Source organism: Streptomyces sp. NPDC017993 (genome assembly GCF_044328065.1).
Lineage (GTDB): Bacteria > Actinomycetota > Actinomycetes > Streptomycetales > Streptomycetaceae > Streptomyces.
Window position 1 is genome coordinate 1 of sequence record NZ_JBIRGO010000011.1, and the last position, 56,175, is coordinate 56,175.

General features: G+C 71.4%; 55 protein-coding genes and 1 pseudogene (1 of these 56 only partly in view). 25 read left to right on the top strand and 31 right to left on the bottom strand.

Features of this window, described 5'->3' with window-relative positions; all coding sequences use genetic code 11:
- The 3 genes from ACH4FH_RS20935 to ACH4FH_RS20945 all read right to left on the bottom strand — a co-directional run.
- Positions 1-482 (bottom strand): electron transfer flavoprotein subunit beta/FixA family protein (locus ACH4FH_RS20935; protein WP_398557379.1); only part of this gene is annotated, 482 nt, incomplete at its 3' end.
- Between the two features lie 212 nt (positions 483-694).
- Positions 695-1,201 carry a flavin reductase family protein gene (locus ACH4FH_RS20940; RefSeq protein ID WP_398557380.1) on the bottom strand — a complete coding sequence of 169 codons (507 nt, stop codon included), beginning with the start codon at positions 1,199-1,201 and terminating at the stop codon, positions 695-697.
- Positions 1,202-1,426: 225 nt separating this feature from the next.
- Positions 1,427-1,759: a thioredoxin family protein gene (locus ACH4FH_RS20945; RefSeq protein ID WP_398557381.1), complete on the bottom strand. Its 333-nt coding sequence runs from the start codon at positions 1,757-1,759 to the stop codon at positions 1,427-1,429.
- Positions 1,760-2,144: 385 nt separating this feature from the next.
- Here ACH4FH_RS20945 and ACH4FH_RS20950 point away from each other — a divergent pair, with 385 nt between their 5' ends.
- Entirely contained in the window at positions 2,145-2,861 is a 717-nt protein-coding gene (locus tag ACH4FH_RS20950) for a lysophospholipid acyltransferase family protein (protein WP_398557382.1), read from the top strand.
- A 144-nt stretch (positions 2,862-3,005) separates the two neighbouring features.
- Here the strand turns inward: ACH4FH_RS20950 and ACH4FH_RS20955 are convergent, their stop codons facing one another.
- The 7 genes from ACH4FH_RS20955 to ACH4FH_RS20985 all read right to left on the bottom strand — a co-directional run bounded on the left by ACH4FH_RS20955 (position 3,006) and on the right by ACH4FH_RS20985 (position 9,901).
- Positions 3,006-3,704: a B3/4 domain-containing protein gene (locus ACH4FH_RS20955; RefSeq protein WP_398557383.1), complete on the bottom strand. Its 699-nt coding sequence runs from the start codon at positions 3,702-3,704 to the stop codon at positions 3,006-3,008.
- 12 nt (positions 3,705-3,716) lie between these two features.
- The gene (locus ACH4FH_RS20960) at positions 3,717-4,292 is read right to left on the bottom strand and encodes a transglutaminase family protein (RefSeq protein ID WP_398557384.1); all 576 of its coding nucleotides are present in this window, start codon (positions 4,290-4,292) and stop codon (positions 3,717-3,719) included.
- A 92-nt stretch (positions 4,293-4,384) separates the two neighbouring features.
- Entirely contained in the window at positions 4,385-5,455 is a 1,071-nt protein-coding gene (locus ACH4FH_RS20965) for a threonine aldolase family protein (protein WP_398557385.1), read from the bottom strand.
- A complete protein-coding gene (locus ACH4FH_RS20970; protein WP_398557621.1) occupies positions 5,452-6,213 on the bottom strand; it encodes an SDR family NAD(P)-dependent oxidoreductase in 762 nt (253 codons plus the stop codon). The genes ACH4FH_RS20965 and ACH4FH_RS20970 overlap by 4 nt, the downstream gene beginning before the upstream one ends.
- Before the next feature lie 56 nt (positions 6,214-6,269).
- Positions 6,270-7,661: a DUF6421 family protein gene (locus tag ACH4FH_RS20975; protein WP_398557386.1), complete on the bottom strand. Its 1,392-nt coding sequence runs from the start codon at positions 7,659-7,661 to the stop codon at positions 6,270-6,272.
- A gap of 81 nt (positions 7,662-7,742) precedes the next feature.
- Positions 7,743-8,735: an alpha/beta hydrolase gene (locus ACH4FH_RS20980; protein WP_398557387.1), complete on the bottom strand. Its 993-nt coding sequence runs from the start codon at positions 8,733-8,735 to the stop codon at positions 7,743-7,745.
- On the bottom strand, positions 8,732-9,901 hold the full coding sequence (locus ACH4FH_RS20985) for an LLM class flavin-dependent oxidoreductase (RefSeq protein ID WP_398557388.1): 1,170 nt from the start codon (positions 9,899-9,901) through the stop codon (positions 8,732-8,734). Before ACH4FH_RS20985 ends, ACH4FH_RS20980 begins: the two co-directional genes overlap by 4 nt.
- A 51-nt stretch (positions 9,902-9,952) precedes the next feature.
- Between ACH4FH_RS20985 and ACH4FH_RS20990 the strand changes: the two genes are divergently transcribed.
- The gene (locus tag ACH4FH_RS20990) at positions 9,953-10,612 is read left to right on the top strand and encodes a PadR family transcriptional regulator (RefSeq protein WP_398557389.1); all 660 of its coding nucleotides are present in this window, start codon (positions 9,953-9,955) and stop codon (positions 10,610-10,612) included.
- A gap of 277 nt (positions 10,613-10,889) precedes the next feature.
- Positions 10,890-11,573, top strand: coding sequence for a glycerophosphodiester phosphodiesterase (locus ACH4FH_RS20995; RefSeq protein ID WP_398557390.1), 684 nt, complete (start codon positions 10,890-10,892; stop codon positions 11,571-11,573).
- Between the two features lie 44 nt (positions 11,574-11,617).
- Here ACH4FH_RS20995 and ACH4FH_RS21000 read toward each other — a convergent pair whose 3' ends face one another.
- Positions 11,618-12,151, bottom strand: a complete 534-nt coding sequence (locus ACH4FH_RS21000; protein WP_398557391.1) for a GNAT family N-acetyltransferase — start codon at positions 12,149-12,151, stop codon at positions 11,618-11,620.
- Between the two features lie 201 nt (positions 12,152-12,352).
- Here ACH4FH_RS21000 and ACH4FH_RS21005 point away from each other — a divergent pair, with 201 nt between their 5' ends.
- From ACH4FH_RS21005 to ACH4FH_RS21050, 10 genes are all read left to right on the top strand, one after another.
- Positions 12,353-12,739, top strand: coding sequence for a VOC family protein (locus ACH4FH_RS21005; RefSeq protein ID WP_398557392.1), 387 nt, complete (start codon positions 12,353-12,355; stop codon positions 12,737-12,739).
- A gap of 267 nt (positions 12,740-13,006) precedes the next feature.
- Positions 13,007-13,570, top strand: a complete 564-nt coding sequence (locus tag ACH4FH_RS21010) for a DUF5134 domain-containing protein (RefSeq protein WP_398557393.1) — start codon at positions 13,007-13,009, stop codon at positions 13,568-13,570.
- Between the two features lie 138 nt (positions 13,571-13,708).
- Positions 13,709-14,644, top strand: a complete 936-nt coding sequence (locus ACH4FH_RS21015; RefSeq protein ID WP_398557394.1) for a M56 family metallopeptidase — start codon at positions 13,709-13,711, stop codon at positions 14,642-14,644.
- A 107-nt stretch (positions 14,645-14,751) separates the two neighbouring features.
- Entirely contained in the window at positions 14,752-15,540 is a 789-nt protein-coding gene (locus ACH4FH_RS21020) for a phosphatase PAP2 family protein (protein ID WP_398557395.1), read from the top strand.
- A gap of 40 nt (positions 15,541-15,580) precedes the next feature.
- Positions 15,581-16,279 (top strand): HAD family hydrolase, encoded by a 699-nt coding sequence (locus tag ACH4FH_RS21025; protein ID WP_398557396.1) that lies wholly within the window; start codon positions 15,581-15,583, stop codon positions 16,277-16,279.
- Positions 16,280-16,545: 266 nt separating this feature from the next.
- A complete protein-coding gene (locus ACH4FH_RS21030) occupies positions 16,546-17,703 on the top strand; it encodes an acyl-CoA dehydrogenase family protein (protein WP_398557397.1) in 1,158 nt (385 codons plus the stop codon).
- Positions 17,703-19,547 (top strand): thiamine pyrophosphate-binding protein, encoded by a 1,845-nt coding sequence (locus ACH4FH_RS21035; protein ID WP_398557398.1) that lies wholly within the window; start codon positions 17,703-17,705, stop codon positions 19,545-19,547. The genes ACH4FH_RS21030 and ACH4FH_RS21035 overlap by 1 nt, the downstream gene beginning before the upstream one ends.
- Positions 19,544-20,731, top strand: a complete 1,188-nt coding sequence (locus tag ACH4FH_RS21040; RefSeq protein ID WP_398557399.1) for a Glu/Leu/Phe/Val dehydrogenase dimerization domain-containing protein — start codon at positions 19,544-19,546, stop codon at positions 20,729-20,731. Before ACH4FH_RS21035 ends, ACH4FH_RS21040 begins: the two co-directional genes overlap by 4 nt.
- On the top strand, positions 20,719-22,815 hold the full coding sequence (locus tag ACH4FH_RS21045) for an acetate--CoA ligase family protein (RefSeq protein WP_398557400.1): 2,097 nt from the start codon (positions 20,719-20,721) through the stop codon (positions 22,813-22,815). The genes ACH4FH_RS21040 and ACH4FH_RS21045 overlap by 13 nt, the downstream gene beginning before the upstream one ends.
- On the top strand, positions 22,812-23,618 hold the full coding sequence (locus ACH4FH_RS21050) for an SDR family oxidoreductase (RefSeq protein WP_398557401.1): 807 nt from the start codon (positions 22,812-22,814) through the stop codon (positions 23,616-23,618). Before ACH4FH_RS21045 ends, ACH4FH_RS21050 begins: the two co-directional genes overlap by 4 nt.
- A gap of 167 nt (positions 23,619-23,785) precedes the next feature.
- Here the strand turns inward: ACH4FH_RS21050 and ACH4FH_RS21055 are convergent, their stop codons facing one another.
- The gene (locus ACH4FH_RS21055) at positions 23,786-24,769 is read right to left on the bottom strand and encodes an APC family permease (RefSeq protein ID WP_398557402.1); all 984 of its coding nucleotides are present in this window, start codon (positions 24,767-24,769) and stop codon (positions 23,786-23,788) included.
- Between the two features lie 106 nt (positions 24,770-24,875).
- Positions 24,876-25,409 (bottom strand): annotated as a pseudogene (locus ACH4FH_RS21060) (amino acid permease); the annotation flags it as partial.
- A gap of 169 nt (positions 25,410-25,578) precedes the next feature.
- On the opposite strand from ACH4FH_RS21060, the gene ACH4FH_RS21065 reads away from it, so the two are divergent.
- Positions 25,579-26,211, top strand: a complete 633-nt coding sequence (locus ACH4FH_RS21065) for a TetR family transcriptional regulator C-terminal domain-containing protein (RefSeq protein WP_398557403.1) — start codon at positions 25,579-25,581, stop codon at positions 26,209-26,211.
- A 77-nt stretch (positions 26,212-26,288) separates the two neighbouring features.
- Here ACH4FH_RS21065 and ACH4FH_RS21070 read toward each other — a convergent pair whose 3' ends face one another.
- The 3 genes from ACH4FH_RS21070 to ACH4FH_RS21080 form a co-directional block, all read right to left on the bottom strand.
- Positions 26,289-26,795 carry a DUF6624 domain-containing protein gene (locus tag ACH4FH_RS21070; protein ID WP_398557404.1) on the bottom strand — a complete coding sequence of 169 codons (507 nt, stop codon included), beginning with the start codon at positions 26,793-26,795 and terminating at the stop codon, positions 26,289-26,291.
- Between the two features lie 78 nt (positions 26,796-26,873).
- Positions 26,874-27,104 (bottom strand): hypothetical protein, encoded by a 231-nt coding sequence (locus ACH4FH_RS21075; protein WP_398557405.1) that lies wholly within the window; start codon positions 27,102-27,104, stop codon positions 26,874-26,876.
- A 21-nt stretch (positions 27,105-27,125) separates the two neighbouring features.
- A complete protein-coding gene (locus tag ACH4FH_RS21080) occupies positions 27,126-27,551 on the bottom strand; it encodes a MarR family winged helix-turn-helix transcriptional regulator (RefSeq protein WP_398557622.1) in 426 nt (141 codons plus the stop codon).
- 216 nt (positions 27,552-27,767) lie between these two features.
- Here ACH4FH_RS21080 and ACH4FH_RS21085 point away from each other — a divergent pair, with 216 nt between their 5' ends.
- The 8 genes from ACH4FH_RS21085 (at position 27,768) to ACH4FH_RS21120 (ending at position 35,726) form a co-directional block, all read left to right on the top strand.
- Positions 27,768-28,730: an SDR family NAD(P)-dependent oxidoreductase gene (locus ACH4FH_RS21085; RefSeq protein ID WP_398557406.1), complete on the top strand. Its 963-nt coding sequence runs from the start codon at positions 27,768-27,770 to the stop codon at positions 28,728-28,730.
- A gap of 5 nt (positions 28,731-28,735) precedes the next feature.
- Positions 28,736-29,608, top strand: a complete 873-nt coding sequence (locus ACH4FH_RS21090) for an amidohydrolase family protein (protein ID WP_398557407.1) — start codon at positions 28,736-28,738, stop codon at positions 29,606-29,608.
- A 19-nt stretch (positions 29,609-29,627) separates the two neighbouring features.
- Positions 29,628-31,127 carry a long-chain fatty acid--CoA ligase gene (locus tag ACH4FH_RS21095; RefSeq protein WP_398557408.1) on the top strand — a complete coding sequence of 500 codons (1,500 nt, stop codon included), beginning with the start codon at positions 29,628-29,630 and terminating at the stop codon, positions 31,125-31,127.
- 59 nt (positions 31,128-31,186) lie between these two features.
- Positions 31,187-31,651, top strand: coding sequence for a MaoC family dehydratase (locus tag ACH4FH_RS21100; RefSeq protein ID WP_398557409.1), 465 nt, complete (start codon positions 31,187-31,189; stop codon positions 31,649-31,651).
- A gap of 9 nt (positions 31,652-31,660) precedes the next feature.
- Positions 31,661-33,001, top strand: coding sequence for an MFS transporter (locus ACH4FH_RS21105; RefSeq protein ID WP_398557410.1), 1,341 nt, complete (start codon positions 31,661-31,663; stop codon positions 32,999-33,001).
- A complete protein-coding gene (locus tag ACH4FH_RS21110; RefSeq protein ID WP_398557411.1) occupies positions 32,998-34,434 on the top strand; it encodes an alpha/beta hydrolase family protein in 1,437 nt (478 codons plus the stop codon). Before ACH4FH_RS21105 ends, ACH4FH_RS21110 begins: the two co-directional genes overlap by 4 nt.
- Before the next feature lie 70 nt (positions 34,435-34,504).
- Positions 34,505-35,101, top strand: a complete 597-nt coding sequence (locus tag ACH4FH_RS21115; protein ID WP_398557412.1) for an MBL fold metallo-hydrolase — start codon at positions 34,505-34,507, stop codon at positions 35,099-35,101.
- Between the two features lie 166 nt (positions 35,102-35,267).
- Complete coding sequence (locus ACH4FH_RS21120) at positions 35,268-35,726, top strand: nuclear transport factor 2 family protein (protein ID WP_398557413.1); 459 nt, start codon at positions 35,268-35,270, stop codon at positions 35,724-35,726.
- A 115-nt stretch (positions 35,727-35,841) separates the two neighbouring features.
- Here the strand turns inward: ACH4FH_RS21120 and ACH4FH_RS21125 are convergent, their stop codons facing one another.
- From ACH4FH_RS21125 to ACH4FH_RS21140, 4 genes are all read right to left on the bottom strand, one after another.
- Complete coding sequence (locus ACH4FH_RS21125; protein ID WP_398557414.1) at positions 35,842-37,155, bottom strand: MFS transporter; 1,314 nt, start codon at positions 37,153-37,155, stop codon at positions 35,842-35,844.
- A 480-nt stretch (positions 37,156-37,635) separates the two neighbouring features.
- Positions 37,636-38,148 (bottom strand): hypothetical protein, encoded by a 513-nt coding sequence (locus ACH4FH_RS21130; RefSeq protein ID WP_398557415.1) that lies wholly within the window; start codon positions 38,146-38,148, stop codon positions 37,636-37,638.
- A 266-nt stretch (positions 38,149-38,414) separates the two neighbouring features.
- Positions 38,415-39,134 (bottom strand): peptidoglycan DD-metalloendopeptidase family protein, encoded by a 720-nt coding sequence (locus tag ACH4FH_RS21135; protein ID WP_398557416.1) that lies wholly within the window; start codon positions 39,132-39,134, stop codon positions 38,415-38,417.
- A 32-nt stretch (positions 39,135-39,166) separates the two neighbouring features.
- Entirely contained in the window at positions 39,167-40,462 is a 1,296-nt protein-coding gene (locus ACH4FH_RS21140; RefSeq protein WP_398557417.1) for a peptidoglycan-binding protein, read from the bottom strand.
- A gap of 1,653 nt (positions 40,463-42,115) precedes the next feature.
- On the opposite strand from ACH4FH_RS21140, the gene ACH4FH_RS21145 reads away from it, so the two are divergent.
- Positions 42,116-43,018: a GNAT family N-acetyltransferase gene (locus ACH4FH_RS21145; protein WP_398557418.1), complete on the top strand. Its 903-nt coding sequence runs from the start codon at positions 42,116-42,118 to the stop codon at positions 43,016-43,018.
- A 336-nt stretch (positions 43,019-43,354) separates the two neighbouring features.
- Here the strand turns inward: ACH4FH_RS21145 and ACH4FH_RS21150 are convergent, their stop codons facing one another.
- The gene (locus tag ACH4FH_RS21150; protein ID WP_398557419.1) at positions 43,355-44,767 is read right to left on the bottom strand and encodes a peptidase C39 family protein; all 1,413 of its coding nucleotides are present in this window, start codon (positions 44,765-44,767) and stop codon (positions 43,355-43,357) included.
- A gap of 172 nt (positions 44,768-44,939) precedes the next feature.
- Here ACH4FH_RS21150 and ACH4FH_RS21155 point away from each other — a divergent pair, with 172 nt between their 5' ends.
- Positions 44,940-45,524, top strand: a complete 585-nt coding sequence (locus ACH4FH_RS21155) for a uridine kinase (RefSeq protein WP_398557420.1) — start codon at positions 44,940-44,942, stop codon at positions 45,522-45,524.
- A 478-nt stretch (positions 45,525-46,002) separates the two neighbouring features.
- Positions 46,003-47,907: an AAA family ATPase gene (locus ACH4FH_RS21160; RefSeq protein WP_398557421.1), complete on the top strand. Its 1,905-nt coding sequence runs from the start codon at positions 46,003-46,005 to the stop codon at positions 47,905-47,907.
- Positions 47,908-47,941: 34 nt separating this feature from the next.
- Here the strand turns inward: ACH4FH_RS21160 and ACH4FH_RS21165 are convergent, their stop codons facing one another.
- The 10 genes from ACH4FH_RS21165 to ribD form a co-directional block, all read right to left on the bottom strand.
- A complete protein-coding gene (locus ACH4FH_RS21165) occupies positions 47,942-49,072 on the bottom strand; it encodes a hemolysin family protein (RefSeq protein ID WP_398557422.1) in 1,131 nt (376 codons plus the stop codon).
- On the bottom strand, positions 49,069-50,460 hold the full coding sequence (locus ACH4FH_RS21170) for a hemolysin family protein (RefSeq protein WP_398557423.1): 1,392 nt from the start codon (positions 50,458-50,460) through the stop codon (positions 49,069-49,071). The genes ACH4FH_RS21165 and ACH4FH_RS21170 overlap by 4 nt, the downstream gene beginning before the upstream one ends.
- Positions 50,461-50,635: 175 nt before the next feature.
- Complete coding sequence (locus tag ACH4FH_RS21175) at positions 50,636-51,094, bottom strand: PH domain-containing protein (RefSeq protein ID WP_398557424.1); 459 nt, start codon at positions 51,092-51,094, stop codon at positions 50,636-50,638.
- 50 nt (positions 51,095-51,144) lie between these two features.
- Complete coding sequence (gene hisG / locus ACH4FH_RS21180; protein WP_393894167.1) at positions 51,145-51,993, bottom strand: ATP phosphoribosyltransferase; 849 nt, start codon at positions 51,991-51,993, stop codon at positions 51,145-51,147.
- Positions 51,994-52,043: 50 nt separating this feature from the next.
- Positions 52,044-52,316, bottom strand: a complete 273-nt coding sequence (locus ACH4FH_RS21185; RefSeq protein ID WP_086720687.1) for a phosphoribosyl-ATP diphosphatase — start codon at positions 52,314-52,316, stop codon at positions 52,044-52,046.
- A gap of 35 nt (positions 52,317-52,351) precedes the next feature.
- Complete coding sequence (gene ribH, locus ACH4FH_RS21190) at positions 52,352-52,837, bottom strand: 6,7-dimethyl-8-ribityllumazine synthase (protein ID WP_398557425.1); 486 nt, start codon at positions 52,835-52,837, stop codon at positions 52,352-52,354.
- A 109-nt stretch (positions 52,838-52,946) separates the two neighbouring features.
- Positions 52,947-54,293 (bottom strand): bifunctional 3,4-dihydroxy-2-butanone-4-phosphate synthase/GTP cyclohydrolase II, encoded by a 1,347-nt coding sequence (locus tag ACH4FH_RS21195; protein ID WP_398557426.1) that lies wholly within the window; start codon positions 54,291-54,293, stop codon positions 52,947-52,949.
- Between the two features lie 91 nt (positions 54,294-54,384).
- Positions 54,385-55,038 (bottom strand): nicotinamide riboside transporter PnuC, encoded by a 654-nt coding sequence (locus ACH4FH_RS21200; RefSeq protein WP_398557427.1) that lies wholly within the window; start codon positions 55,036-55,038, stop codon positions 54,385-54,387.
- Positions 55,035-55,661 carry a riboflavin synthase gene (locus ACH4FH_RS21205; RefSeq protein ID WP_398557428.1) on the bottom strand — a complete coding sequence of 209 codons (627 nt, stop codon included), beginning with the start codon at positions 55,659-55,661 and terminating at the stop codon, positions 55,035-55,037. The genes ACH4FH_RS21200 and ACH4FH_RS21205 overlap by 4 nt, the downstream gene beginning before the upstream one ends.
- A gap of 1 nt (position 55,662) precedes the next feature.
- Positions 55,663-56,175: the 3' end of a bifunctional diaminohydroxyphosphoribosylaminopyrimidine deaminase/5-amino-6-(5-phosphoribosylamino)uracil reductase RibD gene (gene ribD, locus ACH4FH_RS21210; protein WP_398557623.1), read on the bottom strand. 582 nt of this gene lie beyond the right edge of the window; 513 of the gene's 1,095 nt are visible here — the last part of the coding sequence; the start codon falls outside the window, past its right edge; the stop codon is at positions 55,663-55,665.

Here is a 56,175-nt window from a genome sequence, read left to right on the forward strand (position 1 = left end):
TCCCGGCGGCCGGTCACCGTGCCATCGGCGACGGCGACCTCGGAGAGCTGGGTGACCTGCGGCACGTTCAGCCGCTCGGCGAGCAGCGCGGGCAGTACACCCATCGTGCCGTCGGTGGAGGCCATACCGCACACGACCAGGTCGTAGCCGGTCTTCTCGATGGCCTTGGCCAGTACGAGGGAGGTGCCCAGGGCGTCGGTGCCGTGCAGGTCGTCGTCCTCGACGTGGACGGCCTTGTCGGCGCCCATCGACAGGGCCTTGCGCAGCGCGTCGTTGGCGTCCTCGGGACCGACGGTCAAGACCGTGATCTCCGCGTCGTCAGCGGCTTCCTTGATCTGCAAGGCCTGCTCGACGGCGTACTCGTCGAGCTCCGAGAGGAGGCCGTCCACGTCGTCACGGTCGACGGTCAGGTCCTCGGCGAAGTGCCGATCGCCGGTGGCGTCGGGCACGTACTTCACACAGACAACGATCCTCAAGCTCACGCCGGCTCTCCTACCTGCTTCGTCTCTTCAGAACTGCCTTGTGCTGGCAGCATAGGCGCCTGTTGGGGCGGCTCCCGGTCGGATGCGGTTCCCCACGCCGACCGCCATATTACTCGCCAGTACATACAGTCTCGTGCCCCGAATCAAGGCCGTCGAACTGTGACCTTGCCAACGACCCCGACCCGGCGACGACGAAGCGGAAAGGGAACCTCTCAGTCCCGCAGCGCGTTGAAGCGACCCTGGTGGTACAGCAGCGGCCTGCCGGGCCCCGCGGGGTCACCGAGGGTGGGCTGCGCGAGCACGATGCGGTGATCACCGGCCGGCACCCGCGCGACGACCTTGCACACCAGCCAGGCGAGTACACCGTCGAGGAGCGGCACTCCCTCGGGCCCGGTGTGCCAGGAGGTGGCAGGACCGAAACGGTCCGCTCCGCTGCGGGCGAAGGTGGCGGCCAGCTCCTGCTGGTGCTCGCCGAGTATGTGGACGCCGACGTACTCGGCCTCGGCGACCACGGGCCAGCTGGAGGAGCCGGTACCGATACCGAAGGAGAGCAGCGGCGGCTCCGCGGCGACGGAGGTGAGTGAGGTGGCGGTGAAACCGACCGGCCGGGAGCCGTGCGCGGTGATCACCGCGACGCCCGCGGCGTGCTGCCGGAAGACGGAGCGCAGAAGTTCGGGGGTGGCGGTGCGAGGCGTGCCGAGGTCGGGCGAGGCCGTCATGGAGTTGTCCTTCTGAGGTGGTGTACGAACCCGAGCGGAGCCGCCGACAGCCGTGCAGCTACCGGCAGCGCTGATGTCGTCGCTGCTCACACGCTCGGACAGCGCGCGCTGGCGGTCCGCAGAAGGTCCACGTGCGCGCGTCCGTACAGAAGGATTACTGGCCGCATCACGTCAGAGTGACGATGTGTGACCCACAGCGTCAAGTGGTGCCCATCATCTGGGAGATCAATCACGGACGGCAGCGCCCAGAGCGGCGATGACGTCGGCTTTTCGCGGCTGTCCTGACGCGCGGCGCACCACCGCGCCGTCCGCGTCGAGCACCAGAACGGTCGGGGTGGCCCGGATCTTCAGCGTCCGCACGAGGTCCAGGTGGGCCTCGGCGTCGATCTCGACGTGTGCCACTCCCGCGACCATGTCGGCGACCTCGGCGAGGGTGCGGCGGGTCGCCCGGCAGGGCTGACAGAAGGCGCTGGAGAACTGCACGAGGGTGGCGCGCTCGCCGAGTGGCGTGCCGATCTCCGCGGCGCCCAGCCGCTCGCCCGCATCCCGCCCTTGCACCGTCCGTCTCCCTCCAGCCGCCTGCCGCTTGCTGTTTGTCGCCTGCTGCTCGTCCTGACCGCCGCCGGACGCGTCCCGCGTCCCGCGCGAGACGCACCGTACGTCCGGTCATCGCCGGGTGCAGCACTCAGCGGACCGTAATGATTCCCGGTCGGGCTCCATCCTCTTCGCACCGGCACCGTCCTGGAGGCGGGTGTACCGTCAGCGGCGGCGGTCACGCGGACGACTTGAGCCTTCACGTGACGAGAATCTCCCGGCCGCAGCGGCTCACGCGGTAGCCGCCGGGGCCGTCATCGGGCACGATCTCCCGAAGGCCGCACACTTACGGCTGCGTAGGTTTCCGCCGGGAGAACCCTCCCCAGGCACAGAGAAGGGGTCCCCCGATATGGCAGAGCTCGTCTATCCCCCGGTGATCGGTGCGGCCCGCACCGTCTTCAAGTCGCTCGACCTGAAGTTCGACATCGCCGGGGCGGAGAACATCCCGCGCCGCGGCGGCGCGGTGCTGGTGAGCAATCACATCGGTTACCTGGACTTCGTCTTCTGCGGTCTGGCGGCGCGGCCGGCCAAGCGGCTGGTGCGTTTCATGGCGAAAGAATCGGTTTTTCGGCACAAGGTGTCGGGGCCGCTGATGCGGGCGATGAAGCACATCCCGGTCGACCGCGCGCAAGGCATGCACGCCTACAAGCACGCCCTGTCCGCACTGCGTTCGGGCGAGATCATCGGTGTCTTCCCCGAGGCGACGATCTCGGAGTCCTTCACGCTGAAGAACTTCAAGTCCGGTGCGGCGCGGCTGGCGCAGGAAGCCGGTGTGCCGCTGCTGCCGATGGCGCTGTGGGGCACCCAGCGGCTGTGGACCAAGGGGCACAAGCGCGACCTGGGCCGTAACCACTTCCCGATCACGATTCGGGTGGGCGAGCCGATGGAGGCCGATCCGGCCGAGCAGGCCGAGAAGGTCACCGACCGGCTGCGCGCCCGGGTGCAGGACCTGGTGGAGGCGGCGCAGCGCGCCTACCCCGTGCGCCCCCGGGGCCCCGAGGACACCTGGTGGGTCCCCGCTCATCTCGGCGGCACCGCACCGGCCGCTCCCGGCAGCATCGCGTAAGGGCACACAAGCCCGTCAGCTTCCCCGCGGCCCAGGAGCCGCCCCAACGGCGCTCCTGGGCCGAGGAGTTTCCCGCCGCCGAACCCGCGGGAGCGCCGTGTGCCGGCAGTGTCCGCGACACCTGGGTCGGGCCGTACGCCCGGGTCACCGGTGGCGGACGTCGCCGATCTCGATCCGCGCCTCGGGGCACGCCTTGTACAGCGCCTCGGCGAGTTCGGCGCCCGCGGTCGTCAGCTCCGCCGCCGTCATGGGAGCCATTCCCTCCAGCAGGAACAGCGCGCTCACGGACCGCTCGGTCAGGCGGGTGCGCACGCCCTGGCGCCAGTTCCAGCGGCGGCAGGTGACACCCTCGTCGTCGCACCAGACCACCTCGCCCGGCTCCGGGTGCTCGATGACCTCAGCGCCGCCCGCCACCGTCACGAACGGCTCCTCGCCGGTGGCGCGTACGAGCCTCATGCCGCCCTGGATGTGGTCCAGGTCCTCGCCGCCCACGGGGAGGAGGTGGGCGACACTGATGGCGTTGTAGAGGTCGACGAGGCGGTTGATTCGCGGCAGGCCGCCGTCCGCTAGGGCCCGCTTGGCGAGCGCCTCGGCGGAGTTGCGGGTGCGTGAGGGCTTACAGCCGAAGGCGGTGTACGCGGCGCGCCAGGCGGCGATGTGCGGGTCGTCCTGGGGAGCCCCGCCGTCCAGACGCTCCACCAGGCGGCGTCCGGCCTCGTCCAGCAGTGCCGAACTGGCCGCGTCGCTCGGCCCGTTGGTCAGACCGTGCGCTTCGACGGGGAGAAAGGCGAAGCCGGGGGCGAGGGCGTGGACGTCGTCGGAGATGTGCAGGGGGCGGGGCATCAGGGCCATTCCTCAGAATTCGGTGGGGAGCGTCTGCCGGAGATGAGGCCCGTCGGCGGCCTCCTGGAGGCATTGGAGCACGGCGGGGTGTGGTTCAGCAAACAGGACCGGGTAGTCCACTTCATTGAACTCCGGTCGCACCGGGAACGCCAGCTGCTCACGGTCCAGGCAGAACTGCGCGTCGACGCCGGGCTTGTTACCCCGGGGGTCCTGCCGCGCCCAGCGCTCCCCGGGGAGCTTGAGCGCGATCAGTCCGTGCAGGACATCGAACTTCTGGTAGCAGAGCGCCGCCGGGATGCCCTCCGCGCGCAGCAGGGCGACCAGCGCGTGCGCCTTCGCGTAGCAGATGCCGGTGCGCTGCGCGAGGACGTCCGAGGCGCGCCAGGTGACCCGCGGATCCGCCGCGTCCATGGAGTGCGGAATGCTGTCGCGGACGAAGGCGAAGGCCGCTTCGGCGTATGTGTATGCATCGGGGGCATCGGCACGCAGCGCGCCGGCCGTCTCCCGGACGAGCGGATGGTCGTGGTCGATGACATCGCCGCACGCCAAGTAGGCAGAAATATCAGGGGTGTCCTGGATCAGCTCCATGACCCGGGAGCGTAGCGATGCGCCCGACCGAATTCCAATGATTTACCGGTCGAGCGCATAGCTATGCAGATAGGAGGGTGCCGGTTGCCCGGCTACCTGGCGATCTCCTCGCGCAGGGCCTCAAGGAATCCGTCAACGTCCTCCTCGGCGGTGTCGTACGCGCACATCCAGCGCACGTCGCCGGCCCGCTCGTCCCAGAAGTAGAAGCGGTAGCGCTTTTGCAGTCGCTCGCTGACGTCGTGCGGGAGCCGCGCGAACACCGCGTTGGACTGCACCGGATACAGGATCTCGACGCCGTCGATCTCCCGGGCACCGGCGGCCAGCCGCTGCGCCATGGTGTTGGCGTGCCGGGCGTTGCGCAGCCACAGATCGCGGGCGAGCAGCGCCTCCAACTGCACCGAGACGAAGCGCATCTTGGACGCCAGCTGCATGGACAGCTTCCGCAGGTGCTTCATCGCGCGCACCGCGTCGGGGTTGACGACCACCACGGCCTCGCCGAAGAGCGCGCCGTTCTTCGTGCCCCCGTAGGAGAGGATGTCGACGCCGACGGCGTTGGTGAAGGCCCGCATCGGGACATCCAGCGACGCCGCGGCGTTGGCTATCCGCGCGCCGTCGAGATGCACCAGCATGCCGCGCTCATGGGCGTGTTCGCAGATCGCCCGGACCTCGTCGGGGGTGTAGACGGTGCCCAGCTCGGTGCTCTGGGTGATCGAGACGACCTGCGGCATGGCGCGGTGCTCGTCGTCCCAGCCGTGCGCCTCACGGTCGATCAGGTCCGGGGTGAGCTTGCCGTCCTCGGTCGGGACCGTGAGCAGCTTCAGCCCGCCGACCCGCTCGGGCGCCCCGCACTCGTCGACATGGATGTGCGCGCTGTCGGCTGCGATCACCGCGCCCCAGCGGTCGGTCACGGCCTGCAGCGCCACCACGTTGGCGCCGGTGCCGTTGAACACCGGGAACGCCTGGGCGCTCTGCCCGAAGTGGCTGCGGATGACGCGCTGGAGGTGCGCGGTGTAGTCGTCCTCGCCGTAGGCGACCTGGTGGCCGCCGTTGGCGAGGGCGATGGCCGCGAGGATCTCCGGGTGGGCACCCGCGTAGTTGTCGCTGGCGAAGCCGCGTACCTGGCTGTCGTGGTGCTGCCGGGCGTCGGTTTTGTCTCCGGTCACGGCTCGGGGGTCAGCCACAGACGCTTTCCATTCACTTCCTGGGCGGGCCGGCTCCAGACCCCGGAGATGGCCTCGGCCAACTCGGTGACGTCGGTGAAGCCCGCGAACTTGGCGTTCGGTCGCTCGGCGCGCATCTGATCGTTGACGAGCGCCTTCACGATCAGGATGGCAGCCGCGGCACGCGGACCGGCCTCGCCCCCCGACTTGCGGAACGCATCTCCCAGAGCGAGCGTCCACGCCTCGGCCGCGGCCTTGGAGGCGGCATAGGCGGCGTTGCCCGCGGTGGGCTTGCTCGCGCCGGCCGCGCTGGTCAGCAGGAAGCGGCCGTTGCCACTGCGTTCGAGGGCCTCGTGGAACGCGAGTGAGGTGTGCTGGACGGTACGGACCAGCAGCTTGTGCAGCAGGTCCCAGTCGGACAGGTCGGTCTCCCCGAAGGACGCAGAACCGCGCCAGCCGCCCACGAGATGCACCAGGCCGTCGATCCGGCCGAATTCCTTCTCGGTGCGGTTCGCCCATTCGCGGGTCTGATCCAGGTCGAGAAGGTCGACCGTGTCACCGATGACGGTGGCCCCGCCGTGCGCGTATCGAGCCGCGTCCACGGCGTCCGCGAGGCGCTCGGGGTTCGAGTCCGAGCCGACGACGATTGCGCCCGCCTCGGCCAGTCGCAGCAGCGTGGCCCGGCCGGCCGGGCCGGCCGCTCCGGCCACCGCGACGACGGCGCCCTCCAGCGGCCCCTGGCCGCCCGTCGAAGTTGTCATCTCCGTCGCCTCCTCAAGCTCCTGGGCGGCCGTCCGGCCGGTGTCCCGGTCGGTACTCACGCCGCCGCCATCGCGTCGCTGTCGGCCGTGATGCCCTTGGTCGAGGCGATCACCGCACGCAACTTCTTGCGCAGCGCCTCGTAGAACATACTCAGCGGGAATTCGTCCGGGAGGACGTCGTCCACGAGTTTGCGCGGCGGCTGGTTCAGGTCGAGGGCATCGGGGCCCTTGGCCCAGACCGAGCCCGGGTGCGGTGCGAGGTAGGTCGAGACGAGGTCGTACGCGGCGAACCAGTGGACCAGCTTGGGCCGGTCGATGCCGTCGCGGTAGAGCTGCTCGATCTCGCCGCACAACTGATTGGTGACCTTGGGCGCGCGCTCCCAGTCGATGTGCAGTGTGTTGTCCGTCCAGCGTACGACGTCGTGCTTGTGGAGGTAGGCGAAGAGCAGCTGGCCACCGAGGCCGTCGTAGTTGCGCACCCGGTCGCCGGTGACCGGGAAGCGGAACATCCGGTCGAAGATCACCGCGAACTGCACGTCACGCGCCTGGGGGTACCCCTCGTCCTCCAGCTTGACCGCCTCCCTGAAGGCGGTGAGGTCGCAGCGCAGCTCCTCCAGGCCGTACATCCAGAACGGCTGGCGCTGCTTGATCATGAAGGGGTCGAACGGCAGGTCGCCGTGGCTGTGGGTGCGGTCGTGGACCATGTCCCACAGGACGAATGCCTGCTGGCAGCGGTCCTGGTCGCCGAGCATCTCGCGGACGTCCTGCGGCAGTTCCACGCCGAGGGTCTCGACGGCGGCCTCGCTGACCCGGCGGAAGCGCGCGGCCTCGCGGTCGCAGAAGATGCCGCCCCAGGTGAACCGCTCGGGAGCCTCGCGCACGGCGATGGTCTCCGGGAAGAGCACCGCGGAGTTGGTGTCGTAGCCGGCGGTGAAGTCCTCGAAGGTGATGCCGCAGAACAGCGGGTTGTCGTAGCGCGTGCGCTCCAGCTCGGCGAGCCAGTCGGGCCAGACCATCCGGAGCACGACTGCCTCGAAGTTGCGGTCGGGGTTGCCGTTCTGCGTGTACATCGGGAACAGGACGAGGTGCTGGAGGCCGTCGGCGCGCTGCTGGGCGGGCTGGAAGGCGAGCAGCGAGTCGAGGAAGTCCGGCACCTGGAAGCCGTCGTCGGCCCAGCGGCGCAGGTCGGCGGCGAGCGCCTGGTGGTAGGCCGCGTCGTGCGGCAGCAGCGGGGCGAGCTGCTCGACGGCGGCTATCACGCGGTCCACCTCGCGGCGGACGTCGTCGGCACGCGGCGCGCCCTCGGCCGCCAGGTCGATGGAGCCGTCCTTGGCCTGCCAGGGACGGATGGTCTCGACCGCGTCCTTGAGCGCGGGCCACGCCGGGTGCTCGACGACGCGGGCCTCGGTGCCCCCCGGGACACCCACAGGCGAAAGAATTTCCGTCATGACTGCCCTCCGGCGGTAGATCGTGTTGTCAGCTCACGGTAACCAACAAAGGATCGCCCGCTCAAGTGGAGGCGGTGAAAATTATTCTGTGGACACCCCCTGGTCACGCACATTTTTCCTGTGACGAGAGGTTCGCGCGACGCTTTCTGCCAGTGATGCCAAGGCTTCCCGCGCTTCCTCCAGCGCATGTGGCAGCGCCATGAACCCGTGAAACATCCCGGGGTGGTGCCCCTCGGTCACCCGCACCCCCGCGCTCCGCAAGCGCGTGGCATATCCCACACCCTCGTCGCACAGCGGATCGCACCCCGCGGTGATCACATGCGCGGGCGGCAGGCCCGCCGGCTCCGCCCGCGCCACGCAGACGTACGGGTCGGCCCGGTCGGTGTCCGGGCCGAGATAGCAGTCCCAGAACCACCGCAGATGGGCCGCGGTCAGGTAGTAGCCGGTGGCGTTGGCCGCGTACGAGGGGGTGTCGGCGGCGGGGTCCAGCATCGGGTAGATCAGCAGTTGCAGGGCCAGCGGCGGACCGCCGCGGTCGCGGGCGCGCAAGGCGGTGCCGGCGGCCAGCCCGCCGCCGGCGCTGTCCCCCGCGACGATCAGGGCGGCGGGATCGTCCCCCAGCTCGGCAAGGTGCGCCGCGGCCCACCGCAGCGCCGCGTAGGCGTCCTCGGCTGCCGCCGGATACTGCGCCTCCGGCGCCAGCCGGTACCCCACGGAGACCACCACCGCGCCGGACTCCCGGCACAGCGCCCGGCAGGTGCCGTCGTGGGTGTCGAGGCCGCAGAGGACGTAGCCGCCGCCGTGGAAGAAGACCACGGTGGGCCGCGGCCCCTCCGCCCCCGCCGGGCGGTAGACGCGTACGGGCAGCGGGGGCGCGCCCGCGGGGCCCGGGATCGTGCGGTCCCGGGCCGATCCGACGCCGGGCGGGAGCCGGTCGCCGACGGGCGCCGCGGCGAGGATCCGGCGGGCCTCCCCGGCGTCGGTGACGGCGCCGCCCAGGTCCGGGAAGACGGCGCTCAGCGCGTCCGCGTACGGGCGGGCGTGCGGGGCGAGCCGGTCGGGGGCGGGCTTCACGTCCGGTCCCCGGTGGCTCGGGCCGCGGCGCGTCCACGGTCCACGGCGAAGTGCGGGATCACCTTTTCACCCCACTGGCGGATGGTCTCCAGGCACGCCTCCTGGGGGACCGTGCCCATCTGGATCAGGCACATGACCTCGTCGGCCCCCGCCGCCCGCAGGCGCTCCACATAGGCGATGGCATCGTCGGCGGTGCCGTAGGCGTGGTCGGCGTGGAAGGTGGCGGTGGACGTCGGGCGGACCGGGATGCGCTGCTCGTTCAGCCGGGCCACGACCTGCTCGGCGGCCCGGCGCAGCTCGGCCGCGGCCTGCGCGGAACCGGCACCTTCCACCACGGCCTCGTCCGGCAGCCCCGCGCCCCCGTACCAGTGGCCGATGGACTGGGCGAAGAAGCGCTGGCCTCGCAGGCCGACGGCGCGCGCCCGCTCGCGGTCGTCGAGCACGATGGTCGGACACAGTACGGAGAAGTGATCGTTGATCTCGGTGGAGACCAGCCGGTCACCGCGCCGCTCGGCGCGCGCCACGTCGTACGCCGTCCGCATCGCGGCGATGGCCTCCGGCCCCGCGAAACCCATGACGAGTGCGCCGATGCCCAGCTCGGCGGCCTGCCGCAGGGTCTCGGTGCGGCTGCACGCGAGGAACAGCGGCGGGTGCGGGGTCTGCCGTGGCCTGGGCAGGATCGGGTGCGGCGGGATGTCGATCAACTCGCCGTGGTACTCCAGCTCTTCGTGCTGCCACGCCTTGCCGATGATGCGCAGCGCTTCCTCCACCTCCTGGGCCGTGCGGTCCCGGTCGACGCCGCACAGCGAGGTCTCCTGCTCGGTCCCGCCGCGCCCGGCACCGAGGTCGAGCCGGCCGCCGGAGAGGAGATCGAGCGTGGCCGCGCGCTCGGCGACCCGCGCCGGGTGGTTGAAGGCGAACGGCATGCAGACCACGCCGTGCCCGACGCGGATGGTGCTGGTCCGGGCCGCCACCCAGGTCAGAAAGATCTCCGGGGCGCTCATGTGCGCGTACCACTTCAGCGAGTGGTGCTCGACGGCCCAGACGCGGTCGAAGTCCATCCGCTCGGCCAGGACGGCCTGTTCGACGCTGTCGTGAAAGAGCTGATGCTCGCGCTCGACCGTCGGATCGGCCAGCTGCGCCTCGAAGATGATGGAGAACTTCATTCCGCCTCCCGGGGGTTGCGTTCCGGCGAACTCCTTATTTCAATCAGGCATATGACTAGTCGTCAGATATCGAAGAAGCAAGGGGTACGACCGCGCGGGCCCACGAAAGGACAGCCGCCCCCGCCCCGGCTGCCGCTCACCGCCTGGGCGGTCCTGGGCCTGCTGTCGTTCCGCGGCGAGCGCACGGGATACGAGCTGAAGAAGTGGGCCGACTCCTCGCTGCGGTTCTTCTACTGGTCGCCCGCCATCAGCCAGATCTACGCGGAGCTGCGCCGCCTGGAGGAGCTGGGCCTGGCCGCCTCCCGGCGCTCCGGTCCGGAGGAGGCACGGGCCACCCGCCGCTACACGATCACCGACGAGGGGCGCGCGGCCCTCGCCGCGTGGGCGGACGGCACCGACGACCCCGGGGCGCCGGTGCTCAAGCATCCGCTCGTGCTGCGTCTCTGGCTGGGCCACCTCGCGGCCCCCGGCACGCTGCGCGCCATGGTCGAACGCCACATCGAGCGGACCCGCGCCGAGCTGGCGGAGGTGCGGGAGGCGCAGCGGCGGGCCGGGCAGGTCGCCGAGTGGGAGTTTCCGCAGGTCGCGCTGGGCTGGAGCGAGCGCCATCAGCAGGCGGAGCTGGACCTGGCCGAAGCCGTGCTCGCGGACCTCGACCGGCTGGCGGCGGAGCGTCGTCAGCGCGGGGAGGAATCGCCCACGCACGGGTGAGCCGATTCCCGGCCGGCCAACGGGACGGGGTCCGTACGGCGCGGTCCCCCGTCCCGCCGGGTAGTGGCCGATGTCCACGAGACGGCCGGTACGGTCACCGGCCGTGCCGCCTTCGGGGGCCTGATTCCGGGTGTGCCGGGTAGGTGTCCCGGGCACACCGCGCGGCCCGTCCGACGACCGGTTCGTCGCGATCCGGGCCCGTTAGGCTGTGCGCCATTTCGTCCAGCCGTTTGTCGAACAGTCGCCATTTCACCGAGCCGACAGAAGCGAGGCAGCCTTGTCCTTTCTCACCATCGGACACCGCGGGATCATGGGCGTGGAGCCGGAGAACACCCTGCGTTCCTTCGTGCGCGCAGAACACGAGGGCCTCGACGTCATCGAACTGGACCTGCATCTGAGCAAGGACGGCGCGCTCGTGGTGATGCACGACGCGGATGTCGACCGCACGACGGACGGCACCGGCCCGATCGCCGAGCGCACCCTCGCCGAGCTGCGTGAGCTGGACGCCGGCCGGGGCGAGCGGATCCCGGTGTTCGAGGAGGTCGTGGACGCGGTCCGGGCGCCGCTGCAGGCGGAGATCAAGGACGTCGCGGCCGCGCAGGCGCTGGCGGAGGTGATGCGGTCCCGCGATCTGGTGGGCCGCGTCGACGTGATCTCCTTCCACGACGAGGCGCTGGCCGCCATCCGCACCCTGCTGCCCGGCGTGCGCACCGCTCTGGTCGGCAGCCGCTACGGGGCGGACGTCGTCGACCGGGCACAGGCCGTGGGCGCGTCGATGCTCTCGCTGAACATCCGCCGGCTCACCCTCGAACTCGTCGAGCGCGCGCACGCCGCGCAGCTGAAGGTGCTGGGCTGGACGGTGAACACCCACGACCACCTCCGGCTCGCGCGCGGCCTGGGCCTGGACGGCGTGGTGACCGATCAGCCCGAGATCCGTCGCGCGGTGCGCTTCACCGCCTGAGCCGGGCCGGGGGCGCCACGGGGTCCGGCGGCCGGGTCGGCGGCTCAGCCGAGCGGCTTGACCAGCAGCTCGAACTCCAGGTCGTCGCGCTGCGGGATGCCGAACCGCTCGTCGCCGTACGGGAACGGGGTCAGCTGCCCGGTGCGCCGGTAGCCGCGGCGCTCGTACCAGGCGATCAGCTCCTCGCGCTGCCGGATGACGGTCATGTGCATCTCGCGGGCGCCCCAGGTGGCTTGCGCGGTCCGCTCCGCCTCGGCGATGATCACCTTGCCGAGGCCGCCGCCCTGCAGTGCGGGGCGCACCGCGAACATGCCGAAGTAGGCGTGGTCGCCGCGGTGTTCGAGCTGGCAGCAGGCGATTAGCTCGCCGTCGCGCTCGGCGATCAGCAGCAGCCCGGTCTCGTTGCGCACCACACCGGCGACGCCCTCGGGGTCGGTGCGCTGCCCTTCCAGCAGGTCAGCCTCCGTCGTCCAGCCGGCCCGGCTGGTGTCCCCGCGGTAGGCCGACTCGATGAGCACGACGAGCTCGGGGACGTCGGTGGCGGTGGCGGTACGGAAGGTCAGCTGGCTGGTGGGCATGGCGGGCGGGTCCTCTCGGGCCGGACGAAGGGCTGCAAGGGAGGCTAACAAGTCGCTTGCCGTCCATGTCAGGGCCTTTCGGCAGCCGGGAAGCCCATACCGGGAGGCCCCATGCCGGCGCCTCAGGGCCGCCGCGCCGCAGCGGGCTCGTCCCGGGACGGGTCCCGGACGCGTGCGGCCCGGCGGCGTAGGGTCCGTGCCATGGTGCAGGTACTGAGCAGCAGGGTGCTTCTGCGGCCGTCGGATCCCGAGCGGTCGCGTGCGTTCTACGGCGAGATGCTGGGTCTGGAGATCTACCGCGAATTCGGCACGGGCCCCGAGCGCGGCACGGTGTACTTCCTCGGCGGCGGGTTCCTGGAGGTCTCCGGGCGCTCCGCGGAGCCCGCCACCGGCACGCTCCAGCTGTGGCTCCAGGTCGCGGACGCGGCGGCCGCCCACGAGGAGTTGGTGGCGCGTGGGGTGGAGGTGCTGCGGCCGCCGGTGCAGGAGCCGTGGGGGCTGATCGAGATGTGGATCGCGGACCCGGACGGTCACCGGATCGTCCTGACCCAGGTGCCGGCGGACCACCCGCTGCGCTACCGCCCCTGACGGCGGCCGTCCGCCGTCCCGTCTCCCGCCTCCAAGCGGCGTCAGCCGCGACGGCGTCCGGTGCCCCGCCCTTACGCGGCCTCGCCTCGCGTGGGCCTGATCGCGTACGCCTGACGGAGCTGTCCGGCCGTCGCCCGCAGGCCGTACATATGCGCACGCACCCGGCTGTGTGCTCCCCAACTGCGCCCGTGCGCTCCCGTGTGCGGTACCCGCGCTGGGCAAGCTGCGGGCAGACGCGATCCGTACGGGTCCCCGGGGAGGTGCGCCGTGCACGGTCCGCCGTTGGTCGGCTGGTTGCTGGTGTTGCTGTGCGCCACCGCCGGCGGCTACTGCCTGGCACAGGCCCGCACCGGTCCGGCCGCCCACCGGGTGGCGGCGCGCGGTGAGGCGTTGATGGGTCTGGGCATGGCGGCGATGGCGCTGCCCGTATCGGCAGTGGTACCGCCGTGGTGGTCCCCGTGGGTGTTCACGGCTGTCTTCGGTGCGGTGGGCCTGTGGGCGCTGGCCCGTCGGCACGGCCACCACACGGTGGGCGCGCTGGCGATGGTCTACATGGCGCTCGCGATGGCGGCAGGCCAGGCCGGCGGCGGGCAGTCGGCGGACCTGACGCACACACAGCACGCGGCACCGGGCGGGGCACCCTTGCTCACGGGGCTGCTACTGGCCTACTACACCGTCTTCGTCCTCGCCGCGGGCGTCCGGTTGGTCCCTGCGGCGGCCGTGGCGGCCGACGGCCCGGTGCCCGCGGCGGCCCCGGGGCGGCCCGCCATGGTGCGGGCGTGCCAGGTGGCGATGGGCATGGCGATGTTCGCGATGCTGCTGACTGTCTGACCTGCGACGAAGGGGCTCCAGCGGCGCACGTTCAGGCCGCCCGCCCAGGAGCGGCGCCCTCCTCGGACGAGGGTGGTGTGCGTCACTTCCCCGGCCCGACCGTACCCACTGGTAGTCGGGCGCTCATAGGCTGGCGCCATGATGGTCCCCCTCGCGCTGATGTTTCTCGGCGTGTTGGCCGCGGCGACGGCGCCGCGGCTGATGGCCCGTTCCGACTGGCCCGACCGCGAGCCGGTGCTCGCCCTGTGGGTCTGGCAGTGCGTCGTCGCCGGTGTCCTGTTGTGCTGTGCGCTCGCCATGTCCCTCAGCGCGGCCGCCGCCTGGGAAGCCGTACGCGGCCCGGTCTTCGGATTCGCCCCGCAGGTGGTCGTCGAGGCGTATGCGCTCAAGGCGCACGGACCGTGGGCCGGTGCGCTGGCCCTTCTCCTGGCGGGTGGCGCCGCATGGACGGCGTTCGCACTGACCCGCGAGGTACGTGCCGTCCGGGCCCGGCTGCGGCACCGCCGGGCCGACCTCCTGCGCCGTTCGCCGCTGCTGCCGGGTGAGGAGCCTTCCGGGGAACGTCTGGTGGTCCTGGAGGGTGACCGACCGGAGGCGTGGTGGCTCCAGCATTCCTCGCCCCAACTGGTCATCACCACCGCGGCGTTGCGCCGCCTGAAGGGGCGTCAGCTCGACGCGCTGATCGCCCATGAGCAGGGGCACGCGCGGGCCCGCCACGACCTTCTGCTGCACTGCGCCTCGGCGCTGGCCGTCGGCTTCCCGCAGATCCCGGTCTTCGCCGCGTTCCGCGACCAGGTGCACCGCCTGGTCGAGCTGGCCGCCGACGATGTCGCCTCGCGGCGTTTCGGTCGGCTGACATTCGCCCTTGCACTGGTCGAACTCAACGAGGACCGCGGGGTGTTCGGCCCCTGCCCGACACAGCTCGCGCAGGTTCCGCAGCGGGTGGACCGGTTGCTGACGCCCGCACCCCGCTTCACCCCCGGCCGCCGGCTGCGGATGACGGCCTGCGCGGCGCTGGTCCCCGCGGTGCCGCTGCTGGTGACCTTCATACCGGGGCTCAGCGCGCTGGCGTAGCACCGCCCGCTGCGTGCCGGGGCTCAGCTCACCGGCATGGCACCCGTCGGCGAGCCGGATGGGCACGGTCGTGGCACGTTCGGCGGTCCATCGGCGAGGATCGGTGTATGGCACCGACGCCGCAGCCCCCCGCCCACACGTCCGCCGCCACTGACACCTCCCCCGCACGCATCCCTGCCGCACCCGCCCCACCGGCCTCTTTCGCCGTCCTGCTGGCGACTGCGGCCGGGTTGCTCGCCGCCCTGGTCGTCCTGCGCTGGGGCCCGCTGATGTCCTTGGACGCGGCCGTGACGAACGAACTACACCGCGTCGCCGTCTCCGCCCCGGGCTGGACGCGGCTCAACCGCCTGTTCAGCGACTGGGTGTGGGACCCCTGGGCGATGCGCGCGCTGCTCGCGGCGGCGGTCTGGTGGCTCCTGCGCCGTGGTGAACGCCGGATCGCCTGGTGCGTGGCGGGCACCGCGCTCGCCGGTACGGCGCTGCAACAGGCGCTGAAGGCACTGGTCGACCGGGACCGTCCCTCGTGGCAGGACCCCGTCGACCACGCGCATTACGCCGCGTTCCCCTCCGGACACGCCATGTCCGCGCTGGTCGCCGGCGCCTTGCTGCTGTGGCTGCTCCGGCTGCACGGCGCGCGCCCCCTGTGGCGGTGGACCGCCGGTGCGGTGGCCTTGGCATCGGTGGTCGGCGTCGGCTTCACCCGCGTATACCTGGGCGTGCACTGGGTCTCGGATGTCGTCGGCGGCTGGCTGCTGGGCGGCGCCCTGGTGGCCGGGGCGGCGAGCGCGTACCGGGCCGCGACACCCGCCACCCTCGACACGGTGACCGGAGCGGGAACGGGCTCGGGAGCGCGGTCGGGCACGGGCACCCGGACAGGTACAAGGGCAGATCGCTGACGGCGCCCCGGGCGGACCCGGCACGCGGCAGGATGGCGGCATGACCACGATCAAAGGCGTGCTCTTCGACTTCTCCGGGACGCTGCTGCGCATCGAGTCCGCCGAGTCCTGGCTGCGCGCGGCCCTGACCGCGTCCCGTACACCCATGGCCGAGGCCGAGATCCCCCGCCGGGCGGCCGCCCTGGAACGGGCCGGCGCCCTGCCCGGCGGAGCCACGCCGGAGGAGATCCCCGCCGAACTGGCGGCCCTCTGGCGGATCCGCGACCGCGACGCCACCCACCATCGCGACCTGTACACCGGCCTGGCCCGCCAGGTCCCCCTCCCCCGGCCGGAGTTGTACGACGCGCTCTACGACCGCCACAAGACGGCGGATGCCTGGATCCCCTACCCGGACGCCGCCGAGGTGCTGGCGGAGCTCCACCGGCGCGGCATCCGCACCGCCGTGCTCAGCAACATCGGCTGGGATCTGCGACCGGTGTTGCGCGCCCATGGCCTGGCTCGGTACGTCGACAGCTTCGTCCTGTCCTACGAGCACGGCATGCAGAAGCCGGACCCACGGCTCTTCAGCCTGGCCTGCGACGCCCTGCAACTCCCCCCGGCCCAGGTCCTGATGGTGGGCGACGACCGCGCCGCGGACGGCGGCGCCACAGAGGTCGGCTGCGCCTTCATGCCGGTCGACCACCTGCCGGTACACCGGCGCTCCGACGGCTTGCGGCCGGTACTGGACCTGGTGGGCTGAAGGGGGGCGGGCCCGCCGCCGGGCCGCGTGCGGGCCGTTCCGGCGGCGGCGCACGGCCGCCGCCCGTGACCCGGTGGCCCGGTGACCCGCCTACGGATGGCCCGGTATGCCGCCGTTCCGGCCGGTAACCCCCACCTCCCCATTACTGAACGGGAATTCAGCACCACATCCGTTGCGACCGTTGACACGCCGCTTCGCCGATCCGGATACTGACTGGCGGTTCAGTAACTCTTCCTGCCGCCACCCCGCCACCGCCTGGAGGCACCGTGTCCGCGCTCCCTCTCGAACTGGTCGCGCTCACCCCCGAGCAGTCCGACATCGTCGACCTCACCAGGGCCTTCGCGCGGGAGGAGATCCGGCCGCGTGCCCGCGCCGTCGACGAGGCCGACACCGTCACCCCGTGGGACCTGTGGCGCGCCGCCGCCAAGGTCGGCATCACCGGCTTCATGCTCCCCGAGGAGTACGGAGGCGGCGGCTTCACCGACGTCTTCACCCAGGTCCTGGTCCAGGAGGAGCTGTGCGTCGGCGACCTCGGCATCGGCAATCTGCTGTGCTCCAACGGCTTCTTCGCCGACCCGGTGCTCACCCTCGGCACCGGGGAACAGCAGCGGACCTGGCTCACCCCCCTGGCCGGGGCCGACACGCCCATGACCGCGCTGGCCACCACGGAACCGGGCGCGGGCTCGGACGCCGCCGCCATCACCACCACCGCGGCGGAGACGAACGGCGGCTATCTGCTCAACGGCCAGAAGGCTTGGATATCCAACGCCGGTGAGGCCGACCGGTACGTCGTCTTCGCCAAGACCGACCCCACCCGGCGCGCGCGAGGCGTCTCCGCGTTCCTCCTCCGCAAGGACACCGCGGGCGTCACCTTCGGCGAGCCGATGCGCAAGATGGGCCAACGGGCCATCGTCTGCCGCGAGATCTTCTTCCAGGACGCCTTCGTGCCGGCCGGAAATCGCCTCGGCGCGGAGGGCGAGGGGTTCCGCGGCCTGATGCGCACCTTCGACATTTCCCGCACCGTGCTCGGTGCCGCCGCCACGGGGGTGGCCCGCGCCGCCTACGAGTACGCCGTCGACTACGCCCGTACGCGAACCCAGTTCGGCAAGCCGATCATCGAGCACCAGGCCGTCGCCTTCCGGCTCGCCGACATGCGCAACCGGCTGGAGCAGGCCCGGCTGATGACCTGGCGCGCCGCCAAGCGGCTGGACGCAGGACTGGACGCCACGACCGAGGCCGCCATGGCGAAGCTGACGGCCTCCGAGACGGCCGCGTACTGCACCTGGGCGGCCGTCCAGACCCTCGGGGGCTGGGGGTACTCACGGGAGTACCCGGTCGAGCAGTGGATGCGCGACGCCCGGCTGGAGGAGATCGAGGAGGGAACCTCCGACATCATGCGGCTCGTCATCGCGCGTGGCCTGTGATGGCCCCGCGGACCGTCACCGGAGGCGAGGCGCTCGTCCGCGCCCTCGCCGCCCATGGCACCGATCTCGCCTTCGGCATCCCCGGCACCCACAACCTGGAGATCTACCGGCATCTCGCGGGCCACGGGATCCGGCACATCGCGCCCCGCCACGAGCAGGGCGCCGGATACGCCGCGGACGGCTACGCCCGCGCCACCGGCCGCCCCGGCGTCGCGATCACCACCACCGGGCCCGCCCTGCTCAACATCGCGGCGGCGGTCGGCCAGGCCCACTCCGACAGCGTTCCGCTGCTGGTCGTCTCCCCCGGCATGCCGCTGCGTCATCCCAGCCTGGCCACCGGCACGCTGCACGAGATGCCGGGCCAGAGCGAGGCGTTCGGGCATCTCACCGCGTTCAGCCACCGCGTCACCTCCGTCGAGGAGATCGACGCGGCGGTCGCCCGTGCCTTCACCCGCTTCCGCTCCCGGCGCCCCCGCCCCGTCCACATCGAGGTCCCGCTCGATCTGCTGACGGCCGCGGCGCCCGTGGGCCCGCCCCGCCTCGCGCCGCCGCACCTGGCACCGCGCCCGCAGCCCGAGAGCGTGCGGGCGGCGGCAACGGCCCTGAACCGGGCCCGGCGGCCGGCGCTGGTGCTCGGTGGCGGCGCACACGGCGCGAAGGACGAGGTGCTGGAGCTGGCCGGGCGCCTCTGCGTGCCGGTGGCCACCACCGCAAACGGCAAGGGGGCCTTCCCCGAGTCCCATCCGCTGGCGGTCGGTGTCCGCCTGCACAGCGCGGCGGTCCAGAAGTGGCTGGCCGACTGCGACGCCGTACTGGCCGTCGGCACCGAACTCGCCGAATCCGACCTGTGGTCCGCCCTGCCCGCGCTCACCGGGACACTGATCCGCGTCGACATCGACCCGGCCCAGATGTACGCGGGCCGCCCCGCGGACATCCCCCTGGTCGGTGACGCGCGGGAGACCGTGCGCGGTCTCCTGGACGAACTCACCCTGTCGGAGGGCGGGTCGGGCCCCGACGCGGGAGCGAACCGCTCCGCCGGCGTCCTCGGCTCCGCTGCGGCACTGCGGACCGCGGCCGACGCCACGATCGACGCGCGCGACACCCGGCGGCTGCCCTTCCTCGCGGCGATGCGGTCCGTTCTGCCGCCCGAGACGGTCTGGACCTCCGACAGCGCACAGTGCTGCTACTACGGCGCGCTCCCGCACCTCCCCGTCGACCCGCCGGGCCGCTACCTCCACCCCACGGGCTTCGGCACGCTGGGCTACGCCCTGCCCGCGGCCGTCGGGGTCAAGGCGGGCGCCCCCGAACGGCCGGTCGTGGCACTCAGCGGCGACGGCGGACTGCAGTTCACCGTGCAGGAGTTGGCGACCGCGGCCGACCTGGGCCTGCCCCTGCCGGTCGTGGTCTTCGACAACGGCGGCTACGGGGAGATCCGCGACGAGATGTCCGCCCGCGGCGATGCCCCGGTGGCCGTCGACCATCCGCCGCTCGATCTGGGTGCCCTCGCCCGGGCGTACGGCGGACAGGGCACCCGGGCGGCCACGCCCGCCGAACTGGCCGACGCGCTGCGGACCGCGCTGACGGTGCCGGGCCCCACGGTGATCACCGTCCCCGAACCGACGGGGTCCGCGGGGCTGCCCGAACTCACCGAGCCCACCGCGCACACCGGAACGACAGCGAGGGCCGCCGCCGCAGGCCGGGACGGGGCCGGCTCCCCACAGTCGGCTGAGCCGGCAGCGAACACCCAGCACACTCAGCACACCGAACACGCCGAGCACACCCAGCACCCAGACCGCACCGGTCCCGCCCGACGCACCGCCCCCACCGGAGGAGAACACCCATGAGCGCAGGCACCGCCCCGTTGATCTCCCTGACCTGGACCGATCACCTCACCGGTCACCGTGGCCACCTCGTCATCGACCGGCTGGTGCGCGGCGTCGCCAGCGGCGGACTGCGGATGCGGGCGGGCTGCACCCTGGAGGAAGTCACCGGGCTCGCCCGCGGCATGACGATGAAGGAAGCCCTCCACCACGACCCGGCGGCCCGCTACATCCCGCTCGGCGGCGCCAAGGGCGGCATCGACTGCGACCCGCACGACCCCGCCGCGTACGGCGTGCTGACCCGCTACCTCCAGGCGATGCGCCCCTACATCGAGCAGTTCTGGACGACCGGCGAGGACCTGGGCCTGACCCAGGACCTGGTGGACAGGGCCGCGGCGGAGGCCGGGCTGGTCTCCTCGATCCAGGCCGTCTATCCGCTGCTCGACGACGAAGGCGCCGCCCGGCAGCGGCTCGCCGACGCCTTCTCTGTCGAGGTGGACGGCATCGGGCTGGACGAGCTGGCCGGCGGTTGCGGGGTCGCCGAGGCGGTGCTGGCCACCCTCGACCGGGCCGGGACGCCGTACCGGGACACCCGTGTCGCGCTCCAGGGGCTGGGCACGATGGGGGGAGCCACCGCACGTTTCCTGGCCCGCGCCGGTCTGCGGATCGTCGCCGTCGCCGATGTGAAGGGAACGGTCGCCAACCCGCGCGGTCTGGACATCGAGGCGTTGCTGCGCGGCCGCGACGCCTTCGGCGCCATGGACCGTACGGCGCTGCGTCCCGGTGATGTGGAACTGCCGCCCGAGGCGTGGCTCGCGGCCGAGGTCGATGTCCTCGTTCCCGCGGCCGTCTCCTACTGCGTGCACGCCGCCAACCAGGAGCGGATCACCGCGCGTTGGATCGTGGAGGCGGCGAACATGCCGGTCGTGCCGGAGGCCGAGGCGCTGCTGGCGGCCCGCGGCATCACCGTCCTGCCGGACGTCGTCGTCAACTCCGGTACCAACGCATGGTGGTGGTGGACCCTCTTCGGGGACATCGGCGCCGATCCGGATGAGGCGTTCGCCCACATCCGCACGTCGATGCGGCGGTTGATCGACCGGACGCTGGCCCGTGCGGCGGCCGACGGCAGCACGCCGCGCGCCGCCGCGCACGCCCTGGTCGCCGACCGGCTCCCGGAGATCACCGAGCGCTACGGATGCCACAGGTGACCGACTCCCCACCCGATGTCACGGCCTGGGAGCCGCTGTTCGATCCACGCTGCGTCGCCGTCGTCGGGGCGTCCGACAATCCGGAGAAGTGGGGGTACCGGCTCGCCGTGGGCGCCCTGTCAGGACGCCACCGCCGCACCGTCCATCTCGTCAACCGGCGCGGCGGCAGCCTGCGGGGCGTGCCCTTCCTGCCCACTCTCGCGGCACTGCCGGGCGCGCCCGAACACATCGTGGTGGCGGTGCCGCGGGCCGGCGTCCGCCAGGTGGTCGCGGACGGGGTCGCCGCCGGTGCCCGCTGGTTCACCGTCATCACGTCGGGCTCCGGGACAGCGGCCGAGGACCGGGAACTGGCCGCGCTCGTCACCGCGCACGGGGCGCGGCTGCTCGGCCCCAACTGCATGGGCGTCGTCGACACCGACAGCGAACTCAGGCTCACCTGGGGTGACTTCCCCCGGGGGAACGTGGGCATGGTCTCGCAGAGCGGCAACCTCGCGTTGGAGACGGCGCGGCTGCTCGCCCGCGCCGGACAGGGCGTCTCCCGCTTCGTCTCGCTCGGCAACCAGGCGGACGTCGACGCCGCCGACGCCCTCGAAGCACTCATCCCGCACCCGCCCACCCGGGTGATCGCCGCGTACGTGGAGGACTTCCGGGACGGGCGTCGCATGGCCAGGACCCTGGCGGCGGCGCGGGCGGCGGGCAAGCCCGTGCTGCTGCTTTCGGCCGGCCGCAGCGAGGCCGCCGGGCGGGCCGCCGCCTCCCACACGGGCGCCCTGGTCAGCGCGCACGCCACCGTCGCCGCTGTCTGCCGGGACGCGGGCGCCCTGCTGCTGAACAGCGCGGGCGAGCTCATCGACACGGCCGTTGCCCTGCTCGCCCCGGCGCTGCCCCGGGGTCGGCGGGTGGCCGTCGCCGGTGACAGCGGCGGCCAGGGCGCGTTGGCCGCGGACACGCTGACGGCGCACGACCTCGACGTACCGCGGCTCTCGCCGGACACCGCGGCGGCTGTCGCGGCCCATCTGCCGCCCGGCGCCCCGGCCGGCAATCCCGTCGATCTGGCCGGCGCGGGCGAGGCGGATCTTGGCAACTACGTTCGTGTCAGCGGCGCCCTGCTCGCGAGCGGGGAGGCCGACGCCGCCGTCCTGACCGGCTATTTCGGGGATTACGCGACGGCCAACGCGGCCCAGGAGCAGCGTGAGTGCGAGACGGCCCGCGAGCTGGCGGCGCTGGTGGCGGCGCACGACCGGCCGCTGCTGGTGCATTCGATGGCGCGGGACACCGCCGCGCTGTCCGTCCTGCGCGCGCACGGCATACCGGTCTACGAGCGCATCGAGCAGGCCGCCGTCGCCCTCGCCAACGCCGTTCTGTGGCAACGAAGTTCACCACGGCCACCGCCGGCGCAGGTGGTCCCCCACAGCCCGTCGCGGTCCGGCACCGACGGTTCGTACCCGGCGATGCGCGCACTGCTGCGCTCGTACGGCGTGGACTTTCCCGAGGCGGCGTTCGTGCACAGCGCCGACGAGGCGGCGCGCGCCGCCCGCCGGATCGGCTATCCCGTCGTCCTCAAAGCCATGGGCCTGGCTCACAAGACCGAGGCCGGCGGAGTCGCCCTGCGCCTGCGCGACGAGACCGCACTGCGTGCCGCGTTCGCCGGCATGGTGGCGGTGACCGGCGCCTCGGCGTTCGTGGTCGAGGCGATGGCCGCGCCGCCGCACGCGGTCGAACTCATCGCCGGTGTGCGCCGGGACCCGGCGTTCGGCCCCGTGCTGATGGCCGGCATGGGCGGGGTGACCGCCGAACTGCTCGCCGACACCGCGCTCGCGCTCGCTCCCCTGACCGTCGACCGCGCTCATGACCTGCTGCGATCGCTGCGGGGCGCGCCCCTGCTGACCGGCTGGCGGGGCGCGCCGGGGGTCGATCTGGACGCCACGGCGCACGCCCTGATCGCGCTGGGGCAACTCGCCGTCGACCACCCCGAGTTGTCCGAGATCGAGATCAATCCCCTGCTCTGCCATCCCGGCGGTGTGCTGGCGCTGGACGCCCACGCCGTTCCGGCCGCCCCCCGCACGAAAGGCGATCGACCATGAGCCCTGCCACCGAGGAGTTCCCGGGCCGCACCTACCTCGTGACCGGCGGCGGCAGCGGCATCGGCCGCGCCGTCGCGCTCGCCCTGGGGGCGGCCGGTGCGAACGTCGTCGTCGCGGGACGCACCCCCGGCAAGCTGGCGGAAACCGTCCGCCTGCTGCGGGAGGCAGGCGCCGAGGGCCTCGCCGTGCCGACCGACGTACGCGATTCCGAAGCCGTCGACGCGCTCGTGGCCCGCGCCGTGGACCACTTCGGGGCCCTGGACGGCCTGGTCAACAACGCCGCCGGGAACTTCGTCACGCCCGGCATCGACATCAGCCCCAACGGCTGGCGCGCCGTGGTCGACATCGTGCTCAACGGCTCCTTCCTCTGCACCCGGGCGGTCGCCCGCCAGCTCCGCGCGCAGGGCACGCCGGGCGCGATCCTGTCGGTGATCGCGACCTACGCCTGGCACGGCCACCCCGGCACGGTGCACTCCGCCGCCGCCAAGGCGGGCGTACTGGCCATGACCCGCACCCTCGCCGTCGAACTCGCCCCGCTCGGCATCCGGTTGAACTGCGTCGCTCCGGGCCCCACGGAGACCGAGGGCGCGGGCGCGGCACTGTGGGCGACGCAGGAGGCCCGTGCCGCGGTCCTCTCCGGGGTTCCCGCGGGACGCTTCGCCACCCCGCAGGAGATCGCCGATACCGCGCTTTTCCTGCTCGGTGACCGCGCGGCGTACGTGACCGGCGAGTGCCTCACCGTGGACGGCGGGCAGTGGCTCGGAAAGCAGGTGTACGGGCGGTCCACCGCCCCGGGCGCGTAACCGCCCCCTTCGGCCGCTGCGGCCCGCCCCCGTGGAACCGGGAGCGGGCCGCAGGGGTTTCGCGTGCGGGGCGGCTCGCCGGGTGACCGAACGGACCGCACCCATGGCGGGAGGCCGGGTGTCCGCCCCCGGCCTCCTGCTCCCTCTCCGGTCCCCCGCGTCCGGGGCTACGGCTCCACCGACAGCGCCGCCGGCTCCCCGGCGCCCTCACCTCGCTCGGCGCGGGCCGCCGCGGCCCCTGCCGCCCGGCCACGGCGGCGGGCCGGCGCTCCCAGGACGGCGAACAGCAGGCCCACCCCGATAAAGAGCAGCAGCGGCAGGACCTGGCTGAGGGTGTACTGCAGCCGCTGCCCCGCGAAACTCTCGGGGAGGGAGGCCGCCGACGAGCCGTCCGTGCCGAACCAGCCGACCCCGAAGCCGGGCCAGATCAGCACCACGACGGTGAACGCGACCAGCCCGGTCGCGAGGACGGTGACCACCCAGGCCCCGGCACGACCGCCCGGCACGCGGTACGGGCGGGGGGTGTCCGGGTACTTGCGGCGCAGCACCAGCAGGCTCGGGAAGGTGATCACGTAGGAGATGAACGTGGTGCTGATGGTCAGCCCGAGACCGGCCGCGAAGTACTTCTCCCCGTCTCCGTCGGTCAGATTCAGCGCCACGATCAGCAGGAGGGAGGCGAGGACCGCGGACAGCAGATTGACCCGTACCGGGGTGCCGTGGCGCTCGGAGAACCGGCCGAGCCAGGCGGGCCCGGCGCCGTCGGCGCAGGCGACCGCCTGCGCCCGGTGGGCTCCCATGGCCCAGGTGACGCCACTGGTGAGGACACCGACGATCATCCCGGCCGCCGCGATGCTGCCGAGGACGGATCCGAAACCGGTCAGCGTGACGGCGCCGTCGGCCGAGATGTGCCCGCCGTAGACGGTGAACACCGCCTTGCAGGCGTCGATGAACCCGCCGAGACTGCCGATCCGCTCACTGGGCAGGACGAACAGGATGCCCAGGATCGGGCCGCCGTAGAGCACCAACGAGGCCATCCCGGAGCGGAGGATGGACAGCGGGAGGTCGCGCTTGGGGTTGGTCATCTCCTCGGCGGCGGTGCTGGGCAGTTCGAAGCCCACGTAGTTGAAGATCAGCACGGGGACGAGCGCCACGAACCCGACATAGGTGGGGGCGAACTCGGCGGGGGGGCAGCGGGTGTACGCCGTGCCGGACGGCGTAGAGGATCACGGAGACCAGGAAGAAGCCGAGGAGCACGATCCGGGCCACGGCACCGGCGATGGGCACCCACTTGCCGATCCGCACGGACTGGACGACGGCCAGCGCACCGGCCCAGATGAACACCAGCCCGGCGGCGTACTTCCACAACCCCGGCAGCGGCGTGAAGAACTGCTCCCAGGTGGTCAGCGCGATGATGCACAGACTGCCCCCCAGCCAGACCGGGTTGGAGAGCCAGTAGAGCACCTGATTGACGCCCGCGGTCAGCCGCCCGAAGGCCAGTCGCGTCCAGACGTAAGGCCCGCCCTGCACGGGGAAGGACGAGCCGAGCTCGGCGACCAGCAGTCCGTACGGCAGGAAGAAGAGGACGGCCAGCACAGCCATCCAGGTCAGCCCCTGCGGTCCCGCCGCGGCCACCGAACCGATGGTGTCCAGTCCGACGAGGGTGCAGACCAGGAAGAAGAAGACATCGAGCCGGCGCAGGTCCTTGCGGAGACGGGAGCGCTGCTCGCGCCAACCCGCGGACAGATCAGGTGCGTTGCCTTCCGGCGGGGACGATGGTGGGGTCACGGGCACGACCTCCTACGGGCGTGGCGTTCGGCGGCGACCAACGGAACTGACTGAACGCACAGTCAGTAAGAGCAGACTGTGGAGGCCACCACACAGGCCGGTCAAGGGGTCGTCGCGATGTTTCGTGCACCACAGCGGCGCACACCGCGCCCCGGCCACTGAGTAGGGTGACGGAGTGGCGAGGGTACGGTTGAGCGTGGAAGAGCGGCGCGAGGAACTGCTGCGCGCCGCCGTGGGGCAGATCGAGCAGCGCGGCGTGGCGGCCCTGCGGGTGGCCGATGTCGCCGCCGAACTCAAGGTGAGCAACGCGCTGGTGCTCTATCACTTCGCGACGAAGGAGAAGCTCGTCGCGGCGGCCTTCCGCTACGCCGCGGAGGCCGATCTGGCCCACCTGCAGTCCCTCCTCGGCCGGCGCGGCAGCGCCCTGCGCCGCCTGCGCGCCGCTCTTCGCTGGTACTCCCCCACCGGGCAGGCCAAGGGCTGGAAGCTGTGGATCGAGGGCTGGGCGGCTTCGCTGCGCGAGCCCGTGCTGCGTGACGTGGCCCAGGACCTCGACCGGCAGTGGAAGGCGGCGCTCGCCGAGGTCATCGCGGAGGGCGCGGCCGCCGGCGAGTTCAGTTGCGCCGACGCGGAGGGCGCGGCATGGCGGCTGACCGCCCTGCTCGACGGCTTCGCCGTACAGACGATCACCTACGCGGGGGCACTGCCACGCCGCACGATGCAGGGGTGGGTCGAGGACGCGCTCACCCGCGAACTGGGCCTCGACACGGCCGATACCGCCGACACCGCTGACACGTCCGGGGACTAGAGCCCATCCGGCGGATCATTGCCCCACGGCAGGTGGGCCCCGGGGCAGTCATCCGCCTGACGCGACCGGGACAGTCGTCACACCATCGAGAACTTGGCAACGTACTCGTCGAAGGGCTCGATGCCGACTTCCGCACGCAGTTCGTCGATGCGCTCGGGCTCTTCACAAGGCCATGGGACCGGCGCCCCGTCCTTCACGCCGGCGATCTGCGTACCGTAGACCTGCTTGCGGCCCTCATTGACCAGCGTGCGGTCGCGCAGAAAGGCCAGTTCGCGTGATCCGGCCGAGCCCGCCGACACCGCCTGCCGCATCAGCTGGAGGGCGCGGCGCTGAACGTCGAGCTGCCGGTCGGCGTGCTGGGCGATCAGCCACGCCGCGCGCGCGGCCTCCTCGCCGACCAGCTCTGCCGTCGGCCAGCCGAACACATCCATGATCTCTCCGAGTCGGTCACCGTGGCGTGCGGTCAGCCGGCGCCACTCCAACTGCTCAGCCGGATCATCACTGTTCGCGCGGATTGCGGACCGGTGATCGGCCGCAGCCATGTCCGCGAGTTCCGCCACCAGCGCGGCAACGTCGTGCGCCACTCTCGACTCCCAGGGTAGGACGATGCGTTGTGCTCGTTGTCCGCAACCCTATGGGCGCATATCGGGCGTAAAGATCATTCAGGAGAACGGTGACAGGCGCCTGCGCGCACCGGGACAATGGATGTACGCCCGGAGCCGGAGCCGGATCACAGCCACGGTCACGATGCCGTGGAAGACATGGGCACGCTTGCCGTATCGCGTGGCCACAGCCCGGAAGCCCATAAGGGCATCTATCGTCCGCTCGACTTCGCTGCGGCGCTTGCAGATCTCCTGGTCGAAGCCGGCCGGACGATCGCCCTTGCCGCTCACGCCTCCGGCGTCGACGTCGTGTCAGGTCGCTTCGGGGCGCGCGAGGCGGAGCAGCAGCCGGTGGAGCGTTTCGCGGTCGTGGGCGGGCAACGGTGCCGTCAGGCTGTCCGTCACGCGGCGGCTGGCCTCGTCCGTGTCACGCAGGAATGCCTCGCCCTTCCCGGTGAGGACGACGATCCGGCTGCGGCGGTCGGAGGGTGCGGGCGCCCGCTCGACGAACCCCCGCTCCTCGAGATCGTCGACGAGTCCGACGATGGCGCTCGGGTCGTAGCCGAGCCGGGTGCTCAACTCACGCTGGAGCGCGCCGTCGACGGTGGCGAGGTAACGCAGCAGGGCGTAGTGGCGCAGCCGGAGGCCGGACTCCTGGAGGGCCGCGTTGAAGAGCTGCCCCGAGCGCAGGCCGAGGCGGTAGAGCAGGTAGCCGGTGTCGGCGTACAGGCCCCGCATCCAGGGCTCGTCCGCGTCGAGGGGCGTGCCGGGGGCGGCGCTGGGGGTGGGTTCGGTGCTGATGACGTACTCCGTGGTCGTGGCCGTGCACGGGGAACGGCGGGCCGCCGCCAGGGCCAGCATGCCACACACCCGAGTCGACAACAACTATTGACGTTGACAACTATTGGCCTTAGCTTCCTTTCGGCCGGACCGCATACCGAAGGGACCTCCCTCATGGCGCAGAGCAATGCCTCAACTCCCCCTGTCACAAACACTGTTGACCTGTCCGGCAAGGTCGCCGTCGTCACCGGCTCCGGCCGGGGTCTCGGCCTCGCCTACGCCACCGCCCTCGCCCGCGCCGGGGCTTTCGTGGTCGTCAACGACCTGGAGGAGGCCGTCGCCGAGGAAGCCGCCAAGGCCGTCACCGAGGCCGCCGGCGACAGCGGCGGGCGGGCCGTGGCCGAGGCGGTCGCCGTGGGAACCGCCGAGGCCGCCGACCGCCTGGTGGCCCGTGCCGTCGAGGAGTTCGGACGGCTGGACATCCTGGTCACCAACGCGGGCGTCCTCCGCGACCGGGTGCTGTGGAAGATGTCCGACGAGGATTTCGACGCGGTGATCACCACCCACCTCAAGGGCACCTTCACCTGCGCCCGCGCCGCCGCCGTCCGGATGCGCGAACAGGGCGACGGCGGCAGCCTGATCCTTGTCGGCTCCCCGGCGGGCCAGCGCGGCAACTTCGGGCAGACCAACTACTCCGCGGCCAAGGCCGGGATCGCCGCGATGACCCGTACCTGGTCGATGGAGCTCGCCAGGTCGAAGATCACGGTCAACGCCGTCGTGCCGGTCGCCGCCACCGCCATGACGGAGACCATCCCCGCGTTCGCGCCGTACGTGGAAGCGCTGAGCCAGGGAACTCCACTGCCGGACTTCCTGCGCAAGGGCGAGGGCTTCGGCACCGCCGAGGACTGCGCGGCGCTCGTTGCCTTCCTCGCTTCCGACGCGGCGCGCGAGGTGACCGGGCAGTGCGTGGGCATCGGCGGGGACCGGCTCGCGCTGTGGTCGCATCCGCGGGAGGCCGCCACCGCGTACGCCGACGGCGGCTGGAGTCCGCAGGCCATCGCCGACGCCTGGCACACCTCCGTCGGCGCCCGCCCGGAGTCGGTCGGCATCCCCGCCCCCCGCGTCCCGGAGGTCTGAGCCGCATGGACGTCAGCACGCTCACCGCGATCGACGTACACACCCACGCCGAGGTCTCCGCCAGGGGGCACTCCTCCCTCGCCGACGACCTCCACGACGCGTCCGGCGCCTACTTCAAGGTCGAGGGCAAGCGGAAGCCGACGCTGGAGGAGATGGCGGCCTACTACCGCGAACGGAACATGGCCGCCGTCGTGTTCACCGTCGACGCCGAGTCCGCCACCGGCACCGCGCCGGTGCCCAACGAAGAGGTCGCCGAGGCCGCCGCGGCGCATCCCGACGCCCTGATTCCCTTCGCCTCCCTCGACCCGTTCCGCGGCAAGGCCGCCGTCCGGCAGGCCCGCCGCCTGGTGACGGAGTACGGCGTCCGGGGCTTCAAGTTCCACCCCAGCATCCAGGGCTTCTTCCCCAACGACCGGCTGGCTTACGGGCTGTACGAGGTCATCGAGGAGACCGGCACCATCGCCCTCTTCCACACCGGCCAGACCGGCATCGGCGCGGGCGTCCCGGGCGGTGGCGGCATCCGGCTGAAGTACTCCAACCCGCTGTACGTCGATGACGTCGCCGCCGACTTCCCGCACCTGAAGATCATCCTGGCCCACCCCTCCTTCCCCTGGCAGGACGAGGCCCTCGCGGTGGCCACCCACAAGCCCGGCGTGCACATCGACCTGTCCGGCTGGTCCCCGAAGTACTTCCCGCCGCAGCTGGTCCACTACGCGAACAGTCTGCTCCAGGACAAGGTCCTGTTCGGCTCGGACTTCCCCGTCCTCACCCCGGACCGCTGGCTCGCCGACTTCGACAAGCTCACGATCAAGGACCACGTCCGGCCGAAGATCCTCAAGGACAACGCCGCCCGCCTGCTCGGGCTCACCCACTCGTAACTCGTAGAGGGGCGCAACGATGCGCAACGAGGGACTGGGGTCGTGGCCCGCACGCCGGGCCCGCAAGACCCCCCACCGCACCGCCCTCATCCACGAGGGCACCGCCACCACCTACGCACAGCTCCACGACCGCACCACCCGTCTTGCCCACGCCCTCCGCACCGCCGGCGTCCGCCGGGGCGACCGGGTCGCCTACCTCGGCCCGAACCACCCCTCCTACCTGGAGACGCTGTTCGCCGCCGGGCTCCTCGGCGCGGTCTTCGTTCCGCTCAACACCCGCCTCGCACCGGACGAGATCGGCTTCCAGCTCACCGACTCCGGCGCCCGCCTGCTGATCCGCTCCCCGCAGCTCGCGCACCTGGTCCCGGAGAGCGTCGCGCCGGAGCGGACGGTGGAGACCGGCGAGGAGTACGAAGGGCTGCTCGCCGCCGCGACCGCCGGCCCCCTGGACGAGGCGGTCGCCGGCACCGACACCTGCCTCATCATGTACACCTCGGGCACGACCGGCCGGGCCAAGGGCGCCGTGCTCACCCACGCCAACCTGGTGTGGAACAGCATCAACGTCCTGGTCGACGCCGACCTCAGCGCCGACGATCGCGCACTCGTGACCGCCCCGCTCTTCCACACCGCCGGGCTCGGCATGCTCACCCTGCCCGTGCTGCTCAAGGGCGGCACCTGTGTCCTGGTCGAGTCCTTCGACCCGGACGGCACCCTGGCCCTGATCGAGGAACAGGGCATCACCACCATGTTCGGCGTCCCCACCATGTACGAGCGGATCGCCGCCGGTGCGCGCTGGCCGTCGGCCGACCTGTCCTCGCTGCGCACCCTCCAGTGCGGCGGCTCGCCCGTACCGACCGCGCTGATCGACACCTACCTGCGGCGCGGCCTGGTCTTCCAGCAGGGCTACGGCATGACCGAGGCCGCGCCCGGCGTCCTCTTCCTGGACTCCGAACACGCCGTCTCCAAGGCGGGTTCGGCCGGGGTACCGCACTTCTTCACCGACGTACGCGTCGTACGCCCCGACCTCACCGACGCCGCCATCGGCGAGCCCGGGGAGGTGCTGGTCCGCGGGCCGCACGTGATGTCCGGGTACTGGGGCCTGCCGGAGGCCGGCGCGCAGGCGCTCGCCGACGGATGGCTGCGTACGGGCGACGCCGCCCGGATCGACGCCGACGGCTACATGACCATCGTCGACCGCTTCAAAGACATGATCATCTCGGGCGGCGAGAACATCTACCCCGCCGAGGTCGAGGACGCCCTGGCCGCCCACCCCGGCATCGCGGAGTGCGCCGTCATCGGCGTCCCCGACACGACATGGGGCGAGGTACCCCGCGCGGTCGTCGTCCCTGCCGACCCGCAGGCACCACCCTCCCTGGACGACATCCGCACCTTCCTCGACGGGCGCCTCGCCTCCTACAAGAGGCCCAAGTCCATGCGGCTCGCCGACAGGCTGCCGCGCACCGCCTCCGGCAAGCTCCGCAAGCCCCTGCTGCGCGAGCGCTACGGCGACGACGCCTGAGCCGTGCCACCCCGCCCCAACTCGCCGCACGTTCCCACCACTTACCCCTGGAGCACCTCATGAGCAGCACCGTGACCATCGACGGCCTGGCCGAACTCAAGAAGCTCGCCGGCAGCGAGCTCGGCACCAGCGAGTGGATCGAGATCACCCAGGAACGGATCGACACCTTCGCCGACGCGACCGGCGACCACCAGTGGATCCACACCGACCCCGAGCGCGCCGCCGAGGGCCCGTTCGGCGCCCCGATAGCCCACGGCTACCTCACCCTCTCGCTCTTCATCCCGCTCTTCAGCGCCCTGCTCGACGTGCGCGGCGTCACCACCAAGGTCAACTACGGCCTGGACAAGGTGCGTTTCCCCGCTCCCGTCCCGGTGGGCTCCCGCATCCGGCTGGCGGCCCGGCTCGCCTCCGTGGACGACGTACCGGGCGACGGCGTGCAGATCGCGGTCGACGGCACCATCGAGATCGAGAACGGCCCCAAGCCTGCCGCCGTCCTGCGCAGCCTCTCCCGCTTCTACGCCTAGGGGCTCCCCATGACTGCCCGCGCACCCGCCGGAACCTCCGACCGCGAACTGCGCAGAGTGGCCCTCTCCGGGCTCCTCGGCACGACCGTCGAGTTCTACGACTTCCTCGTCTACGGAACCCTCGCGGCCCTCGTCTTCAACGACCTGTTCTTCCCCGCGGCCGACCCCGCCGTCGGCACCATCGCGTCACTGGGCACGTTCGCCGCCGGATACATTGCCCGCCCCCTCGGCGGCATCCTCTTCGGCCACTACGGCGACCGTGTCGGCCGCAAGTCGATGATGCTGCTCACCATGCTCCTCATGGGCGGCGGCAGCTTCGTCATCGGCCTGCTGCCGACCTACGACACCCTCGGCATCGCGGCGCCCGTCCTGCTCGTCGTGCTCCGCGTTGTCCAGGGCCTCGCGATCGGCGGTGAGTGGGGCGGCGCCACACTCATGGCCGCCGAGCACGCCGGCGAACGCCCGCGCGGCCGGTGGACGGCCCTGACCCAGATGGGCGCCCCGCTCGGCACACTCGTCTCCACGGCCGTCGTCACCGCGCTCGCCACCCTGCCGGACGAGCAATTCCGCAGCTGGGGCTGGCGCGTGCCGTTCCTGCTCAGCATCGCGCTGCTCGGCCTGGGGCTCTACGTCCGCCTCACCCTCGCCGAGAGCCCCCTCTTCGCGGCCGCCGCGAAGCGGACGGAAACCGCCAAGGCCCCGCTGCTCTCCGTACTGCGCAGGCCCCGCGCCGTCCTGCTCGGTGCGGGAGTGGGGATCGCGCCGTTCGCGGCGCAGACCCTCATGACCACCTTCCTCATCTCGTACGCCGTCCAGCACGGCTACACCCGCCCCCAGGCGCTGCTCGGCGTCACCCTCGCCTCCGGCACGGCGCTGCTGGTGCTGCCGCTCGCCGCCGCGCTGTCCGACCGCGTCGGCCGCAGGCCGGTGGTGGCGGCCGGCGCCGTCCTCTCGGCGGCCCTCGCCTTCCCGGTCTTCGCGCTCATCAACTCGGGCAGCCCCGGCCTGCTGATCGTCGCCTGCGTGCTCGGCCACGGCATCGCGCAGTCCACGATGTACGGCCCTCTCGCGGCGCTGCTCACCGAGATGTTCGCGACCTCGGTCCGCTACACCGGCGCCTCCCTCGGCTACCAGACCGCGACCCTCGTCGGCGCCGGGTTCTCGCCGCTCATCGCGGGTGCGCTCGTCGCCTCCTACGACAGCAGCGTCCCGGTCGCGCTGATGCTCGTGACCGCCGCGGCGATCACGGTGCTGGCCGTGTGGCGCATCAAGGAGACCAGCGGCGTACGGCTCGACACGACCTCTCCACCGGCACCCCTCACCCCCGCCAAAGGAGCAACTCACCGATGAGCACCGCACGCAGCAAGGGCAGGCAACGGACCACGGTGGCCGTGCTCGCCGCGCTGCTCGCCACCGGGCTGCCCGCCCCCGCCCTCGCCGACGGAGCCGGCGGACAGGCCCGCCACCTGACCGGCACGCTCGCCTCGGGCGCCGACTACGTGATCGACGTGCCGGCCCACTGGAACGGCACCGTGCTGCTCTTCAGCCACGGCTACCGCCCCTCCGGCACGGATAACCCGGCCGCTGACGCGCCCGACGACGCGACCCGCACCCTGCTCCTCCGACGCGGCTACGCGCTGGCCGGATCCTCGTACGCCACCACCGGCTGGGCCGGCGAACAGGCCGTACCCGACCAGCTGAACACCCTCGACGCGTTCGCCCGCCGCGTCGGCAGGGCCCGGACCACCCTCGCCTGGGGCGAGTCGTACGGCGGACACGTCACCACCGCCCTCGCCGAACGCCACTCCGAACGCCTCGACGGCTCGCTGTCCGTGTGCGGACTCGTGCACGGCGGCGTCGCCAACTGGAACAACACTCTCGACCCCGCCTACGCCCTCAAGACCCTGCTCGCTCCCGGCTCCGACACCCCGCTCACCGGGTTCCGGGACCAGGAGGAGGCCCGGAACGCCTCCGCCGCGCTGAGCGCCGCTGTCCAGCGCGCCCAGGGCGGCGAGCAGGGCCGCGCCCGCATCGCCCTTGCGGCCGCACTGCACAACATTCCCGCCTGGAACGACCCGGACGGGCCCCGCCCCGAGCCAGGCGACCACACGGCCGCGGAGCGCGCGCAGTACCCGGTGGTCCAGTCCCTCCTCACGGGCCCTGCCTTCTCCTGGCGCCAGGAGGCCGAATCCCGCGCGGGCGGCAATATGTCCTGGAACACCGGCGTGGACTACACCGACATGCTGCGCCATTCCGTCAACTACCCACAGGTGAAGGTCCTTTACGAGTCCGCCGGGCTCTCCCTGCAAGACGACCTGGCCGCGCTCGCGAAGGCCCCCCGCATCCATGCGGACCGCGATGCCGTCGCCTACATCGAGCGCCACATCACCCTGTCCGGGCGGCTGCGCACACCCCAGCTGAACATCCACACCACCGGCGACCCCCTGGTACCGGTCCAGACCGAGAGCGCCTACCGAGGCGCCGCCGACCGCACCGGCAGCTCCCGGCTGCTGCGGCAGGCGTACGTGGACAACGCGGGGCACTGCACCTTCTCGCCCGGCGAGCTGGCCGCCGCGGTGAAGGCGCTCGACCACCGCGTGCACACCGGACGCTGGGGCGACACCTCGCCCCACGCCCTCAACGCCTCCGCACGGACGGCGGATCCGTCCTCGCCGGCGCGCTACCTGCCGTACCGGCCCGCGCCGTATCCACGCCCGTATTACCTTCCTCGGACACCGGGCAACGGGTCCCACAGCAAGCCAGGCAGCGAGAACCGGACATAGCCCCCGGCACGGCGAAGGGTTTCCGCCACCCGGCAGGGCACCGTTCGCGGCCGCAGTACGTTGGTGCGCCATGCGCATCACGAAGTACACCCACGCTTGTGTACGGCTGGAACACGAGGGCCGGGTACTGGTCATCGATCCCGGGACGTGGAGCGAGCCCGCCGCCTTGACCGGCGCCGACGCCGTGCTGGTGACGCACGAACACACCGATCACATCGACGTCCTCCGCCTGGCCGGGCTGGGCGTGCCGGTCTACGCCCCCGGGGAAGCGGACATCCCCGGGCTGGAGATCAACGGGGTGGCCTCCGGTACGGAGTTCACCGCGGCCGGCTTCCGCGTACGGGCGGTCGGCGGTCGCCACGCGTTCATCCACGGCGGCCAACCGGACTGCCCGAACCTCGGCTACCTCGTCGACGAGGCGGTCTACCACCCCGGCGACTCGCTGCATGTACCGGAGCAGCCGATCGAGACGCTCCTGGTGCCGGTGCAGGGATCGTGGCTGAAGACGGCGGAGGCGATCGACTTCGTCAAAGCGATCAATCCGCGGCGGGCGTTCGCGATCCACGACGGCCAGATCAACGAGCGCGGCCGCAGCAGCGTCAACGGCTGGCTCGCCGAGAAGACCCACCACGGCTACCGGTATCCGGCGCCCGGCGAATCGCTCTGAGGGCGCGGAACCCCCGGCGTGCAGGGCGCCCGCCGGCGATGACGGAGGAAGGCAGCGGCCTGGGCCATTACCCCAGGGGTAATCGCCCCTTCTCCCCTCCCCCGGCAGGATCAAGCACATCGACGGGAACCCCACCAGGGTCGACCGCAGCCGCGAGGAGAACACCATGACCGTCAAATCCACCGCCGCCATCGCGAGTTCGACCAACAGCGCGATTCCCGCCTCCGAGACCACCCGGGCCGTCGTCCAGGAGTTCCTTGCCGCGCGGGTGGCCGGGGACACCGCCCGGCTCGTCACCCTCTTCGCCGACGAGGTCGACTGGCTGCTCGCCGAGAACCCCACCGTCCCGTGGATCCGCCCACGGTCCACCGCCGCCGAATGCGCCGCTCAGTTCACGGAGTTGATGGAACACACCGTGCCCGAGGACGCCCGCGCCTCGGTCGGCACCTTCCTCGTCGACGGCCCCGACGCCGTCCTGATGGGGCACGTGTCGGGGACCGTACGCGCGACGGGAAAGCCCTTCGAGGGCCCGTTCGCTCTGCACCTCACCGTCGAGGACGGCCGGATCACGCGGCACCACCTCTACGAGAACAGCCTGTCGATCGCCGAGGCATGCACCCCATGAGGGCGCGGGCGGCCGGGCAACGTGTGTGCCAGACGGGCAGGGCGGCCGGGACGGCGGGCCGGGGAGTCGGTGCGTTCGACGGGTACCCGGGGCCCTGCACCGGCTCTCGGAGCACTCATCCGTTGAGGGGTACCCGCTCTGTGTCCGACGTCCCTTCCCTCTCAGGTAGGGCGGCGGTGACTGCGGCAGGTCGGCGGGAGTGGTTCAGGGCCGTTGCAGCGGACAGCAGCGCCGGTGCCGCTGCGAGCGCGAAGCACACAGGCAGGGGGAGGCGGCCTACCAGTAGCCCGGTAGCAGCTGTCGCCCCCGATGAACCGGCATTGAAAGCGGTGTTGACCCATGCGCCCGCTTGGGTGCGGGAGGCCGGACCGGCGGCCTCGTCGGCGATCAGGTAGGCGGTGGTGATCGCCGGGGCGACGAACAGGCCGCCGAGCGCTGCCCACGCGATGAGCACGTAGGGATGAGGGGAAAGCCCCGTCGCAGCCAGGGTCAGCCCGAGGGCTGCGGCAAGACATGACAGCCGCAGCCTGCTTGAGGCGCGCCATGGGACGGCGCCGTAGATCAGGCCGCCGATGGCGCTGCCTGCGGACAGCGCGGCCAGGACCCAGGCCACCGCCTCAGGTGCGTGATGTTCGTCGGCGAAGGCGATCACCAGGAGGTCCAACGCGCCCAGGCACATACCCACTCCGGCTGAGACGGCGATCGCCTGGCGCAGCCCGGGGCCGCCCTGCAGCGACCGTCGGCGCAGCGGGGCAGGTCGCACGGTGGACACGAGCCCCTCGGACGACGCCGGCACGGCCGAGGGCTTCTTGTGACCAACCTCGCGGCGGACCGCCGGGGAGGAGATCAGCGCGAGTGAGCCGGTCAATACGAGTACGGCGCTCACGGCGAGACCGACCGATGGCACCGTGACTCGTACCAGCAGGCCCACGAGCAACGGTCCTGTGACGAAGAGGAGTTCCTCGGCGACCGCGTCCAGGCTGTACGCACGCTGCAGCAGCCGCTTGTCAGGAACCAAGTCGCTCCACAACGTCCGCATCACCGGTCCGAGCGGCGGCGTACTGGCACCGGCGGTCATGGCCAAGACCCCCAGAAGGACCCCTGACACACCTGACCACGAGGCCGCGAAAGCCAGCCCGGTCAGCAACAGCGCGTAGGCCGTGGCCATGGGGAGCAGCGCACGGCGCGGCCCGTACCGGTCGACCAGACCAGCGCGGGTCGGCGAGAGAAAGACGCTGGTCAGTCCGAACAAGGCTATAACGGTGCCGGCTACGGCATAGGAGTTGGTGGCCTCTTTGACTGCCAGCACCAGCGACAGAGAGACCATTCCGTAGGAGAGTCGACCCAAGAGCGCCGCACCGAATGTGCGGCAGGCGTAGCGGGTGCGCAGCACAGCCGCATACGACGGGGCCATGGCAGAAGAAGACATGATCATGTTCCTCGGGGAGACAGCGCCGAGCTGAGGGCGCTCCAACGTGCATGGGCGGCGAGAACCGCGCCCCATGGGCGCAGTCGGCACCGGCTCCTATGCACAGAAGAAGAACATGCGGGTCAACGTAGCAGAACAGGGTCCTGTCCGGACCACTTCCGCCCTTACCGGTGTCGGCAGACGGACGACGCCTGCCCTTGCGGGCATTCCCGGCTCGCTTCCGCTGTTCTGACTGCACGTAGATCTCGAAAGGCCCTCAGCCATGACCAGCAGCACGGCCGTCCGGCCCTCCCAGGCTCCGGGAGGGCCGGTTCTTTCCACGAGTTGGAGTACGCCTGACCGCCAGGGCTTACCGGCGCTGCCTCCATCCGGCTTGACGATGTGGCACCGAGCGCAGCGGACGGTGCCGCACCGAGACTCCGCGGGGGCGGGGGGCGCCGGTTGGCATGCTCCTCCTGAGCGCCACCCTCACCCCATCTCTCAGTAGACCGAGGCATTCACCTCGCACAGTGCGACCTCGGAGGCCCGGTTGGTGAAGTTCATTTTGACGCTCTTGGTCCTGGTCTCGCCCGGGGGAACCGAGACGAAGGCCTTGTCGGTCTCGATGACGCCACCGGAGGCGTCAACAATCCTGATCTTGATGGTGAGGGGCAGATCGACGTCGGAACCCTCGGAGTTGTCGATGAACACGGTCGTGGCCGAGGTGCTATCCGCACACTTGAGGACCTTGACCCTTTTGTCGTTGCTCGACGAGCGGGGGCCAACGGGTGTCGAGCCGGTGGGGGCGGCGGAGGCGGTGGAGCCGGCACCCGGCGACGAAGGGGCTGAGGTGGCTTCCGGGGAGCCGGTGCCGGAGGGCGACGGGGAGGGGCTGTGGCCCCCGGGGTCCTTGTTGTCGCCCTTGCCGGCCGAACCGGCCTCGTCGCGGACGGCGGAGCTGTCGTCGTTGCAGGCGGTGAGCGCGAGCAACGCCACGCCTGCAGCTGCGGCCAACTGCAGTCCACGAAGGCGTGAGTGACAGTACGTCATAAGGGAAATCCCCCTGAGTTGATCTTCTGAGCCCGCGGCACCCCAGCGAAGGGGAGCGGTGGCGAGACGTTCTCCCCGTCCTTCGAGGAGCACCGGGGCATGACGGAGTGATAGGTACCGGGCGTGCTGACGGCAGGGCGGCGCACCCCTGTGGCCCCGGAGGGACGGCGCCGGGACCAGGGGTGCGCTTCGCATGCTCAGCGGTCAGGGTTACCGGTCATCGTCCCTGCTCACCAGGCCGGTTTGCGATCGTGGCCGTAGCGGAACGGGCCTGCCGGGTGGTCCTCGAAGTGCAGGTGCGGGCCGGTGACGTTGCCGGTGGCACCGACCTTGCCGAGCCGCTGGCCGGCCTTGACCTCCTGGCCGGGATGCACACTTCGCCAGGACAGGTGGCAGTAGACGTAGACGCGACCGTTGTCCGCCTGGAGACCGATCCAGTTGCCGTAAGAACCGCCCTGGGCGTTCGACCACTTGACGGTGCCGTTCCGGACGGCGACGACAGGCGTGCCTTCCGGTGCCGCGTAGTCGTCTCCGGTGTGATACCCCGCCTGGTACCTGGCGTTCGGCACGCCGTACGCGTAGTTGACGCCGTGCCCCGGCACCGGCGCGGCGACCTTGCCGCCCGACGGCGCCTCATCTCCGTCACCCTCCCGCACCTTGAAGCCGTACTCGGCTCCGAGCTTCTTGAGGGACGTCTTCCCGGGAACGCCGTCAGCGGCGCTGCCGGAGAATCCGAGGTGGCGTTGCCACTTGGCGTATGCCTCCTTGGTGCGCGGGCCGAAGGTTCCCGGGGCGGACGAGTAGTCGAGGCCCACCGCCTTCTCCAGCGCCTCCTGCACCGTCAGGACGCTGCCGTTCCTCGCCCCGGGGTGGACGTCGGACAAGGACACCGCGTCTGCCCGCTTCACGCTCGACTCTCCCGCGAACAGCTCGGCCACGCTGCCGGCCACACTGTCAAATATTTCTCCTATGCCCGACATGCTCAGTAGCCACCCCCATCTCGGTTCGGGTCGAACTGCGAGACTCGGCCGGCGAGGTTGGATCCGTCGCGGTACACGCCGTACCTCACCATCACGTAGTTCATGGCCGCGCAGATGTTGGCCACACCGTCATAGATGTTGTGCGAGGTCCCGGGCTGGTGGTTCTCGGCGAACGTCGCCGGCATGACCTGCAGGAGCCCTCGCGTGCAGCTCTGCGGATGCCCGTCACTCTGCTCGGGACCATGGGCGTTCGAGTCGTAGGTGTTCACCGCGTTGAAGCGGTAGGTGGATTCACGCTTGGCCGCGGTCATGATGCCCTTGACCCAGTGGTCTTCCGGGACCTTGAGGATGTGGCAGGCCTCCTTCGCCGCCCTCGACGCACTCCCGTCCGGCACGTGCTTGTAGGTCACCGAGTCCAGGGGAATGGCGATGCGGCCGGTGCCCGGCTTGCCGTCGTCGTCATCTCGCTTGCGGTCGAAGAAGTTCAGCCCATGCACCCTGAACTTGTTCCGCTTGCCGAGCTCGACGAGCGACTGGCGCCCGAAGACGCCGTCCGCGTCCGCGCCACTGAAGCCGAGCTCGCGCTGGAACGCGGCCACTGCCGCCTTGGTCCGGGGGCCGAACGTCCCCGGCGCCGAGCTGTAGTCGAGCCCCACCTCCGCCTTCAGAGCGGCCTGCACGATCCGCACGGAGACGTTCCTCTCCCCGTAGACGACCTCGGAAGCCTTCACCGAGTGGTTCTCGTGGGGGAGCCGGTGCCCGTGCCAGCGCCACTCCTTACGCATCGCACCGCCCCGGTGATCATGCGGATCAGCGGTCGGCGGGCACTCGTCCTTGGGGAACTTGGGCGCGAAGTAACCGACGATGCTCGCGCTCTTCCGCTCGGTCTTGTGCGAGTACACGCCCTTACCCTGATTGCCGTCCGTGGCGCCTGCCTCAACGGTGTTGCCGCCCTTGGTGTAGACGTGCGTCTCGTCAAAGCCGACCACGAGCTCCGTGTGACCACCGTCGTGGAGGTTGACCCACGCGCCGACCGACGGGTACTCGGACCACTGGTCACGCTCCTTGGCCCAGTCAGTGAACCCGTTGACGTTGGCTATGTGCGGCACGAACTCTTCCAGGCCCGTGTCGGCGTACATGTCCCAGTCGAACATGACGCACCACGGCTGGCCGTCCATGCCGTACTGCTTCCCGAACCGTGTCCGGTTGTCGTAATCCCCGTCCACGTTCGCCTCGTAGACGCCCTCCTTGATGCTCTGAATGTGATCGACGAGCTTTCGCCACTTCGGCGTTGCCATAACTGTTCCACCATCCGAAATCGTCGGTTTCCGCGCATGCCGGCGTAGGGAAGCGCGGAGCATATGTTTCCGTCCCCTTCGCAGCAGAAAACTGCGACTGGGTAAATTGGGAGCGAAGGAGGAATGGGCGCGATCCCGGGCAGGAAAATTCCATCGCCTTGTCGAGCAATTCGCCGCTGACCACGATTGAGTGGACACCACGGCCAGCTGCCCGATCGGCTGAAAATGTGCCGGCCGGACGCACACGGAAGTACGGCTATCGCCCGGTACGGCTATCGCTCGGCCGCAGCACTGAAATCGTCACCCTGCCCGGCCCGTGGCCCGAAATCCGGCCATCCAGGCATGCGCGGATCACCGATCACCGAAGGTGATCAGCTCTCCCCCTTGGCCCATATTTGGTGACACATCGTGATGCATTGCGTCACACACCATGCGTACTCAGGCGCGCGCAGGCCCCAGGGGCGACCAAGGCGCCCAGCCTCCGCGTCTCAATCCCCTGGGCGTGAGCGTGAAGCCGACGCCTGTCGCGGAAACCAATCCGCGGGCACACTGCCCCATACCAATTCCCCCGTTTCGACGCGTGACCACACGCCCGCACATTGGGGGAACATGCCAGAATTATTGAGCTTGGGAACGCGACACACCTGCCGCACCCAACGCTCCCCCCGCGCTGACGCCTCATCAACTATATAGATCCTCACGGCCCCCGCGCAAGAATCCTGGATACGAGTCCGAATTGGTCCTGTTCAGGTAGTCGTGGGCCTTCTGGGGGCGGAACGACACCGAGTCGATAACTCACTGCGGCGCCGGACGCACACGACGGTGGCACACATTCCTCATCGCTGCCTGGAAGTCGGAACCAGGGGTTGCGAAATCGGTCCGGCACGAAAGCACTAACGGGCCTGTGTCGGCCTGAAGTTCGCGAGCCCGACCGTTGGCAGGGCCTGCTCGGCTACGGCCACCGGCCCCGAGGCCGTGACAGACGTAGCGAGTGGACGGCGTCCTCCTCGCGCGCTGAGGGTGCTCAACCCCGCCGGAGAACCCCCGAGATGGCGGATCTTCGCTCCCATCGGCTCATCGATGGGGGTGTAGACCTCCTCCGGGGCAGGGCTCCCCACCGTCTGCGTGTCACGCAATACAAAGTTGCCCTCCTGGCTTCCGCTGAGACTTGCACCAGCCATCGCCGGCTGCCCGTCACCCCCAGGTAAGAGCAAGGCGATCAACGTGAGATAAACGCGCCGGCAACCGCGTGACCTGCACCGGCCGAGATGTAGCCGAGCTCCGCGGTGCTCCCCGCTACCGCTCACCTTCAGGCCGGTGAGGTGACCGCCCGGCCAGGATGCCGGGCGAAGAACCCGACCGCGCTGTCGTTCCGGGCTGCTTCAGATGGCTGCGTCAGATGGCTGCATCAGTCGGTGGCGCCGAGTGAACGGGGTGGCTTACGGGTCAGCCTCCACCCCACGCCAAGAGCCGTGCGCGGATAATGCCTGGACGTCTGCGAGCGACCGCGCCTAAGGTGAACGCACGCCCGTGAACACAGAGAAGGAGGCGAGAGCAATGCCCATCACGACAGCACTGCGCTCCCGCCCCGTCCACCGGGCGTCCCAGGTCTGATCCGGGAGCGCGTCACTCTCCCGAAGGATCGCCTTACCCATGACTGAACTGGTCATCCGTCCGCTCACCGCGGGCGAGACTCCCCTCTTCGCCTCCCTGCCCGACCCGGGCATCGTCGGCCGCGCCGTCCTCGGCGACACCTACGGCATGATTGCCGACGGCGGCCAGTACCGGCCCGAATGGACCTGGGTCGCTCTGCGCGATGGCATCGTCGTCGCCCGCGCGGCCTGGTGGGCCAAGCCAGGGGATGAACAACCCATCGCCCTCGATTGGTTCGACTTCACCGACGCCGAGGCCGCTGTCCAACTGCTGCGCACCGCGCCTTTCCACGCCGAGTACAGCCTGCTGCTGCCGCCTGGCTGGCGTGAGAAGCCGGACGTACGGGCCGCAGCCGAGGCCCGGATGGCCGCAGCCGAGGCGGCCGGGCTCCGGAAGCTGGTCGAACGCTACCGCTACACCTGGACCTCCGACTGCCCGCTCCCCGAGCGCACCGGGCGCCTGGAGTACCGGCCGGAGCCGGACGACGACGTCATTCGAGGCGTGGTGCGTCGGATCCAGGAAGACTCCTTGGACGCCCATGACCTGCGCGGCATCGCGGAGTACGGCAGGGACCGCGCCGTCGAGGAATTCCTCAATATGCTCACCTGGATGCCTTCCCCTCGGGACTGGTGGCGAGTGGCCTACACCCCGGCCGGCGAAGTGGTGGGCTTCCACGTCCCCGCCCGCAACCCGTCCGGCCCCTGCATCGGCTTCATCGGCGTCCTCCCCGAGCAGCGCGGCCACGGCTACGCCTACGACCTGCTGGCCGAGTGCACACAGGACCTGGTGGCGCGAGGCGCGACGCGCATCGCTGCCGCGACCGACCAGGGGAACTTCCCGATGGCCGCGCATTTCACGGCAGTGGGGTACCCGGTCAGCGAGGAGCGTATCGACTTCGTCTGACCACCCGTGGCTCATAGCCGCAAACAGCCTGCCCGGAGCCGCCGTCATCGCATCAACGCACCAAGGGCCGTTCCGGGCAGGGCAGTTCGTGACACTCCGCGCCACTCCCCCTCGATCGCTTTCACCGACAGGTGACGCCTCCGAGCACCAGCTCTGTGCGCTCGGTCGGGGTGGTGCGCCGGGCCCTTCAGCGTCCAGGTCATGGATGCCGCCGGGCAGATTCTTGGGGCCTCGGCGCGTCGACTCGTGACCGACCTGTCAGTGGTGTCCGTGGGCAGAACGCGAGTGCAGGGCCCCGATCGACCAAGGATCGGGGCCCTGCTCACGTCTTCGGCTTCAGCTCACGCCCACCGAGGCCAATGCCCGCCGCTGCACGGCCGTCGGGCGCGCCGGGAAGTACAGATAGCAGACGCCTCCGGTGCCGCTGACGACCTTGCCCTCGGCGTTCTTCCGCTTCGTCCGGAGCCAGATGTTCTCGAACTGGCGGCGCTTGTAGACGTGCCGGACCGAGGCGTCGTCGGGGGACGCCGGGTCGTTGGCGATGATGTCGCCGTCCTTCGTGAAGCCGATGACGGTCATCAGGTGGCCCGCCGTGCCGTAGCCCGCGCCGTCCAGCTCGGTCTTCAGGAAGGACTGTGACGTTATGACCGGGATGCCGGCGTGGACGAGCCGCTCGGCGTCCGTGAGGGAGCCGAGGCGGGTGATGACGGCCTGCATGTCCTTGTAGGTGGCGGCGTAGGCGGCGTTGAAGGGCCAGTTGCCGCATCCCTCGTACTGGTTGTCGAAGGTGTGTCGGGCGGCGTGGCAGACCTGTGGGTCGGCGTAGTCGGGGTTGACCCAGGCCAGATCCTTGTCACTGGGCTTCCGCCCCCAGTACTCGACGATCATCTGGGAGGAGGTGGGGCTGCACCACGCCTCTCCCCCGTTGTCGTACTCCGGGTACTGGCCCTTGTGGATCTCCTGGGAGTAGCGCGGTACGGACAGCTCCCGGCCGGCGGCGGGGCCCGGCGCGGAGGCGGGCACATCGAAGCGGTCGGGGACATCCGAGCCCATGGCACCCAGCCGCCAGACGACGGGGGTGCGGGTCGCGCCGGGCTTGCGGTGGAGCGTGAGGCGCAGCTGGTAGGCGGCCAGGCGCAGTCCGCTCGCCGGGTCGTCGATGGCGAGGGTGTCGGTGTAGACGCTGCTCTTGCCGTCCTTCTGGTCGTCGACGGACGTCCGCCGGATGTCGCCGTCGCCGTCACCCGCCGTCCAGCGGCCCATGACGTACCAGGGGGTGCGGCCGCCGTCGCTGTAGGTGCCGCGCAGCTCGATGGCGATCCAGGTGCCGGCGGGGGTGCGCGCGTTCCAGGAGGGGATGAGCTCGGTGGCCGGCACCTTGAGGGTGTGCTTCGGGCCGGTCCAGGTGGCGTACTCCCAGGTGGCGCTCTTGCCGGTGTGCGGGTCGCGGTAGTCGACGGCGCCGGCCGGGCGCTCGATCCGGATGCCGGGGCGGGCACCGTGCGCGACGCCGGTGCCGTCGTCCTTGCCCTCGTTCCAGTCGGCGGCGGTGGTCCAGGCGTGATAGTCCACGAGCCTCTTCGATCGACGCGCGGCGGCGTCCGGGACGGCGGTGGTGCCGGTCGGGGCGGCGGTCCCCGCGGCGGCCTTGCCCGGCCCGCCTGCGGCGTACGCCAAGGGGGTGGCGACGCCTGCCGCGGCGGCGAGCGCGGCGGCCAGGACGGTACGCCGGGGCGCTGAGCTGGTCATGGTGGTGGTCCCCCAGTCGAATGCGGGCGAGCGGTACGAGGAGTCGGGTCGGAGCGCGGACGGGCAGATCAGCAGTGGCTCAACTATCACCGTTCCGCGCGGCCTGCGGAAGGCGGTTCGGTGCGCGTCGCGCAACGAATATTGGTGTGGACCATTGGCGTACGCTGACGCGATGGACCGTGATCTGACCTCGCTCGCCGCCAGGCTGCGCGCCCTGCCGCCCTCCTGCGGGCCGGTGCGGCTGGTCGCGGTGGACGGGCACGCGGGCTCGGGCAAGAGCACCTTCGCCCGGCTGCTGGCGGACGCGCTCGGCGGCGCGCCGGTGCTCCACACCGACGACCTCGCCACCCACGAGGAGCTGTTCGCCTGGGGCGACCGGTTCCGGGAGCAGGTGCTGGAGCCGCTGTCCCGGGGAGAGCGCGCCCGCTACGGGGTCTACGACTGGGTCCGACGGGAGTTCTCCGAGCCGCGCGAGCTGACGCCCGCGCCCGTCGTGCTGGTCGAGGGGGTCGGCACCGGCCGCCGCACGCTGCGCCCGCATCTGGCGTGCCTGCTGTGGATGGAACTGGCGCCCGAGCATTCCTGGGAAAGAGGTCAACTGCGGGACGGCCCGGCGCTCGCCGCCTTCTGGGATGGCTGGATTCCGGCGGAGCGCAGGCACTTCGCGGCCGATCCCTCGCGTCCGTACGCCGATCTCCTGGTGCGGCAGGGAAAGGTGGGGTATGAGGTGCGTGTGGGACCGTCCGGCGCGCCCTGACCCACCCCGCTTCTCACCCTCCGTAGCGGACCACGGCCGGCGTGCGGGGCGACGCCGACAGGGTCCCGCCGAGTGCCCCAACTCGGCTTGACCTGTGGGGCGTACAGGACTTACGTTCTCAATGTGCGGTTCTACGGACCGCCCGCAGGCGCGAAGCCCCCGGTTGTTCCCCCGTGATCGGGGGCTTCGTACTGTGCGAAAGCCTCCTCCGGCGGTGCCGTCCCCCGCCAATCCCTCACCCTCGGTCACCGCATCCTTCGCGCCGCCGAGCTGCGGATTCCGCGTCACTCTCCGCCGTGCGGCCCTCTACGGCGCGACCCTCTCCCGCAGGTACGATGCGGGTCTGTGCCACCGAAGGGCGCGGACCGAGGTGCGTGCGGAGGAGCAACTTCCGCCCGTCGTACGCCGGTTCGGGGGGCTTGCGGCCCGGCACTTGCCCGGCGGCACACCACGGGGGGACGTTTTGTGGGGGGACGGGATGGATTTCGGCGCGCAAGGTTCACCCGCCCCGGCCGAACTCGCCTGGCTGCGCGCGGTCGACGCCTACACCGTGGGCGCCTATCCGCAGGCCGAGGAGGAGTTCCGGGCCGCGGTACGCCTCGACCCCACCATGGCCGACGCCTGGCTCGGTCTGCACGCGCTGCGCGCCGACACCTCCACCGCACTGCTGCGCATGCACCGGCACCGCGACCGCTTCGGTGAGCAGCGCGCCCGGCATCGCCGCACCCTCAACTCCTGGTACTGGCTGGGCTGGTGGGTCCAGCCGGTGCTGGAATCCGGCCGCGATCTGCTGCTGGCCCACGCCTCCCACTGGCTGGACGGCCGCCACGTCGCCGAACTGGACCAGGCGCTGGCCGGCTGCCCGCCGGTGGACACCGATCCGCAGGTCCGCTTCCTGCACGCCTGCCGCGCCTACCTCGTCAAGGACTGGGACCAGCTGGTACGGCACACCGAGCCGCTGCTGGACGACCCGATCCTGGGCATCGAGGCCGGACTGTTCGGCGGTATGGCCCGGGTGCGGCTGGAGATGTACGGCCAGGCCGAGCCACTGCTGTCCGCCGCGCTGATGCGCTGCCGTAGCGAGCAGCCGCAGCGCAAGGAGCTGCGCTACTGGCTCGCCCGCGCCCACGAGGGCACCGGCCGCAGCGCCGCGGCCCTCCCCCTCTACCGCGCGGTGCACCGCGTCGACCCGGCCTTCATGGACACCGCGGCCCGGCTGGCCGCCATCGCCGAGGCGGACGGCCTGGACGAGGGCTCCGACCTGGCGACGGTCTCCGCCTCCGGCCTCGGCCAGGAAGCGGGCGGCGACCTCGACCCCCTCTCGCCGCTCGACCCGGTGGACGGCCGCGAGCTGCTGGCCACCGGCGACGCCGCCGACGGGCCGGAGGGCGACCTCGGCGGCCCGCCGGCCGGGAGCGACACCACCGCCCGGGTCAAGGCCACCACACCGGGGCCGCGCGGGGCCGAGCGGCTGCCCGCCGGGCCGGCCGACCCCGTACTGCTGGAAAAGGCCCTGGGCGAGCTGGAGCGGATGGTCGGCATGGAGCCGGTCAAGCGTCAAGTGCGGGCGCTGTCGGCGCAGTTGCGGATGGCGCGGCTGCGCGCGAGCCAGGGTCTGCCGGTACAGCCACCCAAGCGGCACTTCGTCTTCTCCGGGCCCTCGGGCACCGGCAAGACGACCGTCGCCCGGATACTCGGCCGGGTGTTCTACGCCCTCGGCCTGCTCGGCGGCGACCACCTCGTGGAGGCCCAACGCTCCGATCTGGTCGGCGAGTTCCTCGGTCAGACCGCGGTCAAGGCCAATGAGCTGATCGACTCGGCGCTGGGCGGGGTGCTGTTCGTCGACGAGGCGTACAGCCTGTCCAACTCCGGCTACAGCAAGGGCGACGCGTACGGCGACGAGGCACTGCAGGTGCTGCTCAAGCGCGCGGAGGACAACCGCGACCGCCTGGTCGTCATCCTGGCCGGCTATCCGGAGGGCATGGACCGGCTGCTCGCCGTCAACCCCGGCCTCTCCTCCCGCTTCACCAGCCGCGTGGACTTCCCCAGCTACCGGCCCTCGGAGCTGACCGCGATCGGCGAGGTGCTGGCCGCGGAGAACGGCGACCGCTGGGACGAGGAGACCGTCGACGAGCTGGCCAGCATCAGCGGCCATGTCGTCGAGCAGGGCTGGATCGACGAGCTGGGCAACGGCCGCTTCCTGCGCACCCTCTACGAGAAGAGCTGCGCCTACCGCGACCTGCGGCTGTCCACCTGGCGCGGCACCCCTGGCCGCGACGACCTCGCCACCCTCCGCCTGCCGGACCTCATGCAGGCGTACGGCGAGGTGCTCTCCGGCCGCGGCCCCGACCCCCAGACACCGCCCAGGGGCCTGGACCTGTAGCGGTGCGCGCCGGGGCACTCCGGCGCACACCCGGTCAGCCGGCCAGCGCCCGCTCGTCCGCCGGCAGCACCGGCTCCGCACGTGGCTCGGCGATGCGCTCGCCCGCGCTCCGGCGCGCCGGGCGGGCGCCCGGCCCATCACGGTGCGCGGGGTCGCGGACCTCGCCGACCAGCATCTCCAGCACGTCCTCCAGCGCGACCAGGCCCAGCACCCGGCCGGTCGCGTCGGCGACCGCCGCCAGATGGGAGGCGGCCCGGCGCATCGCCGTCAGGGCGTCGTCCAAGGGCAGCTCGGCGCGCAGGGTCGCCATCGGGTGCCAGATCCGCTGCGGCACCGCACGGTCCCGCTCCTCCAGGTCCAGTACGTCCTTGACATGCAAATAGCCCATGTACGCGCCGCCGGACGCGCACACCGGGAAGCGGGAGTAGCCGGTCTTGACCGTCAGCTCCTCCACCTGGCGGGGCGTGACGGTCGCATCGACGGTGACCAGGCCCGCCGGGTCGAGCAGCACGTCGGTGACGGGGCGGCTGCCCAGTTCCAGGGCGTCGGAGAGCCGCTCCTGCTCGGCGGGGCCGAGGAGCCCCGCTTGACCTGAGTCCTCGACGAGATGGGTCAGCTGCTCGCTGGTGAAGACCGCCTCCACCTCGTCCTTCGGCTCGACGCCGAAGAGCCGCAGCACACCGCGGGAACAGGCACCGAGCAGGGCGGTCACCGGGCGGCACAGCCGCGCGAAGGCGACCAGGCCGGGGCTGAACCACAGGGCGGTCTTCTCGGGCGCCGCCATCGCCATGTTCTTCGGCACCATCTCGCCGATGACGAGGTGCAGGAAGACCACCAGCGCCAGGGCGATGACATAGCCGAGGGGGTGCACCAGCGGCTCGGGCAGATGCGCGGCCTGAAAGACCGGCTCCAGGAGGTGGGCGACGGTCGGCTCGGCCACCGCGCCGAGCGTCAGGGAGCAGACGGTGATGCCGAACTGCGCGGCGGCCATCATCTGCGGGAGGTTCTCCAGGCCGTGCAGGACCTGCCGGGCCCGTTTGGAGCCCTCCGTGGCCAGCGGCTCGATCTGGCTGCGGCGTACCGAGACGAGGGCGAACTCCGCGCCGACGAAGAAGCCGTTGGCGAGCACGAGCAGTATCGCGAACAGAAGCTGGACCAGGCTCATCGAGCCACCTCCGCGCCGGCCGGGACCCGCTCGCGGGGAGCTTCGGGTGCGGCGGGTGCCGCGGTGGCGGTGGCGGACGCGAGGGGCGCCGTCCGCACGATCCTTATCCGTTCGGCGCGGTGGTGCGACACCAGCCGCACCCGCAGCCGCCAGCCGTCGAGTTCGGCGATGTCACCGGGGGCCGGGATCCGGCCGAGTATGTGTGCCACCAGTCCTGCCACCGTCTCGTACGGCCCGTCGGGTGCCGCCAGGCCGATCTTGCGCAGCGTGTCCACCCGGCAGCCGCCGTCGGCGTCCCACGCGGGGCGTCCCTCCTCGGCCGGGGCCTGCCCCAGCTCGGGCAGGTCCACCCGGTCGTGCTCGTCGCGTACCTCGCCCACGAGCTCCTCGATGATGTCCTCCAGCGTGACCACGCCGGCGGTGCCGCCGTACTCGTCGACCACCACCGCTATCGGCTGTTCGCTGCGCAGCCGCTCCAGCAGCGGCTGTACGGGCAGCGTCTCGGGCACCAGCAGCGGCGGTACCGCGATCCGGGCCGCCGGAGTGCGCAGCCGCTCGTGGGTCGGGACCGCCAGGGCGTCCTTGAGGTGCACCATGCCGACGACCTCGTCGAGCCGGGTGCGGTAGACGGGGAAACGGGAGAGCCCGGTGGCGCGGGTGAGGTTCACGACGTCCTCGGCGGTGGCGGACGCCTGCAGGGCGCTCACGCGCACCCGCGGCGTCATGACGTTCTCCGCGGTCAGGTCGCCCAGCGAGAGGGTGCGGACGAAGAGGTCGGCGGTGTCCTGCTCGATCGCGCCGGCCTGCGCGGAGTGGCGGGCCAGCGAGACCAGCTCGCCCGGCGTCCGGGCGGACGCCAGCTCGTCGGTCGGCTCCACGCCCAGGGAGCGGACGAGGCGGTTCGCGGTGGTGTTCAGCAGCGTGATCACCGGGCGGAAGAGGTGCGAGAAGGCGTTCTGCGGGCCGGCGACGAAGCGCGCGACCTGAAGCGGCCTGGACACCGCCCAGTTCTTGGGCACCAGCTCGCCGACGACCATCTGGACGGCGGAGGCCAGCAGCATGCCGATGACGACCGCGGTGCCCGGGACGGCGCCCTTGGGCAGGCCGGTCGCCAGCAGCGGGTCGGCCAGCAGCTGGGCCAGCGCCGGCTCCGCGAGCATGCCGACCACCAGGGAGGTGATGGTGATGCCGAGTTGGGTGCCGGACAGCTGGAAGGAGAGTTCGCGCAACGCGGAGACGACGGTGCGGGCGCGGCGGTCGCCGTCGGCCGCGGCCCGCTCGGCGTCCGCCTTCTCGACGGTGACGAGTCCGAACTCCGCGGCCACGAAGAAACCGTTGGCCAGGATCAGGACGAGTGCCGCTGCGAGCAGCAGCAGGGGGCCGGTCATGCCGCCGCCTCCGTGGTACTTGGGGGTTCCGAAGGGGCGGCGCAGGTACTACAGGACGATCCGTCCATTGCCGGAGGGAGTCACTCCTCGGGTCGCAGTTTTGCCCTCTGAAGGGCGGGGCGCGGAGCGCACCCCGGAGAACAGAGTAATCAGCAGGGCTCGGATTGGGGCAGGGTCACGGTGCCGTGTGGCGGCCGGTGCCGTGCGTCTCGGTGAGTCCGCGCAGCGCACGGGCGTCACGGATGGCCTGGTCCTTGGCGATACCGGGCTGGATGCCCATCGCCGGCAGGCTGGTGCCGTCGGCGAGGTCCAGATGGACCCACGGGTCGCCGACGCGGAGGTTGACGCGCAGGATCTGGGCCCAGGCCAGCTCCCGCTTGGTGGTGAGGTTGACGACCGTGACGCCCTCCTGGCGCGCGACCACCTTGGGGCGGGCGAGCAGCAGGAGGACAGCCAGGATCAGCGCGCCGGTCAGCACGAAGCTGGCCCGCTCGCCACCGCTCAGCTTCGGCAGCAGCACCGCGATCGCCGCGAGGGCGGCGAGCTGGGCGATGCCGACGGCGTACAGCACGACCCGGGTGCGAGTCGGCCGGAAGGTCACCGGGAGGCTGGGCAGGGCGTCAGGCGCGGACACGTCGTGGTCTTCCGTCGTGGGCGAGGCGTAGGGGGTCAGCGGGGGGGCGGTCACAGACGGCAGGCGTGGATGCCGGTCGTCAGGATCGCGCGGGCGCCGAGGTCGTACAGCTCGTCCATGATGCGCTGGGCGTCCTTGGAGGGGACCATCGAGCGGACCGCGACCCAGCCTTCGTGGTGCAGCGGGGAGACGGTCGGCGACTCCAGGCCCGGGGTGAGGGCGACGGCCTTCTCGACGTGCTCGACGCGGATGTCGTAGTCCATCATCACGTAGCGCCGGGCCACCAGGACGCCCTGCATACGGCGCAGGAACTGGCGGACCTTCGGGTCGTCGTCCGGGGCGCCGGTGCGGCGGATGACGACCGCCTCCGACTTCAGGATCGGCTCGCCGATGATCTCCAGGCCGGCGTTGCGCAGGGTGGTGCCGGTCTCCACGACGTCCGCGATGATCTCGGCGACCCCGAGCTGGATGGCGGTCTCGACGGCGCCGTCGAGGTGGACGACGGAGGCGTCCACACCGTTGTCGGCGAGGTGCTGGGTGACCAGACCGGAGAAGGAGGTGGCGATCGTCATGCCGCCGAACTCCGTGACGTCCTTCGCCGTGCCCGGGCGGGTGGCGTAGCGGAACGTCGACCCGGCGAAGCCGAGCTGGAGGATCTCCTCCGCCTGCGAGCCGGAGTCCAGCAGCAGGTCACGGCCGGTGATGCCGATGTCGAGCTTGCCGGATCCGACGTACACCGCGATGTCCCGCGGGCGCAGGAAGAAGAACTCGACCTCGTTGTCCGCGTCGACCAGGACCAGTTCCCTGCGGTCCTTGCGCTGGCGGTATCCGGCCTCATGGAGCATCGCCGACGCAGGCTCGGACAGTGAACCCTTGTTGGGGACAGCGATGCGCAGCATGAGAGCGGATTCCTTCGTGCGAGGGGGTGTTGGGGGGAACTGGTGGTTGATCACAGGTGGGCGTAGACGTCGTCGAGGGAGATTCCCTTGGCGACCATCATCACCTGAAGGTGGTAGAGGAGCTGCGAGATCTCCTCAGCGGCGGCCTCGTCGGATTCGTACTCCGCGGCCATCCACACTTCGGCCGCCTCTTCGACGACCTTCTTGCCGATGGTATGGACACCGGCCTGCACCAGTTCTGCGGTGCGGGAGGTGGCGGGGTCGCCGGTGGCGGCCTTCTGCTGGAGCTCGGAGAAGAGCTCCTCGAACGTCTTCTTGGACATGGTGCTGCCTACCCTACGCGGTCGCCCCGTCCCGCTCAGCGCCAGGGTTCGGAGACCGAACGGAGGGTGGCCGCGGTGGCGACGGCGGCGGTGACCGCTTCGTGGCCCTTGTCCTCGGACGACCCCTCGATACCGGCGCGGTCCAGCGCCTGCTCCTCGGTGTCGCAGGTCAGTACGCCGAAGCCGATCGGTACGCCGGTGTCCACCGAGACCTGGGTCAGGCCCTGGGTGACGCCCTGGCAGACGTAGTCGAAGTGCGGGGTGCCGCCCTTGATGACCACGCCGAGGGCGACGACCGCGTCGTAGCCGCGACCGGCCAGCACCTTGGCGACGACCGGCAGCTCGAAGGCGCCGGGCACCCGCAGCAGCGTCGGCTCGTCGATGCCGAGTTCGGTGAGGGCGCGCAGCGCGCCGTCCACGAGGCCGTCCATGACCTGCTGGTGCCATTGCGCCGCGATGACGGCCACCCGCAGGTCGCCACAGTTCTTCACGGTCAGTTCGGGTGCGCCCTTGCCGCTCACGATTCTCCTCGTACGGGTGATGGTGCTGGTGGTGCTGACGGTCTGCTGGTGTTGCGGTGCGTTTCCGCTGTGTTGCTGCTGGTCCGCTGCCTTCGGGCGGGCAGCGGTGCTACTGGTTGCCGCAGGTGGACGCGGCATTGGGGGGCGCGGCGTCAGCCGCTCCGGTGGAGCCGGTACCTGCACCGGGCAGCCAGGGCAGATCGTGCCCCATCCGGTCCCGCTTGGTGCGCAGGTACCGGAGGTTGTGCTCGCCGGCCTTGACGGGCATCGGCTCGCGGCCGGTGACGTCGAGGCCGTACCGCACCATGGCGGCGGTCTTCTCGGGGTTGTTGGTCATCAGGCGCAGGGAGCGGACACCGAGGTCCTGGAGCATCTGCGCGCCCGCGGCGTAGTCGCGGGAGTCGGCGGGCAGCCCCAGTTCCAGGTTGGCGTCGAGGGTGTCCCGGCCGCGCTCCTGGAGCTCGTAGGCGCGCAGCTTCGACAGCAGCCCGATGCCGCGTCCCTCGTGGCCGCGCAGGTAGATCACCACGCCGCGGCCCGCCTCGCTGATGCGCTCCAGCGAAGCCTCCAGCTGAGGTCCGCAGTCGCAGCGCTGCGAGTGGAAGATGTCGCCGGTCAGGCACTCCGAGTGGACCCGGACCAGGACGTCCTCGCCGTCACCGATCTCGCCGGCGACCAGCGCGATGTGCTCGACGCCGTCGACGGTGGAGCGGTAGCCGTAGGCGGTGTACTCGCCGTGCGCGGTGGGCAGCCGGGTCTGTGCCTCGCGGCGGACCGTGGGCACCGACATCCGGCGGTAGGCGATCAGGTCCTCGATGGAGATGATCGCCAGCCCGTGCTTGCGGGCGAAGGGCACCAGCTCGGGCAGGCGCAGCATGGTGCCGTCCTCACCGGCGATCTCCACGATCGCGGCGGCCGGGCGCAGTCCGGCCAGCCGGGCCAGGTCGACGCCCGCCTCGGTGTGGCCGTCGCGGACCAGTACGCCGCCCGGCCGGGCCCGCAGCGGGAAGATGTGGCCGGGCCGCACGAAGTCACCGGCGACCGATTCGCCGGAGGCGAGCAGCCGCAGGGTGGCGGCGCGGTCGGCGGCGGAGATGCCGGTGGTGACACCGTGCGCGGCGGTGGCGTCGACGGAGACGGTGAAGGCCGTCCGCATCGACTCCGTGTTGTTCTCGACCATCTGCGGCAGTTCCAGCCGGTCCAGCTCCGGGCCCTCCATGGGGGCGCAGATCAGTCCGCGGCACTCGCTCATCATGAAGGCGACGATCTCGGGGGTGGCCTTCTCGGCCGCGACGACGAGGTCGCCCTCGTTCTCGCGGTTCTCGTCGTCCACCACGACCACGGGGCGGCCCGCGGCGATGTCGGCGATCGCCCGCTCGACCGGGTCGAGCGTCAACTCGGCCGCCTCGGAACCGTCGAAGGCTTCCGCGTCGTACCAGCTCTGCAGTGCACTCATGCCTGTGCCCCCTCGTTCGCTTCCCCGCCGGTGCGGCGCTGAAGTGCGGATGTCTGTACTGCCTGCGGCGCTGCGGCCACGCGTACGTCGCTCACGGGAGTGCTCCTTCCAGGACGGGGCGGCCGCTCGCACGCGAGCGCAGCCACCAGTCGCGCATGCCCCACAGGACAAGGACGAGATAGACGACGTAGACGAAGCCGGAGAAGGCCAGCCCGCTGCTGAAGGCCAGCGGCACCCCGACGAGGTCGACGAGCAGCCAGGCGAACCAGAACTCGACCAGTCCGCGCGCCTGGGCGACCATCGCGGCGAGCGTGCCGACGAAGATGTAGGCGTCCGGCCAGGGGTTCCAGGAGAGCTGCGGGAGAAGGGTGAACAGGCTGCCGACGGCGACCGTGCCCAGAGCCGTGCCGCCCAGCAGCAGGCCGCGCTCGCGCCAGGTGGCGAAGCGGACGGCGATGGAGCCGTCCTGCGCCTGCTGACGGCCGCGTTGCCACTGCCGCCAGCCCCACGCCGCCACACCGATGACCAGGAGCTGCTTGCCGACGCCACCGCTGAGGTGGGCGGAGGCGTAGGCGGCGACGAGGATGACGCCGGAGAGGAACTGGGCGGGCCAGGTCCACAGCGACCGCCGCCAGCCGAGGGCCAGCGCGGCCAGGCCGATGGTGTTGCCGACCATGTCGGACCAGATGACGTGCTGCCCGAAGGCGGTGAACGCCTCGCCGTTGAGCCAGGTCAGGGCGCTCACGAGGTAGCCCCTTCGATCGGCTCGGTGGGTGTGGCGCCGTTGCCGAGGAGCCGCTCGACGTACTTGGCGAGCACGTCGACCTCCAGGTTGACGGGATCGCCGATCTTCTTGATGCCCAGGGTGGTCAGCGCGAGGGTGGTGGGGATGAGGCTGATGGTGAAGTAGTCCTGCGCGGCCTCGACGACGGTGAGGCTGACGCCGTCGACGGTGATGGAGCCCTTCTCGACGACGTAGCGCGTGAGCGCGGCGGGCAGCGAGACCTTGACGATCTCCCAGTTCTCGCCGGGCACGCGCTCGGTGACGGTGCCGGTGCCGTCGACGTGGCCCTGCACGAGGTGCCCGCCGAGCCTGCCGCCCAGCGCCATCGGGCGCTCCAGGTTGACCCGCGAGCCGGTGGCCAGCGCGCCGAGGCTGGAGCGGTTCAGGGTTTCGGCCATCACATCGGCGGTGAACTCACCGTCGGCGGTGTCCACGACGGTCAGACAGACGCCGTTGACGGCGATGGAGTCGCCGTGCTTGGCGTCCTCGGTGACGACCGGGCCACGCAGTCGGAAGCGGGAGGCGTCGGCGAGCTTCTCGACGGCGACGACCTCGCCCAGTTCTTCGACGATTCCGGTGAACACTTCAGTTCTCCTCGTGCAGGGCGTGGCGGATGGGGTTGGCGGTGATGCGCAGGTCGGGGCCGAGCCGCTCGGTGTCGGTCACATCGAGCCGCAACGCGTCGGCGATGGTGCTGATTCCGGCGTCGCCGAGGGCGGCCGGGCCCGCGCCGAGCAGCACCGGCGCGAGATAGCCGACGACCTTGTCGACGGCCTGGGCGGAGAGGAAGGCGCCGGCGAGCGTGGGGCCGCCCTCCAGGAGCACGGAGCGCACGTCGCGCTCGTACAGGGCCTGGAGCAGAGCGGGGATGTGCAGGCCGCGCCCGTCGGCGGCGCGCGGCAGCCGGAGCAGCGGGGCGAGACCGTCGAGGTGCGCGGCGTCGGCGTCCTCGGCCACGGCGATGAGGGTGGGCGCCGTGCCGTCCAGGACGCGGGCGCCGGCCTTGACGGCGGTGGCGCCGGAGTCGACGACGACCCGTAGCGGCTGGCTGATCTCGTCGTCGGACAGACCGCTGATCCGGGCGCCGAGCTGGGGGTC

Coding starts and splice junctions, on each gene's coding strand:
- ACH4FH_RS20940 (WP_398557380.1), bottom strand. CDS start 1,201: ATGACGGCCTCGCCCGACCTCGGCACGCCTCGCACCGCCACCCCCGAA.
- ACH4FH_RS20950 (WP_398557382.1), top strand. CDS start 2,145: ATGGCAGAGCTCGTCTATCCCCCGGTGATCGGTGCGGCCCGCACCGTC.
- ACH4FH_RS20955 (WP_398557383.1), bottom strand. CDS start 3,704: ATGCCCCGCCCCCTGCACATCTCCGACGACGTCCACGCCCTCGCCCCC.
- ACH4FH_RS20960 (WP_398557384.1), bottom strand. CDS start 4,292: ATGGAGCTGATCCAGGACACCCCTGATATTTCTGCCTACTTGGCGTGC.
- ACH4FH_RS20970 (WP_398557621.1), bottom strand. CDS start 6,213: ATGACAACTTCGACGGGCGGCCAGGGGCCGCTGGAGGGCGCCGTCGTC.
- ACH4FH_RS20975 (WP_398557386.1), bottom strand. CDS start 7,661: ATGACGGAAATTCTTTCGCCTGTGGGTGTCCCGGGGGGCACCGAGGCC.
- ACH4FH_RS20985 (WP_398557388.1), bottom strand. CDS start 9,901: ATGAAGTTCTCCATCATCTTCGAGGCGCAGCTGGCCGATCCGACGGTC.
- ACH4FH_RS20990 (WP_398557389.1), top strand. CDS start 9,953: ATGACTAGTCGTCAGATATCGAAGAAGCAAGGGGTACGACCGCGCGGG.
- ACH4FH_RS21000 (WP_398557391.1), bottom strand. CDS start 12,151: ATGCCCACCAGCCAGCTGACCTTCCGTACCGCCACCGCCACCGACGTC.
- ACH4FH_RS21005 (WP_398557392.1), top strand. CDS start 12,353: ATGGTGCAGGTACTGAGCAGCAGGGTGCTTCTGCGGCCGTCGGATCCC.
- ACH4FH_RS21015 (WP_398557394.1), top strand. CDS start 13,709: ATGATGGTCCCCCTCGCGCTGATGTTTCTCGGCGTGTTGGCCGCGGCG.
- ACH4FH_RS21020 (WP_398557395.1), top strand. CDS start 14,752: ATGGCACCGACGCCGCAGCCCCCCGCCCACACGTCCGCCGCCACTGAC.
- ACH4FH_RS21025 (WP_398557396.1), top strand. CDS start 15,581: ATGACCACGATCAAAGGCGTGCTCTTCGACTTCTCCGGGACGCTGCTG.
- ACH4FH_RS21035 (WP_398557398.1), top strand. CDS start 17,703: ATGGCCCCGCGGACCGTCACCGGAGGCGAGGCGCTCGTCCGCGCCCTC.
- ACH4FH_RS21040 (WP_398557399.1), top strand. CDS start 19,544: ATGAGCGCAGGCACCGCCCCGTTGATCTCCCTGACCTGGACCGATCAC.
- ACH4FH_RS21045 (WP_398557400.1), top strand. CDS start 20,719: ATGCCACAGGTGACCGACTCCCCACCCGATGTCACGGCCTGGGAGCCG.
- ACH4FH_RS21050 (WP_398557401.1), top strand. CDS start 22,812: ATGAGCCCTGCCACCGAGGAGTTCCCGGGCCGCACCTACCTCGTGACC.
- ACH4FH_RS21080 (WP_398557622.1), bottom strand. CDS start 27,551: ATGCGGGGCCTGTACGCCGACACCGGCTACCTGCTCTACCGCCTCGGC.
- ACH4FH_RS21085 (WP_398557406.1), top strand. CDS start 27,768: ATGGCGCAGAGCAATGCCTCAACTCCCCCTGTCACAAACACTGTTGAC.
- ACH4FH_RS21090 (WP_398557407.1), top strand. CDS start 28,736: ATGGACGTCAGCACGCTCACCGCGATCGACGTACACACCCACGCCGAG.
- ACH4FH_RS21095 (WP_398557408.1), top strand. CDS start 29,628: ATGCGCAACGAGGGACTGGGGTCGTGGCCCGCACGCCGGGCCCGCAAG.
- ACH4FH_RS21100 (WP_398557409.1), top strand. CDS start 31,187: ATGAGCAGCACCGTGACCATCGACGGCCTGGCCGAACTCAAGAAGCTC.
- ACH4FH_RS21105 (WP_398557410.1), top strand. CDS start 31,661: ATGACTGCCCGCGCACCCGCCGGAACCTCCGACCGCGAACTGCGCAGA.
- ACH4FH_RS21110 (WP_398557411.1), top strand. CDS start 32,998: ATGAGCACCGCACGCAGCAAGGGCAGGCAACGGACCACGGTGGCCGTG.
- ACH4FH_RS21115 (WP_398557412.1), top strand. CDS start 34,505: ATGCGCATCACGAAGTACACCCACGCTTGTGTACGGCTGGAACACGAG.
- ACH4FH_RS21120 (WP_398557413.1), top strand. CDS start 35,268: ATGACCGTCAAATCCACCGCCGCCATCGCGAGTTCGACCAACAGCGCG.
- ACH4FH_RS21125 (WP_398557414.1), bottom strand. CDS start 37,155: ATGTCTTCTTCTGCCATGGCCCCGTCGTATGCGGCTGTGCTGCGCACC.
- ACH4FH_RS21140 (WP_398557417.1), bottom strand. CDS start 40,462: ATGGCAACGCCGAAGTGGCGAAAGCTCGTCGATCACATTCAGAGCATC.
- ACH4FH_RS21145 (WP_398557418.1), top strand. CDS start 42,116: ATGACTGAACTGGTCATCCGTCCGCTCACCGCGGGCGAGACTCCCCTC.
- ACH4FH_RS21150 (WP_398557419.1), bottom strand. CDS start 44,767: ATGACCAGCTCAGCGCCCCGGCGTACCGTCCTGGCCGCCGCGCTCGCC.
- ACH4FH_RS21155 (WP_398557420.1), top strand. CDS start 44,940: ATGGACCGTGATCTGACCTCGCTCGCCGCCAGGCTGCGCGCCCTGCCG.
- ACH4FH_RS21160 (WP_398557421.1), top strand. CDS start 46,003: ATGGATTTCGGCGCGCAAGGTTCACCCGCCCCGGCCGAACTCGCCTGG.
- ACH4FH_RS21165 (WP_398557422.1), bottom strand. CDS start 49,072: ATGAGCCTGGTCCAGCTTCTGTTCGCGATACTGCTCGTGCTCGCCAAC.
- ACH4FH_RS21170 (WP_398557423.1), bottom strand. CDS start 50,460: ATGACCGGCCCCCTGCTGCTGCTCGCAGCGGCACTCGTCCTGATCCTG.
- hisG (WP_393894167.1), bottom strand. CDS start 51,993: ATGCTGCGCATCGCTGTCCCCAACAAGGGTTCACTGTCCGAGCCTGCG.
- ACH4FH_RS21185 (WP_086720687.1), bottom strand. CDS start 52,316: ATGTCCAAGAAGACGTTCGAGGAGCTCTTCTCCGAGCTCCAGCAGAAG.
- ACH4FH_RS21195 (WP_398557426.1), bottom strand. CDS start 54,293: ATGAGTGCACTGCAGAGCTGGTACGACGCGGAAGCCTTCGACGGTTCC.